52 protein-coding genes (1 of these 52 only partly in view) are annotated in these 57131 nt (G+C 59.0%); 30 read left to right on the top strand and 22 right to left on the bottom strand.

Going from position 1 to position 57131, the window contains the following annotated elements; all coding sequences use genetic code 11:
• Positions 1–2074 carry the 3' portion of a Fe(2+) transporter permease subunit FeoB gene (feoB, locus tag IM271_RS09790; RefSeq protein ID WP_028014674.1) on the top strand. The gene continues 245 nt to the left of window position 1, outside the view, so only the last 2074 of its 2319 coding nucleotides appear in the window; the start codon falls outside the window, past its left edge; the stop codon is at positions 2072–2074.
• Positions 2075–2086: 12 nt separating this feature from the next.
• On the top strand, positions 2087–2323 hold the full coding sequence (gene feoC / locus IM271_RS09785) for a [Fe-S]-dependent transcriptional repressor FeoC (protein ID WP_192979059.1): 237 nt from the start codon (positions 2087–2089) through the stop codon (positions 2321–2323).
• Between the two features lie 33 nt (positions 2324–2356).
• On the opposite strand, the gene IM271_RS09780 is transcribed toward feoC, so the two are convergent.
• The gene (locus IM271_RS09780) at positions 2357–2626 is read right to left on the bottom strand and encodes a YdgH/BhsA/McbA-like domain containing protein (protein WP_028014676.1); all 270 of its coding nucleotides are present in this window, start codon (positions 2624–2626) and stop codon (positions 2357–2359) included.
• Positions 2627–2737: 111 nt separating this feature from the next.
• Positions 2738–3511, bottom strand: a complete 774-nt coding sequence (bioH, locus tag IM271_RS09775) for a pimeloyl-ACP methyl ester esterase BioH (RefSeq protein ID WP_028014677.1) — start codon at positions 3509–3511, stop codon at positions 2738–2740.
• 36 nt (positions 3512–3547) lie between these two features.
• On the opposite strand from bioH, the gene gntX reads away from it, so the two are divergent.
• From gntX to gntT, 3 genes are all read left to right on the top strand, one after another.
• Entirely contained in the window at positions 3548–4231 is a 684-nt protein-coding gene (gene gntX, locus IM271_RS09770; RefSeq protein WP_192979060.1) for a DNA utilization protein GntX, read from the top strand.
• Positions 4232–4292: 61 nt separating this feature from the next.
• Positions 4293–4868, top strand: coding sequence for a Fe-S biogenesis protein NfuA (nfuA, locus tag IM271_RS09765; protein ID WP_003861601.1), 576 nt, complete (start codon positions 4293–4295; stop codon positions 4866–4868).
• A 307-nt stretch (positions 4869–5175) separates the two neighbouring features.
• Positions 5176–6492: a gluconate transporter gene (gntT, locus tag IM271_RS09760; RefSeq protein ID WP_028014680.1), complete on the top strand. Its 1317-nt coding sequence runs from the start codon at positions 5176–5178 to the stop codon at positions 6490–6492.
• Positions 6493–6551: 59 nt separating this feature from the next.
• Here the strand turns inward: gntT and malQ are convergent, their stop codons facing one another.
• Both malQ and malP read right to left on the bottom strand, forming a co-directional pair.
• On the bottom strand, positions 6552–8633 hold the full coding sequence (gene malQ, locus IM271_RS09755; protein ID WP_193052514.1) for a 4-alpha-glucanotransferase: 2082 nt from the start codon (positions 8631–8633) through the stop codon (positions 6552–6554).
• 9 nt (positions 8634–8642) lie between these two features.
• Complete coding sequence (malP, locus tag IM271_RS09750; RefSeq protein ID WP_193052513.1) at positions 8643–11036, bottom strand: maltodextrin phosphorylase; 2394 nt, start codon at positions 11034–11036, stop codon at positions 8643–8645.
• A 585-nt stretch (positions 11037–11621) separates the two neighbouring features.
• On the opposite strand from malP, the gene malT reads away from it, so the two are divergent.
• Entirely contained in the window at positions 11622–14327 is a 2706-nt protein-coding gene (gene malT, locus IM271_RS09745) for an HTH-type transcriptional regulator MalT (RefSeq protein ID WP_047367202.1), read from the top strand.
• Between the two features lie 61 nt (positions 14328–14388).
• Here the strand turns inward: malT and IM271_RS09740 are convergent, their stop codons facing one another.
• From IM271_RS09740 to glpE, 3 genes are read right to left on the bottom strand one after another with little or no spacing between them, the layout of a single operon-like run.
• The gene (locus IM271_RS09740) at positions 14389–15147 is read right to left on the bottom strand and encodes a DeoR/GlpR family transcriptional regulator (protein WP_008503060.1); all 759 of its coding nucleotides are present in this window, start codon (positions 15145–15147) and stop codon (positions 14389–14391) included.
• Positions 15148–15163: 16 nt separating this feature from the next.
• Entirely contained in the window at positions 15164–15994 is an 831-nt protein-coding gene (gene glpG, locus IM271_RS09735; protein ID WP_028014685.1) for a rhomboid family intramembrane serine protease GlpG, read from the bottom strand.
• A 47-nt stretch (positions 15995–16041) separates the two neighbouring features.
• On the bottom strand, positions 16042–16374 hold the full coding sequence (gene glpE, locus IM271_RS09730) for a thiosulfate sulfurtransferase GlpE (RefSeq protein WP_028014686.1): 333 nt from the start codon (positions 16372–16374) through the stop codon (positions 16042–16044).
• 188 nt (positions 16375–16562) lie between these two features.
• Here glpE and glpD point away from each other — a divergent pair, with 188 nt between their 5' ends.
• Positions 16563–18071, top strand: coding sequence for a glycerol-3-phosphate dehydrogenase (glpD, locus tag IM271_RS09725; protein WP_193052512.1), 1509 nt, complete (start codon positions 16563–16565; stop codon positions 18069–18071).
• Positions 18072–18107: 36 nt separating this feature from the next.
• On the opposite strand, the gene glgP is transcribed toward glpD, so the two are convergent.
• The 6 genes from glgP to asd form a co-directional block, all read right to left on the bottom strand.
• Entirely contained in the window at positions 18108–20555 is a 2448-nt protein-coding gene (gene glgP, locus IM271_RS09720) for a glycogen phosphorylase (RefSeq protein WP_193052511.1), read from the bottom strand.
• 18 nt (positions 20556–20573) lie between these two features.
• A complete protein-coding gene (glgA, locus tag IM271_RS09715) occupies positions 20574–22007 on the bottom strand; it encodes a glycogen synthase GlgA (RefSeq protein WP_041911898.1) in 1434 nt (477 codons plus the stop codon).
• On the bottom strand, positions 22007–23302 hold the full coding sequence (gene glgC, locus IM271_RS09710; protein WP_028014690.1) for a glucose-1-phosphate adenylyltransferase: 1296 nt from the start codon (positions 23300–23302) through the stop codon (positions 22007–22009). The genes glgA and glgC overlap by 1 nt, the downstream gene beginning before the upstream one ends.
• 17 nt (positions 23303–23319) lie before the next feature.
• Positions 23320–25293 carry a glycogen debranching protein GlgX gene (glgX, locus tag IM271_RS09705; RefSeq protein WP_028014691.1) on the bottom strand — a complete coding sequence of 658 codons (1974 nt, stop codon included), beginning with the start codon at positions 25291–25293 and terminating at the stop codon, positions 23320–23322.
• Positions 25290–27476 carry a 1,4-alpha-glucan branching enzyme gene (glgB, locus tag IM271_RS09700; RefSeq protein ID WP_045259374.1) on the bottom strand — a complete coding sequence of 729 codons (2187 nt, stop codon included), beginning with the start codon at positions 27474–27476 and terminating at the stop codon, positions 25290–25292. Before glgB ends, glgX begins: the two co-directional genes overlap by 4 nt.
• Positions 27477–27715: 239 nt before the next feature.
• Positions 27716–28819, bottom strand: a complete 1104-nt coding sequence (asd, locus tag IM271_RS09695; RefSeq protein ID WP_022649649.1) for an aspartate-semialdehyde dehydrogenase — start codon at positions 28817–28819, stop codon at positions 27716–27718.
• 177 nt (positions 28820–28996) lie between these two features.
• Here asd and yhgN point away from each other — a divergent pair, with 177 nt between their 5' ends.
• Positions 28997–29590, top strand: a complete 594-nt coding sequence (yhgN, locus tag IM271_RS09690) for an NAAT family transporter YhgN (RefSeq protein ID WP_003861574.1) — start codon at positions 28997–28999, stop codon at positions 29588–29590.
• Positions 29591–29653: 63 nt separating this feature from the next.
• On the opposite strand, the gene tusA is transcribed toward yhgN, so the two are convergent.
• A complete protein-coding gene (tusA, locus tag IM271_RS09685) occupies positions 29654–29896 on the bottom strand; it encodes a sulfurtransferase TusA (protein WP_032653764.1) in 243 nt (80 codons plus the stop codon).
• Between the two features lie 167 nt (positions 29897–30063).
• Here tusA and IM271_RS09680 point away from each other — a divergent pair, with 167 nt between their 5' ends.
• Positions 30064–30729: a 7-cyano-7-deazaguanine/7-aminomethyl-7-deazaguanine transporter gene (locus tag IM271_RS09680; RefSeq protein ID WP_028014693.1), complete on the top strand. Its 666-nt coding sequence runs from the start codon at positions 30064–30066 to the stop codon at positions 30727–30729.
• 72 nt (positions 30730–30801) lie between these two features.
• On the top strand, positions 30802–31359 hold the full coding sequence (locus IM271_RS09675) for a DcrB family lipoprotein (RefSeq protein ID WP_028014694.1): 558 nt from the start codon (positions 30802–30804) through the stop codon (positions 31357–31359).
• Between the two features lie 4 nt (positions 31360–31363).
• Here the strand turns inward: IM271_RS09675 and IM271_RS09670 are convergent, their stop codons facing one another.
• Positions 31364–32581 (bottom strand): MFS transporter, encoded by a 1218-nt coding sequence (locus IM271_RS09670; RefSeq protein ID WP_045259375.1) that lies wholly within the window; start codon positions 32579–32581, stop codon positions 31364–31366.
• A gap of 145 nt (positions 32582–32726) precedes the next feature.
• Between IM271_RS09670 and IM271_RS09665 the strand changes: the two genes are divergently transcribed.
• The 20 genes from IM271_RS09665 (at position 32727) to acpT (ending at position 49773) form a co-directional block, all read left to right on the top strand.
• Complete coding sequence (locus tag IM271_RS09665) at positions 32727–33776, top strand: AI-2E family transporter (RefSeq protein ID WP_041911893.1); 1050 nt, start codon at positions 32727–32729, stop codon at positions 33774–33776.
• A gap of 320 nt (positions 33777–34096) precedes the next feature.
• Positions 34097–34486 (top strand): hypothetical protein, encoded by a 390-nt coding sequence (locus IM271_RS09660; protein WP_182034981.1) that lies wholly within the window; start codon positions 34097–34099, stop codon positions 34484–34486.
• A 68-nt stretch (positions 34487–34554) separates the two neighbouring features.
• Positions 34555–35619 carry a class I SAM-dependent methyltransferase gene (locus tag IM271_RS09655; protein ID WP_193052510.1) on the top strand — a complete coding sequence of 355 codons (1065 nt, stop codon included), beginning with the start codon at positions 34555–34557 and terminating at the stop codon, positions 35617–35619.
• Positions 35620–35666: 47 nt separating this feature from the next.
• Positions 35667–36389 (top strand): beta-ketoacyl synthase chain length factor, encoded by a 723-nt coding sequence (locus IM271_RS09650; protein ID WP_193052509.1) that lies wholly within the window; start codon positions 35667–35669, stop codon positions 36387–36389.
• The gene (locus IM271_RS09645; protein WP_193052508.1) at positions 36386–37201 is read left to right on the top strand and encodes a 1-acyl-sn-glycerol-3-phosphate acyltransferase; all 816 of its coding nucleotides are present in this window, start codon (positions 36386–36388) and stop codon (positions 37199–37201) included. The genes IM271_RS09650 and IM271_RS09645 overlap by 4 nt, the downstream gene beginning before the upstream one ends.
• Positions 37182–37439: a phosphopantetheine-binding protein gene (locus IM271_RS09640; protein WP_028014701.1), complete on the top strand. Its 258-nt coding sequence runs from the start codon at positions 37182–37184 to the stop codon at positions 37437–37439. The genes IM271_RS09645 and IM271_RS09640 overlap by 20 nt, the downstream gene beginning before the upstream one ends.
• A 10-nt stretch (positions 37440–37449) precedes the next feature.
• The gene (locus tag IM271_RS09635) at positions 37450–37701 is read left to right on the top strand and encodes an acyl carrier protein (protein ID WP_024908875.1); all 252 of its coding nucleotides are present in this window, start codon (positions 37450–37452) and stop codon (positions 37699–37701) included.
• A 6-nt stretch (positions 37702–37707) separates the two neighbouring features.
• Entirely contained in the window at positions 37708–38295 is a 588-nt protein-coding gene (locus tag IM271_RS09630) for a hypothetical protein (RefSeq protein ID WP_047367210.1), read from the top strand.
• Positions 38288–39649 carry an acyl-CoA synthetase gene (locus IM271_RS09625; protein ID WP_193052507.1) on the top strand — a complete coding sequence of 454 codons (1362 nt, stop codon included), beginning with the start codon at positions 38288–38290 and terminating at the stop codon, positions 39647–39649. Before IM271_RS09630 ends, IM271_RS09625 begins: the two co-directional genes overlap by 8 nt.
• Positions 39636–39989 (top strand): hydroxymyristoyl-ACP dehydratase, encoded by a 354-nt coding sequence (locus IM271_RS09620; protein ID WP_028014704.1) that lies wholly within the window; start codon positions 39636–39638, stop codon positions 39987–39989. The genes IM271_RS09625 and IM271_RS09620 overlap by 14 nt, the downstream gene beginning before the upstream one ends.
• Positions 39980–41671 carry a glycosyltransferase gene (locus IM271_RS09615; RefSeq protein WP_048960815.1) on the top strand — a complete coding sequence of 564 codons (1692 nt, stop codon included), beginning with the start codon at positions 39980–39982 and terminating at the stop codon, positions 41669–41671. The genes IM271_RS09620 and IM271_RS09615 overlap by 10 nt, the downstream gene beginning before the upstream one ends.
• A gap of 3 nt (positions 41672–41674) precedes the next feature.
• Positions 41675–42097 (top strand): thioesterase family protein, encoded by a 423-nt coding sequence (locus IM271_RS09610; protein ID WP_193052506.1) that lies wholly within the window; start codon positions 41675–41677, stop codon positions 42095–42097.
• Entirely contained in the window at positions 42094–42699 is a 606-nt protein-coding gene (locus IM271_RS09605; RefSeq protein WP_193052505.1) for an outer membrane lipoprotein carrier protein LolA, read from the top strand. The genes IM271_RS09610 and IM271_RS09605 overlap by 4 nt, the downstream gene beginning before the upstream one ends.
• Positions 42668–44992, top strand: coding sequence for an MMPL family transporter (locus IM271_RS09600; RefSeq protein ID WP_193052504.1), 2325 nt, complete (start codon positions 42668–42670; stop codon positions 44990–44992). The genes IM271_RS09605 and IM271_RS09600 overlap by 32 nt, the downstream gene beginning before the upstream one ends.
• Positions 44989–45567, top strand: coding sequence for a DUF3261 domain-containing protein (locus IM271_RS09595; RefSeq protein ID WP_028014709.1), 579 nt, complete (start codon positions 44989–44991; stop codon positions 45565–45567). The genes IM271_RS09600 and IM271_RS09595 overlap by 4 nt, the downstream gene beginning before the upstream one ends.
• 1 nt (position 45568) lies before the next feature.
• Positions 45569–46738 carry a beta-ketoacyl-[acyl-carrier-protein] synthase family protein gene (locus IM271_RS09590; RefSeq protein WP_193052503.1) on the top strand — a complete coding sequence of 390 codons (1170 nt, stop codon included), beginning with the start codon at positions 45569–45571 and terminating at the stop codon, positions 46736–46738.
• The gene (locus IM271_RS09585) at positions 46735–47208 is read left to right on the top strand and encodes a 3-hydroxy-fatty acyl-ACP dehydratase (RefSeq protein ID WP_047362581.1); all 474 of its coding nucleotides are present in this window, start codon (positions 46735–46737) and stop codon (positions 47206–47208) included. The genes IM271_RS09590 and IM271_RS09585 overlap by 4 nt, the downstream gene beginning before the upstream one ends.
• The gene (locus IM271_RS09580) at positions 47205–47936 is read left to right on the top strand and encodes a 3-ketoacyl-ACP reductase FabG2 (protein WP_049000486.1); all 732 of its coding nucleotides are present in this window, start codon (positions 47205–47207) and stop codon (positions 47934–47936) included. The genes IM271_RS09585 and IM271_RS09580 overlap by 4 nt, the downstream gene beginning before the upstream one ends.
• Positions 47933–49162 (top strand): beta-ketoacyl-ACP synthase, encoded by a 1230-nt coding sequence (locus IM271_RS09575; protein WP_048960810.1) that lies wholly within the window; start codon positions 47933–47935, stop codon positions 49160–49162. The genes IM271_RS09580 and IM271_RS09575 overlap by 4 nt, the downstream gene beginning before the upstream one ends.
• A gap of 2 nt (positions 49163–49164) precedes the next feature.
• Entirely contained in the window at positions 49165–49773 is a 609-nt protein-coding gene (gene acpT / locus IM271_RS09570; protein WP_028014714.1) for a 4'-phosphopantetheinyl transferase AcpT, read from the top strand.
• On the opposite strand, the gene arnF is transcribed toward acpT, so the two are convergent.
• From arnF to arnB, 7 genes are read right to left on the bottom strand one after another with little or no spacing between them, the layout of a single operon-like run.
• Positions 49730–50110 carry a 4-amino-4-deoxy-L-arabinose-phosphoundecaprenol flippase subunit ArnF gene (arnF, locus tag IM271_RS09565; RefSeq protein WP_028014715.1) on the bottom strand — a complete coding sequence of 127 codons (381 nt, stop codon included), beginning with the start codon at positions 50108–50110 and terminating at the stop codon, positions 49730–49732. The two genes, acpT and arnF, sit on opposite strands and share 44 nt — an antisense overlap.
• Positions 50107–50442: a 4-amino-4-deoxy-L-arabinose-phosphoundecaprenol flippase subunit ArnE gene (arnE, locus tag IM271_RS09560; protein ID WP_136344124.1), complete on the bottom strand. Its 336-nt coding sequence runs from the start codon at positions 50440–50442 to the stop codon at positions 50107–50109. The genes arnF and arnE overlap by 4 nt, the downstream gene beginning before the upstream one ends.
• Entirely contained in the window at positions 50442–52097 is a 1656-nt protein-coding gene (gene arnT / locus IM271_RS09555) for a lipid IV(A) 4-amino-4-deoxy-L-arabinosyltransferase (RefSeq protein ID WP_193052502.1), read from the bottom strand. Before arnT ends, arnE begins: the two co-directional genes overlap by 1 nt.
• Positions 52094–52996, bottom strand: a complete 903-nt coding sequence (gene arnD, locus IM271_RS09550; protein WP_193052501.1) for a 4-deoxy-4-formamido-L-arabinose-phosphoundecaprenol deformylase — start codon at positions 52994–52996, stop codon at positions 52094–52096. The genes arnT and arnD overlap by 4 nt, the downstream gene beginning before the upstream one ends.
• Complete coding sequence (gene arnA, locus IM271_RS09545) at positions 52993–54975, bottom strand: bifunctional UDP-4-amino-4-deoxy-L-arabinose formyltransferase/UDP-glucuronic acid oxidase ArnA (RefSeq protein WP_028014719.1); 1983 nt, start codon at positions 54973–54975, stop codon at positions 52993–52995. The genes arnD and arnA overlap by 4 nt, the downstream gene beginning before the upstream one ends.
• Positions 54972–55955 (bottom strand): undecaprenyl-phosphate 4-deoxy-4-formamido-L-arabinose transferase, encoded by a 984-nt coding sequence (gene arnC / locus IM271_RS09540; protein ID WP_041911876.1) that lies wholly within the window; start codon positions 55953–55955, stop codon positions 54972–54974. The genes arnA and arnC overlap by 4 nt, the downstream gene beginning before the upstream one ends.
• A gap of 1 nt (position 55956) precedes the next feature.
• Entirely contained in the window at positions 55957–57096 is a 1140-nt protein-coding gene (arnB, locus tag IM271_RS09535; RefSeq protein ID WP_193052531.1) for a UDP-4-amino-4-deoxy-L-arabinose aminotransferase, read from the bottom strand.
• Positions 57097–57131 lie beyond the last annotated feature (35 nt).

Below are 57131 nucleotides of genomic sequence, written 5' to 3'. Positions count from 1 at the left end.
TGGCGGCGACGCGGATCTGCTGATCAACGTGGTCGACGCTTCGAACCTCGAGCGAAACCTTTACCTGACGCTACAGCTGCTGGAGCTGGGGATCCCCTGCATCGTGGCGCTCAACATGCTCGACATTGCGGAAAAACAAAAGCTGCGCATCGACGTCGATGCGCTCTCCGCGCGCCTGGGCTGTCCGGTGGTTCCGCTGGTTTCGACCCGCGCTCGCGGTATCGACGCCCTGAAGCTGGCGATTGACCGCCACGCGGGAAACCGCGACGTTGAGCTGGTGCACTACGCCCAGCCGCTGCTACGCGAAGCCGAACGGCTGGCGCAGGAGATGGACAGCAGCATGCCTGCAAAACAGCGCCTGTGGCTCGGCCTGCAGATGCTGGAAGGGGATATCTACAGCCGCGCCTATGCCGGACATGCGGCGGATAAGCTGGACGTGGCCCTCGCCCGTCTCAGCGACGAGCTGGACGATCCGGCGCTGCACATCGCCGATGCGCGTTATCAGGCCATTGCGTCAATTTGCGACGTGGTCAGCAACGCCCTTACCGCAGAGCCCAGCCGCTTCACGGCGGCGGTGGATAAGATTGTGCTCAACCGCTTCCTCGGTTTGCCCATCTTCCTGCTGGTGATGTACGTGATGTTCCTGCTCGCGATTAACATCGGTGGCGCGCTGCAGCCGATTTTTGACGCCGGTTCTGTCGCGGTCTTCGTACACGGTATTCAGTGGGTAGGTTACACCCTGCACTTCCCGGAATGGCTGACCATCTTCCTTGCCCAGGGGATTGGCGGCGGTATCAACACCGTGCTGCCGCTGGTACCGCAGATCGGCATGATGTATCTGTTCCTCTCGTTCCTCGAAGATTCCGGCTACATGGCGCGCGCCGCCTTCGTGATGGACCGCCTGATGCAGGCGCTGGGCCTGCCGGGCAAATCGTTCGTCCCGCTGATCGTCGGCTTCGGCTGTAACGTGCCGTCGGTAATGGGCGCGCGCACCCTGGATGCACCGCGTGAACGACTGATGACCATTATGATGGCGCCGTTTATGTCCTGCGGCGCGCGTCTGGCAATCTTTGCCGTCTTCGCGGCAGCCTTCTTTGGCCAGCAGGGCGCGCTGGCGGTCTTCTCGCTGTACGTGCTGGGCATCGTGATGGCGATCCTGACCGGCTTAATGCTCAAGCACACCATCATGCGCGGTGAAGCGTCACCGTTTGTAATGGAGCTTCCGGTCTATCACGTTCCGCATCTGAAAAGCCTGGCGATCCAGACCTGGCAGCGCCTGAAAGGCTTTGTGCTGCGCGCCGGTAAGGTGATTGTTATTGTCAGTATTTTCCTGAGCGCGCTGAACAGCTTCACCCTCACCGGTCAGGCGGCAGATAACATCAACGACTCTGCCCTCGCCTCCGTCAGCCGCGTCATCACGCCGGTCTTCAAACCGATTGGCGTGCAGGAGGATAACTGGCAGGCGACCGTGGGCCTGTTCACCGGTGCGATGGCGAAAGAGGTGGTCGTCGGGACCCTGAACACGCTCTACACCGCAGAGAACATTCAGGAGCAGGAATTTAACCCGGCGGAGTTTCACCTCGGTGACGAACTGCTGGGGGCCGTAGAGGAGACCTGGCAGAGCCTGAAAGACACCTTCAGCCTGAGCGTGCTGGCTAACCCGATTGAGGCCAGTAAAGGCGACGGCGAAATGGCGACCGGTGCCATGGGCGTGATGGGCGAGAAGTTTGGCAGCGCGTCCGCAGCCTACAGCTACCTGATCTTCGTTCTGCTCTATATTCCGTGCATCTCGGTGATGGGGGCGATTGCCCGTGAGTCCAGCCGCGGCTGGATGGGCTTCTCCATTCTGTGGGGGCTGAATATCGCCTACTCGCTGGCGACGCTGTTTTACCAGACCGTTAACTTCAGCCAGCATCCGCGCTACAGCCTGGTCAGCATCCTGGCGGTCATCCTGTTTAACGTGATTGTGATTGGCCTGCTGCGCCGGGCGCGAAGCCGCGTTGATATCAACCTGCTGGCGACGCGTAAAACCCCGGCCACCTGCTGCAACAGCCCGGCTGGCGACTGTCACTAAGGGGAAAAACAGATGGCATCGTTGATTCAGGTTCGTGACTTACTGGCATTGCAGGGACGCATGGAGGCAAAACAGCTCAGCCTTAGCCTGCATACGCCGCAGCCGATGATCGATGCCATGCTGGAGCGTCTGGAAGCCATGGGTAAAGCCGTGCGGATTCAGGATGAAGCGGAGGGTTGCCTCTCCAGCAGTTGTAAAAGCTGTCCGGAAGGAAAGGCCTGTCTCAGGGAGTGGTGGGCACTGCGCTAATAAAGCCGGGCATTGCTGCCCGGTTTTATCGTATTACTTATAGACGTCCGCAGTAGCGCGTACGTTTTTGGTCTGTTTTTCTGCGCTGGTGACGACGAAGTATGTCCCGCCCAGCTCATCCGCTTTCTTCGACAGCTCTTTTCTTGCATCCATCGGCGCGGTGGTGTCAGACGTAGAAATCTCACCAATTTTCGTCAGATTCATCCCGGCAACTTTATCTTTTTCCAGCTCTTTTGCCGCAAAAACGCCAAATGACAGTGACCCAATAACCAGAGAAGTGACAATACCTGTAACAAGTTTCATAGCCTGACTCTCCATAGGATTGTTGTTTTGATCATCGTAGGCAGAACAACCGCAACGACATCTGGAGTATGGTTGCGGTGTGTAACTTTTTCCAGGCTGGATAGAAAATAATCAGTCTAAACGTTGACTTAACGCAACCAACGCTGAACAAAATTCCGTCGGATGAGAGATAAACGGCGCATGCGCGGCTTTTGCTATGACCTGTGATTCGCTGTCCGGCCAGAGGGAATCCAGAAGTGGGACCACTTTGCGCGGCACCAGCCCGTCGAGATAGCCATAGATGCGCAGGTGCGGCATGCTCAGCCCGGCCAGCGGCTCGCGCAGATCGGCCGTTTTCAGGATCTCCAGACCGCCGTTAAGCACCTCAACGTCCGGCATCGGCAGGGAGAGCACCACCTGCTTTAACGCTCTGGCATCCTGACGCGCGGTTTCGGTACCCATTGTCTGCAAGGCGAGGAATCGCTCGACGGTCCGCTGGAAATCGTCGCTCAGCTGCTGCTGGAAGCCCGCCAGAACGTCAGGTTTGATGCCGGGCCACGCCTCTTGCGCGCTAAAGCATGGCGACGAGGCCACGGTGACCAGCGCCCTAACGCGCTCGGGCCAGGAGAGCGCAATCTGGCTTGCCACCAGCCCGCCCAGACTCCAGCCCAGCCAGATGGCATTTTGCGGCGCGGCGTCTACAACGTGCTGCGCCATTTCATCAAGCGACATCGCGCCAAAGCCACGGCTGCGACCATAGCCCGGCAGATCAACCAGATGTAACGTAAATTGCGAGGCAAGTTCCTCGCTTATGCAATGCCACACTTCCGCATTCAGGCCCCATCCGTGCAGCAGCACAAGATGGCAATTTCCTGTCCCTACGGTCTGCCACCACAGCGTCTTCATCAGTTACTGTTCTCTTTTTTCACATGGAGGTTGCACATGCTAACAGTGCCTGGCTTGTGCTGGCTATGCAAAATGCCGCTTGCCCTCAGCGCGTGGGGCGTCTGTTCCGTCTGCACGCGTTCGCTGGAAAGGCATATTACAACCTGCCCGCAATGTGGTTTACCGGCGGCGAACCGCGATTTGCCCTGCGGCCGCTGCCTGAAAAAATCCCCGCCGTGGAGCGCGCTGGTGACCGTGGATGATTATGTTCCGCCGCTGAGCGGGCTTATTCACGCCCTGAAGTTTTCCGGCCAGAGTTCGCTGGCGCAGCCCCTTGCCCGCCTGCTTTTACTGGCCGTTTTACAGGCGCGACGAACCCGCGCTTTGCCGAAAATCGACATGGTGATGAATGTCCCCTTATACCGACGCCGGCACTGGCGGCGCGGCTATAATCAAAGCGACCTGCTCTGCCGACCGCTCGCCCGGTGGCTGGGTTGTCGCTACGATGCCAGCGCGATTACCCGCGTTCATGCCACCGCCATCCAGCATCAGCTCAACGCCCGGCTTCGCAAAAGGAACCTGAAAAACGCCTTTCGCCTTGAATTGCCGGTCCACGGCCTCCATATCGCCATCGTGGATGACGTCGTCACCACAGGCAGTACCGTTGCTGAACTTTCCCGACTGCTTTTGCAAAGCGGCGCCGCGTCGGTTCAGGTATGGTGTCTGTGCCGTACCTTGTAGCCCTTCTTCAATGGGCGTATGATTATACCCAGGTAATTTAGTCAACTATTAGGCCAAAGCTATGATCCGTATTTCCGATTCTGCACAAGCGCACTTTGCCAAACTGCTGGCAAATCAGGAAGAAGGGACGCAGATCCGCGTGTTTGTGATCAATCCAGGCACTCCGAATGCAGAATGTGGTGTCTCTTATTGTCCTCCGGACGCTGTGGAAGCAACTGACACTGCCCTTAAATTTGAACAGCTCACCGCTTACGTCGATGAACTGAGCGCGCCGTATCTTGAAGATGCGGAAATCGACTTTGTCACCGACCAGCTGGGTTCTCAGCTGACCCTGAAAGCGCCAAACGCCAAAATGCGTAAAGTCTCTGACGATGCGCCGCTGATGGAGCGCGTTGAGTATCTGCTGCAGTCCCAGATCAACCCACAACTGGCCGGCCACGGTGGTCGCGTTTCCCTGATGGAAATCACGGAAGACGGCCTGGCGATCCTGCAGTTCGGCGGCGGCTGTAACGGTTGCTCCATGGTCGACGTGACCCTGAAAGAAGGGATCGAGAAGCAGCTGCTGAACGAATTCCCGGAACTGAAAGGCGTGCGCGACCTGACAGAGCACCAGCGCGGCGAGCACTCTTACTACTAATTCAGTACCCGTCTGTATTGCCCGGTAGCGCTGCGCTTACCGGGCCTGACTCCCTTGCCTTCCCCCCTCTATATGTTGACCTGCGTCTCATAATTCAAATTTTGCCTCACCGGGTGATTCTCAACCACGATATGTTACCCGTATCATTCTCGTGGGCACTCAACACCCTTATAACAGCCGACTAAACTTAACTGTTTCGCAGGCATCAGTATGAGTGCCGTTAACCACTCTGTTCCCAGTTGGGACAACCGGAATTTGTCGTTGAAACAATGACGTTACCCATAACAATTCAAAGGCCAGGTAAATCATGCCATTAGTCATCGTTGCTATCGGTGTTGTGTTATTACTGCTCTTGATGATCCGCTTCAAAATGAACGGATTTATCGCTCTGGTTCTGGTGGCACTTGCAGTCGGTCTGATGCAGGGGATGCCGCTGGTTAAAGTTATCAGCTCTATCAAAGCCGGTGTCGGCGGCACGCTCGGCAGCCTGGCGCTGATCATGGGCTTCGGCGCCATGCTCGGTAAAATGCTGGCGGACTGCGGGGGCGCGCAGCGTATTGCCACCACGCTTATCGAAAAGTTTGGCAAGAAGAACATCCAGTGGGCGGTGGTGTTAACCGGTTTTACCGTCGGTTTCGCGCTGTTCTATGAAGTGGGCTTCGTGCTGATGCTGCCGCTGGTGTTCACCATCGCCGCCGCGGCCAACATCCCGCTGCTGTTCGTGGGTGTGCCAATGGCTGCTGCGCTGTCCGTGACCCACGGCTTCCTGCCGCCGCACCCGGGTCCAACCGCCATCGCCACCATCTTCCACGCCGATATGGGTAAAACCCTGCTGTTCGGTACGATTCTGGCGATCCCGACCGTAATTCTGGCAGGCCCGGTGTATGCCCGCTTCCTGAAAGGCATTGATAAGCCTATTCCGGAAGGTCTGTACAGCGCCAAAACCTTCACTGAAGAAGAGATGCCAGGCTTTGGCGTCAGCGTCTGGACCTCGCTGGTACCGGTGATCCTGATGGCAATGCGCGCCGTGGCGGAGATGATCCTGCCGAAAGGCCACGCTTTCCTGGCCGTTGCCGAGTTCCTCGGCGACCCGGTGATGGCAACGCTGATTGCGGTATTGATTGCGATGTTCACCTTCGGCCTGAACCGTGGCCGCTCCATGGATCAGATCAACGACACGCTGACCTCGTCCATCAAAATCATTGCCATGATGCTGCTGATTATCGGCGGTGGCGGTGCGTTCAAGCAGGTGCTGGTCGACAGCGGCGTGGACAAATACATCGCTTCCATGATGCATGAAACCAATATCTCTCCAATCCTGATGGCGTGGTCTATTGCTGCCGTGCTGCGTATCGCGCTGGGTTCTGCAACCGTTGCGGCGATTACAGCGGGCGGTATCGTTGCGCCGCTGATTGCCACCACGGGCGTCAGCCCTGAGCTGATGGTTATTGCGGTAGGCTCCGGCAGCGTGATTTTCTCTCACGTGAACGATCCGGGCTTCTGGCTGTTCAAGGAGTACTTCAACCTGACCATCGGTGAGACCATCAAGTCCTGGTCAATGCTGGAAACCATTATTTCGGTCTGCGGCCTGGTAGGGTGTCTGCTGTTGAATATGGCTCTCTGAATCTCCTGCTCGATCGGTTCCCTCTCCCCTTTGGGGAGAGGGCTAGGGTGAGGGGCAAATTACGACTTCTTACCCACCGCCCTTCTGCGCTTATCCAAATCTTTAATCAGCCTGTTCACCCCGTCATCGGCAAACATCGTCTCAAGCGTTGTGGACAGCTTGCGGCGCCAGTTCTTGTACTGATAGCTGGTGCCCGGCACGTTCACCGGCTCCGCCATATCAATCCAGTCTTCCGGCTGCAGGCCGAGCAAAGCGCTGTTGCTGTCGGCAATATAGCGCTGCAGGCCACGGTTGAGCGTTGGGGTCATTGCCATCAGCGACGCCTTATGTCCGGCACGCTTCGGCAGACAGCCATGCTTGTGCAGCGCGTCCAGCAGCCCCTGCTTCGCCAGCTCGCGGTCCTGATACAGTCCACGCAGAACCTCTTCATCTGGATAGAGGCCCAGCGTTTTGCCGAGGGTCAGATCGCCGCTTTCCCAGTAGCCTCTGAGCGTAGGAAGATCATGCGTCGTCGCGACTGCCATTGACTGTTCAGGGTACGCTTTCGGCGCGCGGAAGGTTTTCTCATGGTCGTTTTCAAAATAGAGCACTTTGTAGGAATAAACCCCGCTGTCGCGGAGCTTGCTGACAATTTCCACCGGTACGGTACCGAGATCTTCACCGATCACCATGCACTGATGACGTTTACTCTCCAGCGCCAGGATCGACAGCAGATCGTCAACCGGATACTGCACGTACGCCCCGTGATCGGCCGTTTCACCGTACGGGATCCACCACAGGCGCAGCACGGACATCACGTGGTCGATGCGCAGCGCCCCGCAGTTCTGCATGTTCGCGCGCAGCAGGTCGATAAACGGCTCGTAGGCGCGCGCCGCCATCACGTGCGGATCCATCGGCGGCAGGCCCCAGTTCTGACCGAGCGGGCCGAGGATATCCGGCGGCGCGCCGACGGACGCTTTCAGGCAGTAAAGCTCACGGTCACACCAGGTTTCCGCGCCGCCTTCCGCCACGCCCACGGCCAGATCGCGATACAGGCCGATCGGCATCTTATAGCCCTGGCTCACCTGCCAGCAGGCGGCAAACTGGCTGTACGCCAGCCACTGCAGCCACAGGTAGAAGTCCACCTCGTCGGCATGATTTTTACAGAAGGCTTTGACTTCAGGGGTATCCACGGTCTGATACGCTTCCGGCCAGACCGGCCAGCCCCAGCGCATTTCGTCCTCTTTCACCTGATACGCGTGCAGCGCATCAAATGCCGCCTGCCAGTAGAGGCTTTCACCTTCCTGCATCACGAACTGGCGGAAGGCCGCCATCTGCTCGTCGTCGCGCTTCGCAAAGCCTTTCCACGCCAGGTGCAGAGCCGCCATTTTCAGCGCGGTCACGGAGGCATAATCTACCCAGTCCGCATTGCGGGCCTGCTTCAGCAACTGCTGGGTGGTCTCAAGCTTCCACCACGCCTGCGCCTCTTTGCTGTTTTTGAAATCGTCTAACGCGTTAACGTCGATGTAAATCACGTTTAGCCAGCGTCGGGAAGACGGGCTGTACGGGCTCGCGCTTTCCGGGTTGGCCGGATAGAGCGCGTGGATCGGGTTGAGGCCGATAAACGCGCCGCCGCGCTCGCCCACGGATGCCAGCATGTTCTTCAGATCGCCAAAATCGCCGATCCCCCAGTTGCTGTCGGAACGCAGCGTATAGAGCTGCACGCAGGCGCCCCACAGTTTTTTGCCTTCGAGCAATGCCTGCGGCTCATAGCAGCGTTTTGGCGCGACGATCACCCGGCAGTGAAAACGCTGTTCGTCCTGGGTGAGCGTCAGGCTGTGATAGCCCTCCGGCAGCTTTGCCGGAAGGTTTAACGTTTTGCCGCCGGTGGCGTGGCCTTTATGCTGATGCCCCTCTTCGGTGGTGAGCAGCCAGCTAAACTCGCCACGCCCCTCCACCGCTAGCGGCATCTTTTTGCCTGCGGTAAAGACCTTCACGTTTGGCACCGGAGCAACCGACGCGTTCGCGTCGGTTTTGTGCATGGCATCCAGCAAACGTCTTTTGGTGTCCGCACCAATAGACTGCGGTTTGCCGTGCGCATTGATGTAACTGAGGCTAATTCCCGCCGCCTGCGCGGCACTGTCCAGACGTTTACTCTCCATCGCGCTTCCTTAGCGTTTTGCCTGCCAGATACGGGCCTGATAATCACGGATTGAGCGGTCAGAGCTGAACATGCCGCAGCGCGCGGTGTTCAGAATGCACGCCCGGGTCCACGCCTCCTGGTCGCGGTACAGCACGTCGACCTGTTTCTGCGCTTCAACGTAGGCCGTGAAGTCCGCCATCACCAGGTACGGGTCGCCGCCGTGTTTGTCCATGCTGTGCAGCATCTGGTCAAACGCGTGCTTGTCGCCATCGCTGTATTTGCCGCTTTCCAGCTCCTTCAGCACCGCATCCAGCAATTTGTCTTTTTTACGCCATTTCACCGGGTCGTAGCCTTTGGCCTTGATGGCTTTCACTTCTTCAACAGTATGGCCGAAGATAAAGATGTTCTCTTCACCGACCTTCTCGGCGATTTCGACGTTCGCACCGTCCAGCGTGCCGACGGTCAGCGCGCCGTTGAGCGCCAGCTTCATGTTGCCGGTACCGGACGCTTCTTTCCCTGCGGTCGAGATCTGCTCGGAGATATCCGCCGCCGGGATCAGCATTTCAGCCGCCGAGACGCAGTAATCCGGCAGGAACACGACCTTCAGCTTGTCGCCCACTTTCGGATCGCTGTTGATCGCCGCCGCCACTTTATTGATGGCGAGGATAATGTTTTTCGCCAGGTAGTAGCCCGGCGCAGCCTTCGCACCGAACAGGAACACGCGCGGCACGCGGTCGGCCTGCGGGTTCTCGCGGATCTCTTTGTACAGCGCCAGAATGTGCAGCAGGTTCAGGTGCTGACGCTTGTACTCGTGCAGACGTTTGATCTGAATATCGAAAATCGCGTTCGGGTTGATCTCAATCCCGGTACGCATTTTCACAAACTCCGCCAGGCGAACCTTGTTCTCCAGCTTGATCGCGCGGTACTGCTCGCGGAATTTCGCATCGTCGGCGTATTTTTCCAGGTTAATCAGCTGGTCCAGATCGTTAGCCCACTCTTTCTTCAGGGTCTTGTCCAGCAGGCCGGCCAGCAGCGGATTGCACTGCTTGATCCAGCGACGCGGCGTAATGCCGTTGGTCACGTTGTGGAATTTGGTCGGCCACAGCTGGTGATATTCCGGGAACAGATCTTTCACCACCAGATCGGAGTGCAGCGCCGCCACGCCGTTAACGGCAAAGCCGCTCACCACGCACATGTTCGCCATACGCACCTGTTTGTCGTGCACCACCGCCAGCTTCGCCCAGACGGCTTTGTCGCCCGGCCAGGTTTTCTCCACCAGCGCTTTAAACTGGTCGTTAATCTTGTTGATGATCTGCATGTGGCGCGGCAGCAGCGTTTTCACCAGCTTCTCATCCCAGCACTCCAGCGCTTCCGGCATCAGGGTGTGGTTGGTGTAGGCGAAGGTACGGCTGGTGATGGCCCAGGCGTCGTCCCAGCTCAGCTGATGCTCGTCAATCAGCACGCGCAGCAGTTCCGGGATGGCAATAGTCGGGTGCGTATCGTTAAGCTGAATGACTTCGAAGTCCGGCAGCTGCGCCAGCTTGCGGCCCGCCAGGTGATGGCGACGCAGAATGTCCGCCACGGAGCAGGCGCACTGGAAGTACTGCTGCATCAGACGCAGCTTTTTACCCGCCAGGTGGTTATCGTTCGGATAGAGGACTTTGGTCAGCTTCTCGGCGTCGATGCCCTGCTGCTCGGCGCGCAGGAAATCGCCGTCGTTGAATTTGGTCAGGTTGAACGGATGCGCGTGCTTCGCCTGCCACAGGCGCAGCGGCTGCGCCACGCCGTTACGGTAGCCGAGCACCGGCAGATCCCAGGCTTCACCTGTAATAGTGAACGCCGGTTCCCAGAGCCCCTGCTTCGTCACTTTCCCGCCGATGCCGACCTGCACGTCCAGCTGCGCGTTGTGGCGGAACCACGGGTAGGTATTGCGATGCCAGTCGTCCGGCGCTTCCATCTGGTGGCCGTCGGCAAACGACTGACGGAACAGGCCGTACTGGTAGTTCAGGCCATAGCCAATCGCCGACTGGCCGACCGTTGCCATAGAGTCAAGGAAACAGGCCGCCAGACGCCCCAGTCCGCCGTTGCCCAGCGCCGGGTCGATCTCTTCTTCCAGCAGGTCGGTCAGGTTAATGTCGTGCTCTTTCAGCACATCACCCACCTCCTGATACCAGCCGAGGTTCAGCAGGTTGTTGCCGGTCAGGCGGCCAATCAGGAACTCCATCGAGATATAGTTAACGTGACGCTGGCCGTTGACGGGCTTCGCCACGGGCTGAGCATCCAGCTGCTCTGCGAGCGCCCCGCTTACCGCCTGCCACCACTGGTGAGGCGTCATCTCGTTTGCAGCATGAAGGCCAAAACGCTGCCACTGACGCGTCAGGGCAGCCTGGAATTGAGCTTTGTTGAAGGTAGGCTGTGACATAGGGGATCGGCATCCTTTAGAAAGAAAACACAAGTTGGCGCTAGTGTGCCTGGCTCATTTCACCTCTTCCTCCTCCCGTGGGGGATTAGGCAGGGAGGAGTAGCGGGGATGAGCGTAAAAGTGTGATCGAGGCCACTCTGAGAGCATAGCCGGAGTGTGCCCGGAAGATAAAAAAGTAACCGGGGAGAATGTCAAAGAAATGAAATGCGGTTTTGGATGAAATTAATCCACGCGGAAATGATTGCTTACGGAGAATAATATTTCAGCAATCGGGTCCTGCCTAAGGAGATTATTAATCTCACTCAACTTTACCCGAAGTTTATTAAATTCGACGTCATTATACCTTTCTGAAACCAGTTTCAGCCCAGCCTAGTGACATCCATACAAGCCAGCATTGACGCGGCATCAAAGCCTTTTCAAAAAAGTTCCAGCACTGGCCGGAATGTTTTGTGACAGAGTGCAAATTCAGAGCCACAAAAGCCAGACATAACTTGCAATAGTTCTCTTTCTGACCGACCTTATAGCTATTAATTACGAAGCGCAAAAAAAATAAATTCTCTCGTTCCCCACAGTGAAGTGAAACCTATGTTGATTCCGTCAAAATTAAGTCGCCCGGTTCGTCTTGACCATACTGTGGTCCGCGAGCGTCTGCTGGCTAAACTTTCCGGCGCGCATAATTTCCGACTGGCGCTGGTTACGAGCCCTGCAGGTTATGGAAAAACAACGCTCATTTCACAATGGGCCGCAGGTAAGAGCGATCTTGGCTGGTACTCCCTCGACGAGGGCGACAACCAGCAAGAGCGTTTTGCCAGCTATCTGATTGCCGCTATTCAACAGGCAACCAACGGACACTGCGTCGCCAGCGAGGCAATGGTGCAAAAGCGCCAGTACGCCAGTCTGTCCTCCCTTTTCTCTCAGCTGTTTATCGAACTGGCCGAATGGCATCGCCCGCTGTACGTTGTGATTGATGACTATCATCTGATCACGAACCCGGTTATCCATGAGTCGATGCGCTTCTTCCTGCGCCACCAGCCGGAAAACCTGACCCTGGTCGTGCTGTCACGCAACCTGCCGCAGCTCGGTATTGCCAACCTGCGCGTGCGCGATCAGCTTCTGGAAGTGGGCAGCCAGCAGCTGGCCTTTACCCACCAGGAAGCGAAACAGTTCTTTGACTGCCGCCTGACCTCGCCCATTGAGGCCTCCGAAAGCAGCCGCTTGTGTGATGATGTCGCGGGCTGGGCCACGGCGCTGCAGCTGATTGCCCTTTCTGCCCGGCAAAACAACAGCCCGACGCACCAGTCTGCGCGCCGTCTGGCCGGCATCAATGCCAGCCATCTTTCGGATTACCTGGTGGATGAGGTGCTGAACAGCGTCGATCCCTCCACCCGCAATTTCCTGCTGAAAAGCTCCCTGCTGCGCTCCATGAACGACGCGCTGATTGTGCGCGTAACAGGCTGTGAGAACGGTCAGCTGCAGCTGGAAGAGATTGAACGTCAGGGCCTGTTCCTGACGCGCATGGACGACCCCGGCGAGTGGTTCAGCTATCACCCGCTGTTTGGCAGCTTCCTGCGCCAGCGCTGCCAGTGGGAGCTGGCAACGGAATTGCCGGAAATCCACCGCGCCGCCGCCGAAAGCTGGATGGCGCAAGGCTTCCCGAGCGAGGCCATTCACCACGCGCTTGCCGCCGGTGACGCCAGCATGCTGCGCGATATCCTGCTTAACCACGCGTGGGGGCTGTTTAACCACAGCGAACTGACGCTGCTGGAAGAGTCGTTGAAAGCCCTGCCGTGGGAGAGCCTGCTGGAGAACCCGCGCCTGGTGCTGCTCCAGGCCTGGCTGATGCAGAGCCAGCACCGCTACAGCGAAGTGAATACCCTGCTGGCGCGCGCCGAGCAGGAGATGGAAAGCGAAATGGATATCACCCTGCACGGCGAATTTAACGCCCTGCGGGCGCAGGTCGCGATTAACGACGGCGATGCGGATGAAGCGGAACGGCTGGCGATGGTCGCGCTGGATGAACTGCCGCTGGCGAATTTCTACAGCCGGATTGTGGCTACCTCGGTGCACGGCGAAGTGCTGCACTGCAAGGGCGAACTGACGCGCTCCCTTTCGCTGATGCAGCAAACCGAGCAGATGGCGCGCCGCCATGATGTGTGGCACTACGCCCTGTGGAGCCTGATTCAGCAAAGCGAGATTTTATTCGCACAGGGGTTCCTGCAGGCCGCCTGGGAAAATCAGGAAAAAGCGTTCCAGCTGATTCGTGAACAGCACCTGGAACAGCTGCCGATGCACGAGTTCCTGTTGCGTATTCGCGCTCAACTGCTGTGGGCATGGTCGCGTCTGGATGAAGCAGAAAGCTGCGCCCGTCAGGGTGTGAACGTGCTCTCTGGCTTCCAGCCTCAGCAGCAATTGCAGTGTCTGGCCCTGCTGGTGCAGTGCTCGCTGGCGCGTGGCGATCTGGATAACGCCCGCAATCACCTTAACCGTCTGGAAAACCTGCTCGGCAACGGTCAGTACCACAGCGACTGGGTATCGAACGCCGACAAGGTTCGGGTGATTTACTGGCAGATGACGGGGGACAAAAAATCCGCCGCCAACTGGCTGCGCCAGACGCCTAAACCGGAATTTGCCAATAACCACTTCCTGCAAAGCCAGTGGCGCAACATCGCCCGCGTGCAGATCCTGCTGGGCGACTTTGAGCCTGCCGAAATTGTGCTGGAAGAGTTAAACGAAAACGCCCGCAGCCTGCGTCTGATGAGCGACCTGAACCGCAACCTGCTGCTGTTAAACCAACTTTACTGGCAGGCTGGGCGCAAAAACGACGCCCAGCGCGTGCTGCTGGAAGCCTTGCAGCTGGCGAACCGCACCGGGTTTATTAGCCACTTCGTGATTGAAGGTGAAGTGATGGCGCAGCAGCTGCGCCAGCTGATTCAGCTCAACACGCTGCCGGAGCTGGATCAGCATCGCGCCCAGCGCATTCTGCGCGAAATTAATCAGCATCATCGCCACAAGTTTGCGCATTTCGACGAGAACTTTGTTGAACGCCTGCTGAACCACCCGGAAGTGCCGGAGCTTATTCGCACCAGCCCGCTCACCCAGCGCGAATGGCAGGTGCTGGGGCTGATCTATTCAGGCTATAGCAACGAGCAGATTGCCGGTGAGCTGGCGGTGGCGGCAACCACCATCAAAACGCACATTCGCAATCTGTATCAGAAGCTGGGCGTGGCGCACCGTCAGGACGCGGTACAGCATGCGCAGCAGCTGTTGAAGATGATGGGGTACGGAGTTTAGTTTTGTGCGGCATGATGCCCTCACCCCGGCCCTCTCCCACAGGGAGAGGGAGAACGGCTTTTCAACACAACTCTAACTGCAAATTATTATCCTTAATCACCTGCATCACGCCCGCTGGCGGCATCACGTCGGTATAGACCGCATCCACCATGCTGATGCTGCCCATGTTCACCATCGCGTTACGGCCAAACTTCGAGTGATCCACCACCAGCATCACGTGGCGCGAGTTTTCAATGATTGCGCGCTTGGTGCGCACCTCGTGGTAATCAAACTCCAGCAGCGAGCCATCGCTGTCGATGCCGCTGATCCCCAGGATGCCGAAGTCGAGGCGGAACTGAGAGATAAAGTCGAGCGTCGCTTCGCCGATAATCCCGCCGTCGCGGCTGCGCAGTTCGCCACCCGCGAGGATGATGCGGAAATCATCTTTCTGCATCAACGTGTTGGCGACGTTCAGGTTGTTGGTCACCACGCGCAGGTTCTCGTGATCCAGCAGCGCATGAGCGACCGCTTCCGGCGTGGTGCCGATATCAATAAACAGCGTCGCACCGTTCGGGATTTGGCTCGCCACTTTACGCGCAATGCGCTCTTTTTCTGCCGTCTGCGTGGCTTTACGGTCGTGCCAGGAGGTGTTGACCGAGCTGGAAGGCAGCGCCGCGCCGCCGTGGTGGCGCAAAATACGGTTCTGATCGGCCAGATCGTTCAGGTCACGACGGATGGTTTGCGGGCTGACGGCAAACTGCTCGACCAGCTCTTCGGTGCTGACGTATCCCTGTTTTTTGACCAGTTCGATAATGGCGTCATGACGTTGTGTTTGTTTCATCAATTATCCCTGAGAATTATGTTCGTTTTCGCGCATGGAGCGTGTCGGCAAGCGCCATTGCAAGACCGACGGCGAGGCCGGTGACGTGCGCACCATTGGCGATAGACATACCAAACAGATCAAACCATCCGGCAATTAGCCATATTAACGCAAAGGCTATTAATCCGCGTTGTAAATAGATGCCGCTTTCCGGGTCGCGCTCCCCGCGAAGCCAGACGTAGCCCATCAAAGCGTAGACGACACCCGACAGCCCGCCGAACCACGGGCCGCTGAATTTATGCTGTACATAGCCGCTCAGCAGGGCGCTGATTACGGTGATGACAATCAGCTTGCCGCTGCCGAGCCGCTTCTCAACGATACCGCCGAGATACCACCACCACAGCAGGTTAAAGAGGATATGCATCACCGAGAAATGCATCAGCGCGTGGGTAAAGTAGCGCCAGACGTCAAAATCCAGCGACGGGTCATATGGCCACGCCAGCGCGATCATCACGCTCTGGTCGCCCACCACGTTCATAATAATGAAGACGATAATGCAAGCTGCCATCAGCAGCAGCGTAAACGGGCCCGCGCGCTCGCGTATCGTGGCAAGGAAGGGAAAGCGGCTGTAATGCAGTCCGCTGCCGGTCTGCCCGGATTGCCAGCTGGCCGCCAGATAACGCGGGTCGCCGGGGTTCTCAAGGAAACGCGCCAGCTCCTCGTTGACCCGCGCAGCCTGGCTCTCGTCGGCCAGCCAGACGTCGGTCTGAGTATGTTGCTGAATAGTCAGAATAACGCCCTGCGTCGCCATATAGTCGACAAACGCCTGGGCGACGCGCGGGTTGGTAAAAGAGGTGATCATCAACATGGGCAGCGGTCGCTTATTTCCACACAAAAGGGGACAGTATAGCGGGATTAGCGCTCAAACGCGTATTCCACTTCTGCCGGGAAATGACGATGCCAGGCATCGAAGCCGCCGTCGACGCTGTAAACCGCGTCATAGCCTTGCTGAATCAGATACTGCGCCGCGCCTTTGCTGCTGTTGCCGTGGTAGCACATGACCATAACGGGCGTTTCGAAGTCGTTATCGCGCATAAACGCGCCCAGCGTGTCGTTGGTCAGATGAAACGCGCCCGGCGTGTGGCCCATCGCAAAACTCTGCGGGTCGCGGATGTCCACCAGCACCGCTTTTCCCTGGTGCATCTTCTGGTGGGCTTCTTCTACGTTAATACATTCAAACTGATCCATGGTGTTCTCTTTACAGTGGTCAACGACAAGATTTTACCCCGTAGTGTACGTCCTGGCGGCGGGTAAACGCCATTATGTTATCCATATCACTCTAAATTGTTTTTTTGATGTTACCAAAAGCGCGTTCCTTTGCTATTATGAGCGATATCGAACATTTTTGAGCTTTAACGAAAGTGCATGAGGGTGTTATGGAAACCAAAGATCTGATTGTGATAGGCGGTGGCATCAACGGTGCCGGTATTGCGGTTGATGCCGCAGGACGCGGTTTATCCGTGCTGATGCTGGAAGCTAACGATCTCGCCTGCGCGACGTCGTCCGCCAGCTCCAAGCTGATCCACGGTGGCCTGCGCTACCTGGAACACTACGAATTCCGCCTGGTCAGCGAAGCGCTGGCCGAACGCGAAGTGCTGCTGAAAATGGCCCCGCATCTGGCGATCCCGATGCGCTTCCGCCTGCCGCACCGTCCGCACCTGCGTCCGGCGTGGATGATCCGCATCGGCCTGTTTATGTACGATCATCTGGGCAAACGCACCAGCCTGCCGGGTTCGAACGGTTTGCGTTTTGGCTCAGAATCGGTCCTTAAGCCGGAAATCGTGCGCGGTTTCGAATATTCAGACTGCTGGGTGGACGATGCGCGTCTGGTGCTGGCGAATGCACAGATGGTCGAGAAGAAAGGCGGCGAGGTGAAAACCCGGACCCGCGCGACCGCCGCCCGTCGTGAAAACGGCCTGTGGATTGTGGAAGCAGAAGACGTGGATACCGGCGAGAAGTTCAGCTGGAAAGCGCGCGGCCTGGTGAACGCGACCGGCCCGTGGGTGAAGCAGTTCTTCGACGACGGCATGCACCTGCCTTCGCCGTACGGCATCCGCCTGATCAAGGGCAGCCACATTGTGGTGCCGCGCGTGCATACCCAGAAGCAGGCCTACATTCTGCAGAACGAAGACAAACGCATCGTGTTTGTGATCCCGTGGATGGACGAATTCTCGATCATCGGCACCACCGACGTGGAGTACAAGGGCGATCCGAAGAACGTCGAGATCGACGAGAGCGAAGTGAACTACCTGTTGAAAGTGTATAACGCGCACTTTAAGAAACAGCTGTCGCGCGACGACGTGGTCTGGACCTACTCTGGCGTGCGTCCGCTGTGCGATGACGAGTCTGACTCACCGCAGGCCATCACCCGCGACTACACGCTTGATATCCACGACGTAGACGGTCAGGCACCGCTGCTGTCGGTGTTTGGCGGCAAGCTGACTACCTACCGCAAGCTGGCCGAGCACGCGCTGGAAAAACTGGCGCCGTACTACAAAGGTATTGGCCCGGCGTGGACCAAAGAGGCAGTGCTGCCCGGCGGAGATATTGGCGGAAACCGCGACGATTACGCCGCGAAGCTGCGCCGTCGCTTCCCGTTCATTACCGAAGGGATGGCGCGCCACTACGCCCGCACCTACGGCAGCAATACCGAGCTGTTCCTGGGCGACGCGAAATCGCTTGCCGATCTGGGTGAACATTTCGGCCACGAGCTGTACGAGGCCGAGCTGCGCTACCTGGTTGAGCACGAGTGGGTTCGCCGCCTTGAAGATGCCATCTGGCGTCGTACCAAAGAAGGGATGTGGCTTAACGCCGAGCAGCAGTCTCGCGTGGCGCAGTGGCTGCAGCAGCATGCGGAGAAGCGTGAGCTGTCGCTGGCGTCGTGATGTAAAAAAGCCCGGTGGCGCCACCGGGCTTTGTTTTTACAACCGCACCGGATCAATATGCCAGATGTTCTCGGCATACTCCTTGATGGTCCTGTCAGACGAGAAATACCCCATGTTGGCGATGTTGTGCATCGCCGCGCTGGTCCACTTCTCCTGCTGACGGTACAGCTCGTCCACTTTATCCTGGCAGTCCACGTAGCTGCGATAATCCGCCAGCACCTGATAGTGGTCGCCAAAGTTAATCAGCGAATCCACCAGATCGCGATAGCGGCCCGGCTCGTCGGGGCTGAACACACCGGTCGCAATCTGCGTCAGGACCTGACGTAGCTCTTCATCCCCTTCATAGAACTCACGCGGGGAGTAGCCTTTCCTGCGCAGCGCCTCCACTTCTTCGGTGGTATTGCCGAAGATAAAGATATTCTCTTCCCCTACGTGCTCCAGCATCTCGACGTTCGCCCCGTCCAGGGTGCCGATGGTCAGCGCGCCGTTGAGGGCAAACTTCATGTTGCTGGTGCCGGACGCTTCTGTTCCCGCCGTGGAGATCTGCTCGGAGAGATCTGCCGCCGGGATGATCAGCTGCGCCAGGCTGACGCTGTAGTTCGGGATGAATACCACCTTCAGCTTGTCGCCAATCTCCGGATCCTGGTTCACCACCTTCGCCACATCGTTGATCAGGTGAATAATGTGCTTCGCCATGTAGTAGGCGGAAGCCGCCTTACCGGCGAAGATCTTCACGCGCGGCACCCACTCTGCGGTTGGATCGGCCTTAATGCGGTTGTAGTGAGTGATCACGTGCAGCACGTTCATCAGCTGACGCTTGTATTCGTGGATGCGCTTGATCTGCACGTCAAACAGCGCTTTTGGGTTTGCGACCACGTTGAGGTGCATCGCCAGCCAGACCGCCAGACGTTTCTTGTTCAGCAGCTTGGCTTCCCGCACGGCCTTGTTCACCGTCGGGAAATCAATATGCTGCTTAAGCTCGCTCAGCTGGCTCAAATCGGTGCGCCAGGTGCGGCCGATATTCTCATCCAGCACGTCAGAGAGCGGCTGGTTGGCCAGCGCCAGCCAGCGGCGCGGCGTAACGCCGTTGGTGACGTTGCAGAAGCGCGTCGGGAAGATCTTTGCGAAGTCCGCAAACAGGGACTGCACCATCAGGTTCGAGTGCAGCTCGGACACCCCGTTGACCTTGTGGCTGATGACAACCGCCAGCCAGGCCATGCGCACGCGACGACCGTTGGATTCATCAATGATCGAGGCACGGCTCAGCAGCCCGGTATCGTTCGGGTACTGCTCCTGCAGCGTCTTGAGGAAGTAGTCGTTGATCTCGAAGATGATTTGCAGGTGGCGCGGCAGAATTTTGCCGAGCATGTCCACCGGCCAGGTCTCCAGCGCTTCGCTCATCAGGGTGTGATTGGTGTAGGAGAACACCTGGCACGTCACCTCAAACGCGTCGTCCCAGCTGAACTTGTGCTCGTCGATCAGCAGGCGCATCAGCTCGGGAATGGAGAGCACCGGATGGGTGTCGTTAAGGTGAATCGCGGTTTTCTCCGCCAGGTTGGCGTAGGTTTTGTGCAGCTGATGGTGGCGGCTGAGAATGTCCTGAATCGTCGCGGAGACGAGGAAATACTCCTGACGCAGGCGCAGCTCGCGCCCGGAGTAGGTTGAGTCATCCGGGTACAGCACGCGGGAGACGTTCTCGGAGTGGTTTTTATCTTCCACCGCCGCAAAGTAGTCGCCCTGGTTAAATTTACCGAGGTTGATTTCGCTACTCGCCTGGGCGTTCCACAGGCGCAGCGTATTGGTCGCATCGGTGTCATAGCCGGGGATGATCTGATCATAGGCCACGGCGAGGATCTCTTCGGTTTCCACCCAGCGGGACTTTTTCCCTTCCTGCTGAATGCGTCCGCCAAAGCGCACCTTGTAGCGCGTGTTGTGGCGCTTGAACTCCCACGGGTTGCCGTATTCCAGCCAGTAGTCCGGGGACTCTTTCTGGCGGCCGTCAACGATGTTCTGCTTGAACATGCCGTAGTCGTAGCGAATACCGTAGCCGCGCCCCGGCAGCGCCAGCGTTGCCAGCGAGTCAAGGAAGCAGGCGGCAAGACGCCCGAGACCACCGTTACCCAGCCCCGGGTCGTTCTCTTCGTCAATCAGCTCTTCTAAATCCAGCCCCATCTCTTCCAGCGCGGTTTTGACGTCGTCGTAGATACCGAGCGACAGCAGCGCGTTGGAGAGGGTGCGGCCAATCAAAAATTCCATCGACAGGTAGTAAACCTGCCGCGTCTCCTGCGAAAGCTGGGCGCGGTTAGAGCGCAGCCAGCGTTCGACCATGCGGTCACGCACCGCAAAAAGGGTGGCGTTCAGCCACTCGTGCTTGTTGGCGATGACCGGATCTTTCCCGATGGTAAACATCAGCTTGTAGGCGATGGAGTGCTTTAACGCCTCAACGCTGAGCGTGGGGGAAGAGTAGCTAAATAGAGCGTTCATATCAGTAACTTCGCCTCGTTACATCAAGCGTTGATAAAGGTCGCGGTACGACTGCGCCGCAACGTGCCAGCTAAAGTCCATGGACATCGCCTGACGCTGTACGTAACGCCACAGGGATGGACGGGACCACAAGACGAACGCACGCCGGATCGCCCGAAGCAGCGACCAGGCATTACTGTCCTCAAAAACAAACCCGCTGGCGATGCCGTCCGCCAGGTTTTCGAGAGAGCTATCCGATACCGTATCCGCCAGCCCGCCCGTGCGGCGCACCAGCGGCAGCGTGCCGTATTTCAGGCCGTAGAGCTGCGTCAGGCCGCAGGGTTCGAAACGGCTCGGCACCAGAATCACGTCCGCGCCGCCCATAATGCGGTGCGAGAACGCTTCGTGATAGCCAATCTGCACGCCCACCTGCCCCGGATGTTCCGCGGCGGCGGCGAGGAAACCTTCCTGCAGCACCGGGTCGCCCGCGCCGAGCAGCGCCAGCTGTCCGCCCTGCTCCAGTAAACCGGGCAGCGCCTCCAGCACCAGATCCAGCCCTTTCTGGCTGGTCAGGCGGCTGACCACCGCAAACAGCGGCACCTTGTCGTTGACCTTCAGCCCCATCGCAATTTGCAGCTGGCGTTTGTTTTCGGCTTTATCTTCCACCGAGTCGCGGCCATAGCGCGCGGCCAGCAGGAGATCGGTTTCAGGGCTCCAGATCTGCTCATCCACGCCGTTCAGAATGCCCGACAGGCGGCCTTCACGATGGCGCTGCTGCAGCAGCCCTTCCAGACCGTAGCCAAACTCCGGCTGGGTAATTTCACGCGCGTAGGTGGGGCTCACCGCCGTGATGTGGTCGGCGTAGTACAGCCCGGCCTTCAGGAACGAAATTTGCCCGTTGAACTCCAGCCCGTGCATGTTATAGAACGACCATGGCAGATCGATGTCATTCATATGATGCGCATAGTACATGCCCTGATACGCCAGGTTGTGCACCGTAAACACCGATTTTGCCGGATGCCCTTTTGCCGCCAGATACGCTGGCGTCAGCCCGGCGTGCCAGTCGTGCGCGTGGACCACATCCGGACGCCAGAATGGATCCAGCCCGACGGCCATCTCCGCCCCCACCCAGCCGAGCAGCGCAAAGCGCAGCACGTTGTCGGTATAGGCGAACAGGTTGGTATCGTGATACGGGCTGCCCGGACGGTCGTACAGATGCGGCGCGTCGATCAGGTAGATCCCTACGCCGTTGTAGTGCCCAAACAGCAGGGTGATGCGTCCGGCAAACGTTTCACGGCGGGTCACGACCTTTGCATCAGGTATGCCGCGCCGGATATCCGGGAAGGCGGGCAGCAGGACGCGGGTATCGACTCCACCGGCGATTTGCGCCGCCGGTAATGCACCAAGAACATCCGCCAGGCCGCCCGTTTTTAACAACGGGAACATCTCAGAACATACGTGTAAAACCTGCATCATCGCTCCTGTTTGATCTGCAGCTTCCGCAACATTTCCCGTGTGACTAACACGATCCCCTCTTCAGAACGGTAGAAGCGACGCGCATCTTCTTCCGCGTTTTCACCAATCACCATTCCCTCTGGAATGACGCAGGCGCGGTCTATCACGCAGCGACGCAGACGACACGAACGCCCTACCCAGACATCCGGCAGCAGAACCGCCGAATCGATATTACAGAATGAGTTTATACGCACGCGCGGGAACAGCACGGACTGCACCACCACCGAACCGGAGATGATGCACCCGCCGGAGACCAGCGAGTTCAGGGTCATGCCGTGGCTGCCGGATCGGTCCTGCACGAACTTCGCCGGCGGCAGGGATTCCATGTGGGTACGAATCGGCCAGTTCTGGTCATACATATCCAGCTCAGGCGTCACGGACGCCAGATCGAGGTTGGCTTTCCAGTACGCTTCCAGGGTTCCCACATCGCGCCAGTATGGCTCCGCATTCGGATCGGACTGCACGCAGGACAATGGGAAGGGATGTGCATAGGCCATGCCAGCTTTGGTAATTTTCGGGATGATGTCTTTACCGAAGTCGTGGCTGGAGCTTTCGTCTTTGTCGTCTTCTTCGAGCAGCTCATAAAGATAATCTGCATCAAAGACATAGATCCCCATGCTGGCGAGCGATTTGGTGTCATCGCCCGGCATGGTTGGCGGGTTCGCCGGTTTTTCAACGAAGTCGATAATCTTGTCGTCCGCATCCACGTGCATCACGCCAAACGCCGTCGCCTCGGCAACGGGCACCGGCAGACACGCCACGGTGCAGCGCGCCCCTTTTTCGACGTGGTCGATCAGCATGTGCGAGTAATCCTGCTTGTAGATGTGGTCACCCGCGAGGATCACGATGTATTCCGCGCTGTAGCGGCGAATAATGTCGAGGTTTTGGGTCACCGCATCCGCCGTGCCGCGGTACCAGTTTTCCCCGTGTACACGCTGCTGCGCCGGGAGCAGATCGACAAACTCGTTCATCTCTTCGCTGAAGAATGACCAGCCGCGCTGAATGTGCTGCACCAGGGTGTGCGACTGATACTGAGTAATGACGCCAATGCGGCGAATGCCCGAGTTCAGGCAGTTTGAGAGCGCAAAGTCGATAATGCGGAACTTACCACCAAAGTGAACGGCCGGCTTGGCGCGCTTGATGGTCAAATCTTTCAGACGGGTACCACGCCCGCCCGCAAGTATCAGGGCAACGGTTTTTAATGGTAGCTGGCGCGCCAACATTAACGGATCGTTCTTCTCTAATCTAACCATGACTAACTCCTTTTTTATCATCTTTGGAATACGCACACTCCGTGCGCAGGCCCGTGCCAGACAGCCATTACTACCGGATTATCCGCTCCGGCAAAGGGGGGAACAGCTCGCCACTCCCCGTCAGGTAAAACAATCTCTGCGACGTCGTCCGTCGCGTTCAGCGTCACCAGCCACTTATCCGAAAGCAGGATTTGCAGGCAGGTGATGCCGTGTTGCCACTCTTGCGCGCTCAACGGCTGCGCGTCTTTATTCAACCAGCTAACGTTGCCGTCGCCCTCTTCCCACCAGCTGTCGGCGGTAAGGGCGGGGATCTGCTGGCGAAGGTGGATCAGCGCCGCGGTGAAATGGGTCAACCCGCTGTTCGCCTCCCCCCAGTCGAGCCAGGTTAAGGTATTGTCCTGGCAATAGGCGTTGTTATTGCCGTGCTGGCTGTGGCCGTGCTCGTCGCCCGCCAGCAGCATCGGCGTGCCCTGAGACAGCAAAAGCGTCGTCAGCAGCGCATGAACGCTGGCGCGTCGCCGCTCGATCACATCCAGACTTCCGCCTAACCCTTCTATACCATGATTGAAGCTATGGTTATTGTTAGTGCCATCGCGATTCTCTTCGCCGTTGGCCTCATTGTGTTTCTGATTGAAACAAACGCAGTCGCGCAGCGTAAAACCGTCATGCGCCGTCACCAGGTTGATGGTGGCCGACGGACGTTTTCCGTCGCGCTTAAAGAGATCGCTGGAGCCGGCAAAGCGTCCGGCGAACTCGCCCAGCGACAAATCGCGCGCCAGCCAGAAGCGGCGGATGGCATCGCGGTAGTGGTCGTTCCACTCGGCAAACAGCGGCGGGAAGTTCCCCACCTGATAACCGCCTTCACCGATGTCCCACGGCTCTGCGATGAGCTTCACCGTTGAGAGCACCGGGCAGTTTTTTATCGCCTCAAACAGCGGTGCCTGCTGGCTAAATGCTGGAGTGCGCCCCATCACCGGCGCCAGGTCGAAACGAAAACCGTCCACGTGGAACGTTTCAACCCAGTATTTCAGGCATTCATACGCGTAATGCGTAACGGCCGGATGGCTGAGGTTGAGGGTGTTACCGCACCCGGTCCAGTTCTCGTAATCGCCATCTTCCCTGATCCAATAATAGCTACGGTTATCGATTCCGCGCTGTGAGAGCGTCGGGCCGTCAAGATCGCTTTCCGCACTGTGGTTCAGCACCACGTCCAGAATGACCTCAATGCCCGCGGCGTGGAGTGCCTTCACCGCGTCGCGAAACTCGTCCCGCGCTTTCTCCGGATGCACCGCGTAGCGCGGGTCGAGAGCGAACATCGCCAGCGGGTTGTAGCCCCAGTAGTTGCTTAACCCAAGACGCTGAAGACGCGGCTCGCTGGCGAAATGCGCCACCGGAAGCAGCTCCAGCGCGGTGATGCCCAAATGCTTCAGGTAAGCGACCATGGTCGGATGCCCCAGCGCTTTGTAGGTGCCGCGCATCTCTTTGGGGATCGACGGGTGCAGGTAGGTCAGCCCTTTGACGTGCGCTTCATAGATGACGGTGTTACCCCACGGCGTGCGCGGCGGGGCATCGTCTTCCCAGTCGTAGAGATCGTGCACCACCGCGCTTTTCGGCGCGACGGGCGCGCTGTCGCGGTGGTCCGGTTCGCCGTAGCCGACGTGGAACAGCGGGTCGTCTTTAAACTCGCCGTCCACGCGGCGCGCGCACGGGTCAATCAGCAGCTTCGCCGGGTTAAACCAGTGCCCCTGAGAAGGCTCCCACGGGCCGTGTACGCGAAAACCGTAGTGCATTCCCGGACGCCCGCCGGACAGGTAACCGTGCCAGATGTCTCCCGTGCGGGACGGTAAATCGTAACGGTGCTCGTTACCCTCCCCGTCAAACACGCAGAGCTCCACCCGCTCCGCGTGAGCAGAAAAGAGCGTGAAGTTCACCCCCTTTCCGTCAAAACTCGCGCCGAGCGGTTCGGGTTTACCTGCCGTAAGCTGCGTCATTCTCCCTCCCGCATCAGCCAGATGGTGCCAAGCGGCGGCAGCGTCAGGCTCAGGGAGTTTGGACGCCCGTGGCTTTCAATCGCATCGCTCTGCACCAGCCCGCCATTACCAGCGTTACTGCCGTGGTAATGCATGGAATCGGTATTCAGGATCTCGCGCCATTTGCCCGGCTGGTTAATGCCGAAGCGGTAGTGTTCGCGCGGCACCGGCGTGAAGTTGCTGGCGACGATAATCTCGTTGCCCGCTTTATCGCGACGTACAAAGACAAACACCGAGCGCTCGTGGTCGTCCACCACCAGCCACTCAAAGCCGTACGGGTCGAAGTCCAGCTCGTGTAGCGCTTTGTGGTGGCGGTAGGTCAGGTTCAGGTCGCGCACCAGACGCTGTACGCCGTGGTGCCAGTTGTCGCCGCCCTCCAGCAGATGCCAGTCGAGGCTGGTGTCGTGGTTCCACTCGCGACCTTGGGCGAACTCATTGCCCATAAACAGCAGCTTTTTGCCCGGGAAGGCAAACATCCAGCCGTAGTAGGCGCGCAGGTTGGCAAACTTCTGCCACGCGTCGCCCGGCATGCGGTCGAGAATGGATTTTTTGCCGTGCACCACTTCATCGTGCGACAGCGGCAGCATGAAGTTTTCGGTGTAGTTGTAGAGCAGCCCGAAGGTGAGCTTATCGTGGTGATACTGACGATAAACCGGGTCGAGCTTCATGTAGTCGAGCGTGTCGTGCATCCAGCCCAGGTTCCACTTGTACCAGAACCCCAGGCCACCTGATGACGGAGGGCGGGAGACGCCCGCAAAGTCCGTCGACTCTTCCGCCATGGTCACGGCGCCTTCCACCTGCTCGCCAATGATGCGGTTGGTGTTGCGCAGAAATTCAATCGCTTCGAGGTTTTCACGGCCGCCATACTCGTTCGGGATCCACTCTCCCTCTTTGCGGCTGTAGTCGCGGTAGATCATCGAGGCCACCGCATCCACGCGCAGGGCATCAATGCCGAAGCGTTCGATCCAGTACAGCGCATTCCCCACCAGGTAATTCGACACTTCACGGCGACCGTAGTTGTAGATCAGCGTGTTCCAGTCCTGGTGATAGCCTTCGCGCGGGTCGCTGTGCTCGTACAGCTTCGTGCCGTCGAACTCTGCCAGCGCAAAATCGTCCGACGGGAAATGGCCCGGGACCCAGTCGAGGATCACGTTCAGCCCGGCGGCGTGCGCGGCATCAATGAAATAGCGGAAATCATCGCGCGTGCCGAAGCGCCGCGTGGGCGCATACAGCCCGGTGGGCTGATAGCCCCAGCTGCCGTCGAACGGGTGCTCGTTAACCGGCAGCAGTTCGAGGTGGGTAAAGCCCATCCATTTGGCGTACGGCACCAGCTGGTCGGCGAGCTCCCGGTAGCTGAGCCAGAAGTTGTTATCGGTGTGGCGGCGCCAGGAGCCGAGATGCACTTCGTAAACGGAGATCGGCGCATCAAAGCGGTTGGCCTGCTTGCGCTCCTCGGTCTGGACGACCTTCTCCGGCAGGCCGCAGATCAGCGATGCGGTATCCGGGCGCATCTGCGCCTCAAAGGCGTACGGGTCGGCTTTAATGCGCAGCTTGCCGTGCGCGTCGATCATCTCAAATTTGTAGAGCTGGCCGTTATGCGCCCCGGGGATAAACAGCTCCCAGATGCCCGTCTCACGGCGCAGGCGCATCGGGTGGCGGCGACCGTCCCAGTAGTTGAACTGCCCAACGACGGAGACGCGCTGGGCGTTTGGCGCCCATACGGCAAAGCGCGTGCCGGTGATACCGTCCATGGTATCCGCATGGGCACCCAGCGTTTCGTAGGGGCGTAAATGGGTCCCTTCGGACAGCAGCCAGGCATCCATCTCTTTTAAGAGCGGCCCAAAGCTGTAGGGATCGTCAATCAGGTTTTGCTGGCCGTGCCAGATAACGGCGAGCTGATAGCGAAAGGGGTTTTTACGGCGGGGCATGACGCCCGAGAAGAAGCCACGCGAGTCGAGGCATTCCAGATTACCCACCTTGCGGCCGGTTTTGGGTTCGATAACCCACACTTCTGTCGCATCCGGCAACAGCGCCCGAACTTCCAGTCCGGCCTCTGTACGGTGCATCCCTAGCACAGAAAAGGGGTCAGCAAAATGACCCGCAATAAGCGCATTAATCACGTCTCTCGAAATACGATCGGACATGGTATTCATCCTGTTTTTTTATGTCGCCCTTTTTACGCGCTCCGGGACGACTTTTAATGTGACCTAAACGGTGCAGTTGATCCTCTCTGCTCCGCCCTACCCTCAGGTGAGAAATAAATCTTCCTTAAAGCATAGCCAACGTCGTGGTTCCTCCTGATAAAAAATAAGACATCTGCGTTTTACTCCATGTAGTACGCAAAAAAAGGGGGTGACAATCACCCCCCGTGTTTAACAAATTATTACGCCAGCTGGCGCAGCATGCGGCGCAGCGGCTCGGCGGCCCCCCACAGGAGCTGGTCGCCGACGGTGAACGCGGAGAGATACTCCGGCCCCATGTTCAGCTTGCGCAGGCGGCCAACCGGCGTGGTCAGCGTGCCGGTAACGGCAGCCGGGGTCAGTTCACGCATGGTGATATCGCGATCGTTTGGTACCACTTTCGCCCACGGGTTGTGCGCGGCCAGCAGCTCTTCCACGGTCGGAATAGACACATCTTTTTTCAGTTTAATGGTGAAGGCCTGGCTGTGGCAGCGCAGCGCGCCGATACGCACGCACAGACCGTCAACCGGAATGGTATTCGCGGTGGCGAGAATTTTGTTGGTCTCCGCCTGGCCCTTCCACTCTTCGCGGGTCTGGCCGTTATCCAGCTGTTTGTCGATCCACGGGATCAGACCGCCGGCCAGCGGTACGCCGAAGTTATCCACCGGCAGCTCGCCGCTGCGGGTCAGCTGAGTGACTTTGCGCTCGATGTCGAGGATGGCGGACGCCGGGTTTGCCAGCTCGGTCGCGACGCTTTGGTGCAGCTGGCCCATCTGGGTCAGCAGCTCGCGCATGTGTCGCGCGCCGCCGCCGGACGCGGCCTGGTAGGTCGCCACGGAGACCCACTCCACCAGGTCCTGCGCGAACAGGCCGCCGAGTGACATCAGCATCAGGCTGACGGTGCAGTTGCCGCCAACAAAGGTTTTCACGCCGTTGTTCAGGCCGTCGGTGATGACGTCCTGGTTAACCGGGTCGAGAATAATGATGGCATCGTCTTTCATGCGCAGTGAAGAGGCCGCGTCAATCCAGTAGCCCTGCCAGCCGCTTTCACGCAGCTTTGGATAGATTTCGTTGGTATAATCGCCGCCCTGGCAGGTCACAATAATGTCGAGTGCCTTCAGCGCTTCCAGATCGTAAGCGTCCTGCAACGTGCCTGTGGTACCACCAAAGGACGGAGCAGCCTGGCCGAGCTGGGAAGTGGAGAAGAAGACCGGGCGGATAGCGTCGAAATCGCGCTCTTCAACCATGCGTTGCATGAGTACAGAGCCGACCATACCGCGCCAGCCGATGAAACCAACGTTTTTCATAGCATTTTTTTCCTGCTGAGGGTGTGTGCTGATTGTGCAAGCCAGTATTGAACTGGGATATGCTTCACATTACAAAATGCTGCCAAAGTCGCAAGCGAAATTAATCGATGATTGCCCGGCAATCAGAAATACAGCTAATTATCATAATAACCATAGAGAGTTTCAGGGATAATTTACATGAGTGAAATCATTTCAGCAGCGGTTTTATTGATCCTGATAATGGATCCACTGGGCAACCTGCCCATCTTCATGTCGGTGCTGAAGCACACCGAGCCGAAGCGCCGCCGGGCGATCATGATCCGCGAGCTGCTTATTGCCCTGCTGGTGATGTTTATCTTCCTGTTTGCCGGTGAAAAAATCCTCGCGTTCCTGAACCTGCGCGCCGAAACGGTCTCCATTTCCGGCGGGATTATTCTCTTCCTGATTGCCATTAAGATGATCTTCCCGAGCGCCGAAGGCAGCAGCAGCGGCCTGCCCGCGGGCGAAGAGCCGTTTATCGTGCCGCTGGCGATTCCCCTCGTCGCGGGGCCAACCATTCTGGCGACGCTGATGCTGCTGTCGCATCAGTATCCGAATCAGATGAGCCATCTGGTGATTGCCCTGCTGATTGCCTGGGGCGGAACATTTATTATTCTGCTGCAGTCGTCGCTGTTCCTGCGCCTGCTGGGTGAGAAAGGGGTAAACGCGCTGGAGCGTCTGATGGGGCTGATTCTGGTAATGATGGCGACGCAGATGTTCCTGGACGGCATCCGGGCGTGGATGAAAGGATGACTTTCTCCCTCTCCCCGTGGGAGAGGGCCGGGGTGAGGGCATCAGGCCGCAGAGGCCGACCACCTACCCCTTACGAATCAAATACCGGTACGGCAGCGTTTCCGTCTGCTGCGCCACCAGCTCATGCTCCATAAAGGTACAAAAACCGGGAATATCGCGCGTGGTGGCCGGATCGTCGGCAATAATCAGCAGCGTTTCACCGGTCTGCATGTTACGCACGGTCTTACGTACCATCATTACCGGCTCCGGGCAGCGAAGGCCCTGGGCATCAAGGGTGTGGTCTGGGCTGGAAAACAGGTCGGTCATGATCTTCTCGGTCAGATAAAAACGGCAGTAGTTTACGCCCCGGCGCGGGCAATGCAAACCAGGTTAACGATTGCGCAAAAACTAACCATTGCAAAGTCCAGCCAAAGCAGTATCATGCTGCGGTTTTTATTGGGTTCCCTCACCCCAACGTATAAAAAGGTCACAATATGACGCAGTTCTCTGAATCACAGCGCGTAAAAGCGTTGTTCTGGCTTTCGCTTTTCCATTTGCTGGTGATCACCTCCAGCAACTACCTGGTGCAGCTCCCGATCTCCATTTTTGGTTTTCATACCACCTGGGGCGCGTTCAGCTTTCCGTTTATTTTCCTCGCCACCGATCTGACCGTGCGTATCTTCGGCGCACCGCTGGCGCGCCGCATTATCTTTGCGGTCATGCTTCCGGCGCTGTTCATCTCGTACGTGATCTCCTCCCTGTTTTACATGGGTAGCTGGCAGGGCTTTGAGGCGCTGACACACTTCAACCTGTTTGTCGCCCGTATCGCCGCGGCAAGCTTTATGGCCTACGCGCTGGGGCAGATCCTCGACGTGCACGTGTTTAACCGCCTGCGTCAGAATCACCGCTGGTGGATGGCGCCGACCGCGTCCACGCTGTTCGGCAACGTGAGCGATACGCTGGCCTTCTTCTTCATCGCCTTCTGGCGCAGCCCGGATGCCTTTATGGCCGAGCACTGGATGGAGATCGCGCTGGTGGACTACTGCTTCAAGGTGCTCATCAGCATTGTTTTCTTCCTGCCGATGTACGGCGTGCTGCTGAATATGCTGCTGAAAAGGCTGGCAGATAAATCTGAAATCACGGCATTGCAGGCTGGTTAAGGGTTCGCTTTATCAGTTGTGATAAGATGGGTGAATGAGCCGCTATGGCCGTTTATCGAAAGGAAGAAGTCAATGCGCAATCTGGTTAAATATGTCGGGATTGGCCTGCTGGTTGTGGGTCTTGCAGCCTGTGATAACAGCGACACGAAAACGCCTGCTCAGGGCGCATCCGCAGAAAGCAACGCGACCGGTCAGCCGGTGAATCTGATGGATGGCAAACTCAGTTTCTCTCTGCCAGCCGATATGACTGACCAGAGCGGCAAGCTGGGCACCCAGGCGAATAACATGCACGTTTACTCCGACGCAACCGGCCAGAAAGCGGTCATTGTGATTGTGGGCGACGACACCAGCGAAGACCTGGCCGTCCTGTCCAAACGTCTGGAAGATCAGCAGCGCGGCCGCGATCCGCAGCTGCAGGTGGTAACCAATAAATCCATCGAGCTGAAAGGCCATAAGCTGCAGCAGCTGGACAGCATCATCTCCGCGAAAGGCCAGACCGCCTGGTCTTCTGTGGTGCTGGGCAAGGTTGATAACAAACTGCTGACCCTGCAGATCACCCTGCCAGCGGAAGATCAGCAGAAAGCGCAGACGGCTGCTGAAAACATCATTAACACCATCGTGATCCAGTAACCCTTCACGACGATGACGTGGCCTCCGGTGCCTGCACCGGGGGCCATTTTTTTAGCCGCCACGTCAGCAGCAGGGCAATTATCACCAGACCCGCCGCGGCAAGATAGATCACCGGTACCCCCGCCCAGGCCATCACCAGCCCCGCCAGCGGCCCGGTTATGCCTAAAGACATATCCATAAATACCGTATAGGTCGCCAGCGCCGCCCCCTGGTTCTGCTGCGGCACCGCTTTAACCGCCACCACGCCCAGTGCCGGGAAGACCAGAGAGAAACCGGCTCCCGCCAGGAAGACGCCAATTTTCGCCATCCAGGGCGCGCTGGCGATGCCGGTTAACAGCAGCCCGACAATCTCTACCGCAAAGCAGATCATCGCCACGTTCAGCCCACCCAGACGGTTGATACCGTTCGGGAAAAGCAGGCGTGCGCCAACAAACGCACCACTGAAAAGGGTTAACGCAAAGGCCGCGCCCTCCCAGCCTTTGGCGTCATAAAACAGAGTAATGAAGGTCGCAATGACGCCGAAGCCGGTGGTCGCCAGGGCCAGCGCCATGCCGTACGGCCAGACGCGCCCCAGCACGGCCCGAAACGGCAGCGGCTTGCCCTTGCTGGCCTTCACCTTCGGGCGCGGCAGCGCAAACAGTATCGCCACAAGCGCGACCGCTATAATGGTCAGCGACAGTCCATACAGACCGCCAAAGGCGTAACAGGCCACGCCAAGCGGCGCGCCGAGCGCCATCGCCCCGTAGGTGACGATCCCGTTCCACGAGATAACCCGGCCAATGTGTGGTGCACCGACAACCCCCACACCCCATAGCGTCGAGCCGGTTCCTGCCAGGCTTTGCCCAATCCCGAGAATGACGCGGCCCAGGCAAAGCAGCGCCAGGCTGACCAGCGGCCAGTGGCTGGTAGCGGCAGCCAGCAGGTAGCTCAGACCACTGAGCAAACAGCCGCACAATCCCACTACCACGATGCTTTTGGGACCGAACAGGTCGGCGTAGCGCCCGGCGTGCGGGCGGCTAAGGAGCGTGGCGAAATACTGCAGGCTGATGACCAGCCCCGCCCAGAACGCGCTAAAACCCATCACGTCATGGACGTAGCCCGGCAGAACCGCCAGCGGCAAGCCGATCGTGAAATAGCTGGCAAAGTTGAAGATAACGACGGAAACAATGCGCAGATTGAGGCGCAATCCGCTCAGTGCCGGTTCGGCGGCAGGTTCTGGCATGGGGTTCTACCTGAATTTTTTGCAACAGTGTTTCACTATTACCACGGAGCAATAAGAAAATCAGCCCCGACTTTCAGATTATCGGTGCCAGACGAAGCGGCCCTAAGGCACTACACTTATCGGGTCATCTTATTAAGGAACGCGCATGTTAGCTCCCCAGCCTGATAAAGCAGGACTCCACATCTTATTAAAACTCGCCTGTCTGGTGGTTATCCTTGCGGGTATACATGCTGCCGCTGACATTATCGTCCAGCTCCTGCTGGCGCTCTTTTTTGCCATTGTCCTCAATCCGCTGGTGACCTGGTTTTTACGCCGGGGCGTGAGCCGCCCGGTGGCCATCACCATCGTGGTTATCGTGATGCTGATTGGCCTGACGGCGCTCTTCGGCGTACTGGCGGCATCGCTGAGCGAATTCTCCACCATGTTGCCGCAGTACAATAAAGAGCTGACGCGTAAAATCGTCGCGCTGCAGGAGATGATGCCCTTTCTTAACCTGCATATTTCGCCAGAACGGATGCTGCGCAGGATGGATTCCGAGAAGGTCATGACTTACGCCACCACGCTGATGACCGGTCTTTCCGGCGCGATGGCCAGCATACTGCTGCTGGTCATGACGGTGGTGTTTATGCTGTTCGAAGTGCGCCATGTTCCGTATAAGCTGCGCTTTGCTTTAAATAACCCGCAAATACACATTGCCGGCCTACACCGCGCCTTAAAGGGCGTCTCCAAATATCTGGCGCTGAAAACGCTGCTAAGCGTCTGGACCGGGATTATTGTCTGGCTGGGGCTGATGCTGATGGATGTTCAGTTCGCGCTGATGTGGGGGGTGCTGGCGTTTCTGCTGAACTACGTGCCGAATATTGGCGCGGTGCTTTCCGCCGTGCCGCCGATGATTCAGGCGTTTCTGTTTAACGGTTTCTACGAATGTATGCTGGTCGGAGCGCTGTTCCTCGTCGTGCATATGGTGCTGGGCAACATTCTTGAACCGCGCATGATGGGGCACCGGCTGGGCATGTCGACGCTGGTGGTGTTTTTATCCTTGCTTATTTGGGGATGGCTGCTGGGCCCTGTCGGCATGCTGCTGTCGGTCCCGCTGACCAGCGTATGTAAAATCTGGATGGAAACCACCAAAGGGGGCAGCAAGCTGGCGATCCTGCTTGGGCCGGGGCGGCCGAAAAGCCGGTTGCCGGGGTAACGTATCTGTCTGTGTAAACGGGTTTATACCGTCAAATACCGCGACGCTCACCGTCGCGGTATTTTTATTTGCGTTAAGGCTTATTTCTTCCGTTTTTTATCAACTCACCCAGATTTCGCTTAAATGCAACACCCCCTTAATGCAAATTAAAAAAAACGGAATGATTAATTATTTTGCGTGATATTATACCCCGCCTTAGCGACGACGTAATGTAAACATTAATATTGATTAAAAACACACCTGACTTAATCCCTAAGCCTGGTGATGCTTATTTGTAAAAAACACTACCTTTAATTGTTATTATTGATATGGAGTTGTTGATGAAAAAGCTCGTTAAATGGTGCACTGCCGCCGTATTCGTTGGCGTACTGGCTGGCTGTGCGCGTACCGCCCCTATCGCTCAGGTTCACTCTGTCGTGAGCGCGGGTCATACTGCCGATCAGGTGAAAACAGCCATTTTGAAAGCAGGCCAGAAGCGTGACTGGATCATGACGGAAGCGGGCCCGGGCGTGATTAAGGGCCGTCTACAGGCACGCGATCACTCGGTCCAGGTGCGTATTCCCTACTCTGCGACAAGTTATTCAATTAATTACGAAAGCAGCCTGAACCTGAAAGCGGCAGACGGTAAAATTCACAAAAATTATAACCGCTGGGTGAACAACCTCGACCACGATATTCAGCTGAACCTTTCTGCGGGTGCCGCGCTGTAATATTTTTCTAAAGTCGGGCCGGACATGGCCCGATAACCTCATTTCTTACCCTGAAAGGTTACGCAACAATGTACGAAAAGGACACGCTCAGCGCGCTGGATGCCATTACCGAAGCGCAACGCATCGCTTTTGCGCCGATGTTATTTCAGACCGCGCTTTGTCTGCGTAACTCGGGCGTTCTCGCCTGGCTCGATAAACAGGGTAATAAGGGGGCAAGCCTCGACGAAATAACCGAAAACAGTACCCTGAGCAGTTATGCCGTCAGCGTATTGTTAGATATGGGATTAAGCGGGCGGATAATTACTTATAAAGATGGTCGTTATTTCCTGGCGAAAGTGGGCCATTTCTTACTCCACGATACCATGACCCGCGTTAATATGGATTTCACGCAGGACGTCTGTTACCAGGGGTTATTTCATCTGGCCGATGCCCTGCAGAAAGAAAAACCGGCTGGATTATCCGTGTTTGGCGACTGGCCAACCATCTATCCGGCTTTATCCCAGCTTCCTGCCCCGGCAAAAGAGAGCTGGTTTGCCTTCGATCATTACTATTCCGACGCCGCTTTTGACGCTGCGTTGCCATATATATTCGCAAGCTCGCCGACAAAATTGTACGATGTGGGCGGAAATACAGGTAAATGGTCGTTACGCTGCTGCCGCTATGACGACAATGTTGCCGTGACGATCCTCGATCTCCCGCAGCAGATAGCGCTGGCGCAGGAAAACATCGAAAAAGCAGGTTTTTCTCATCGTATTGGATTCCATGCTGTCGATATGCTTAGTCCGTCGGCATTGCCGGGAGATGCCGACGTCTGGTGGATGAGCCAGTTCCTCGACTGTTTCTCTCCGGATCAGATTGTCGCCATGCTGACGCGCGTCGCAGAGGTCATGAAGCCTGGCGCACGGTTGTGCATCATGGAGCTTTTCTGGGATGCCCAGAAATATGAAGCGGCGGCTTTCAGCCTGAATGCCACCTCGCTCTATTTCACCTGTATGGCGAATGGCAATAGCCGGTTTTACAGCGTAGAGAAGTTTTATCACTACCTGGAAAGGGCGGGCTTCAGCATAGCACAGCGGCTGGATAACCTTGGGGTAGGTCATACCCTGTTAATTTGCACCAAACGTGAACAATAGCGCAGCCTGGCTGCCCTTTGAATACGGTATTCCGCGGACGCGCGTAGATGAAATTTTCACTGAACATTATTGACTGGCAGGCAAGAGCGCCAGGACTAAGCGATGCCGCAGAGTGGCAGGCGTGGTCGCGCCTGCAGTCGACCATCGACCCGACGGCTCCTCTACCCCGCCTGACCGCGTTACCCATGATGACCGCGCGCCGCCTTAACTCAGGCAGTAAGCTGGCGGTGGATATTGGTCTTGCCATGCTGCAAAGCCACGCCATAGACGCCGTCGTCTATTCCAGCCGCCACGGCGAGCTGGAGCGCAATTACCGTATTCTGCATACGCTGGCGACCGGGCAGGCCGTCTCGCCTACCGACTTCGCCATGTCCGTGCACAATTCCGCGGTGGGCAATCTCACGATCGCCGCTCGCCAGCCTGTTGTCTCGTCATCCATTTCCGCCGGGCTGGACACCTTCCAGCAGGCCCTGTGTGAAGTGCTGAGCCTGCTGCATGCGGGCTACTCCCGCGTCCTGCTGGTGGATTTTGACGGCGCGCTGCCGGGATTTTACCATCCGGCGTTACCGCCGCAGATGCCTACCTGGCCGTACGCGGTGGCGCTGGTGATTGAAGCCGGCAGCGAATGGCAGTGCGAAACCCGCAGCGGCAGCACGGGCGAGGAAGCCGCCCTGCCGCAAAGCCTGATGTTCCTGCAACGCTATCTCCGTGAAGAACGGCAGTTTGTGGTGCCCGGCGAACGTTTGCTGTGGCAGTGGGCGCGCCAATGAACCGCCTGACCGCCCGGATCAACTGGCTATGGCGTCTGGCCATGACCGGATTCTGCTTCGTGCTGTTTGGCGCGGGCGGGCTGCTGTTGTCGCTGGTCTGGTTCAACCTGCTGCTGATTGCCCAGCGCGATCGCGCCAAACGCCGTCGCCTGGCGCGCCGCAGCATCGCGGCCAGCTTCCGCTTCTTCTTAACCGTTGCCCGCGGCATCGGGGTGCTCGACTATCGCATCCACAATCTTGATGCTCTGCGCGGCGATCGGGGCTGCCTGGTAGTGGCTAACCACCCTACGTTAATTGACTACGTGATTCTGGCGTCGGTAATGCCCGAAACCGACTGTCTGGTGAAAAGCGCGTTACTGCGCAATCCGTTTGTCAGCGGCGTTATCCGCGCGGCGGATTATCTAATTAACAGCGAGGCCGAGCCTCTACTCGCCGCCAGCCAGCAGCGTCTGGCCCAGGGCGACACGCTGTTAATCTTCCCGGAAGGGACGCGTACCCGCCCAGGTGAGGCGATGTCCCTCCAGCGTGGCGCGGCAAATATCGCCGTGCGCTGCGGCAGCGATCTGCGGATCGTACTCATCCACTGCAGCGAGCACCTGCTGGATAAAAAAAGCCGCTGGTATGATGTACCGCCCGCAAAACCTGTCTTTACCGTCGATGTGCGCGATCGCGTGAACATCGACGAATTTTACGATGCAAGGCAACAAGAACCGGCACTGGCGGCAAGGCAGTTAAACCGGCACCTGCAGCATCGATTAACATCAGGCCTTCAATCTTTGTCAGGAATTAATGATGCAAGCGCTTTATCTTGAAATTAAGAATCTCATTATCACCACGCTGAATCTGGACGAGCTTACCGCAGAGGATATTGATACCGATGCCGCGCTGTTTGGCGACGGGCTGGGTCTCGACTCTATCGACGCGCTGGAGCTGGGTCTGGCGGTGAAAAACCAGTATGGCGTGGTGCTTTCTGCCGAAAGCGAAGAGATGCGCCAGCACTTCTTTTCCGTCGCCACCCTGGCGTCCTTTATCCACGCCCAACGCGCCTGAGATGTGAACTATGACCGAACAAGAAACCATTTATCAGGAAGTCTGCGGCCTTCTGACCAAACTCTTTGAAATCGACCCGCAGGACATTACGCCCGAAGCCCGTCTTTACGAAGACCTGGAGCTGGACAGCATTGACGCGGTGGACATGATTGTCCATCTCCAGAAGAAAACCGGTAAGAAAATCAAGCCGGAAACCTTCAAATCGGTTCGTACCGTTCAGGATGTGGTAGACGCCGTCGAACAGCTGCTGCGCGAAGAGTAAGACACCGTGCGTGGTGGACGGACGTTCCCGGTCATCCCACTCCTGACGGGGCTGATGCTGCTGTCGTGGCCTTTCCTGATTGGATTTGGGCTGACGCATAACAGCCTGCCGTGGCTGCTGCCGGTGATGGCGCTGCTGTTGCTGCTGCGGCTGCGCCAGGCGCGGCATAACACCGGCCCGATGCGGTATGTGGTGCAGTGCGTGGCGCTGGCGGGGATCGCGCTCTGCGCGGCAAGCTACCTGCTGAAAACCCACCAGTGGCTGCTGTTTTACCCTGTGGTCGTTAATCTTGTGATGCTCGCCGTCTTCGGCGGTTCGCTCTGGACAGCGATGCCGCTGGTCGAACGCCTGGCGCGCCTGCGAGAGCCAAATTTGCCGCCGGAGGGCGTGCGCTATACCCGCAGGGTGACCCTCGTCTGGTGCGGATTTTTCATCGGCAACGGGGCGATGGCGCTGTATACCGTCCTGCACGGCGACATGCATCTGTGGACGCTGTGGAACGGTATGGTGGCTTACATCCTGATGGGGACGCTGATGGCGGCAGAGTGGCTGGTGCGCCAGCGGGTGATAAAAAAAGAGATGCAGAATGACTAACCCCCTTCCGCTGGGCCAGTGGTTAAACGCGCCCCGCCCTGACGACACGCCCGTCGCCTGGCTCGACGATCGTACCTGGACGCTGGGCCAGCTGCGCCACGACGTGACGTTACTGGTCGACACCCTGCGTCAGCAGGAAGGCGAGCGCTGGGCGCTGTGCTTTGAAAACAGCTACCTGTTTATCGTTGCGCTGCTGGCCTCGCTGCATGCCGGTAAAACGCCGGTCATTCCCGGCCATAGCCGCGTTTCGCTGCTTGAGGAGCAGCAGCCGCTGTTTAGCGGCGTCCTGAGCGATCGGTCCCTCGATATTGACGGGCAGCTGATTGTGGTAGCCTCCCGCCACCAGACGATCGCCCGCTGGGTACCCCTGCCGGAGATTAACGAAAACCGCTTCGTCGAGCTGTTCACCTCCGGCTCCACGGGAATGCCGCGCCGGGTGGTTAAGCACATCGTCAGCCTGGATCGCGAAGCCCGCCTGCTGGCTGACCGCTTCGGCGAACGCCTGGCTGGCTGTAGCGTTGTGGCCTCCGTCGTCCCGCAACATCTCTATGGCCTGACATTTCGCATCGTACTGCCGATGGCGATGGGCCTGCCGCTGCATGCCGCGATGCTCTACTACGCAGAACAGCTGGCCGCCCTTCCTCATGACCGGCATTACCTGTTCATCAGCAGCCCTGCGTTCCTGAAGCGCCTGGATACCGAACTGGCCGCGCCGCCCGTCAGGATGCTGATTTCCGCGGGCGGAATGCTGCCCTGGCGTGATGTCTCCACCACGGTTGGCTGGCTTAACATCTGGCCGGACGAAATTTATGGCAGCACCGAAACCGGGATCCTCGCCTGGCGCCATCGCGTGGAAGATAACCTGCCGTGGCTACCCTTCCCCGGCGTAAACTTCCATCAGGAAGATGACGCCTGCCGCGTCACTTCGCCGCTTATCCATGAGGCTGAAGGACTCCAGCTGGACGATATCCTCCACTTCGACAGTGCGGGGCTGTTTAGCATCGCCGGTCGTCGCGGGCGGGTGGTCAAAATTGAAGAAAAGCGCATCTCGCTTAACGAGATTGAGCGTCGCCTGCTGGAGCTCGACGGCGTTTGCGAGGCGGCTGCGCTGCCGGTTACGCGCGGGGGCCGTCAGGGGATTGGCGTCCTGCTGGTGCTGGATGAGGCGGTTCGTCAGCGCTGGCATCTGCAGGATAAAAAAGCCCAGGAGTTCGCCTGGCGACGCGCCCTGCTGCCGTGGCTTGAGCCGGTCGCCGTTCCACGCTACTGGCGCATTGTCGATGAGATACCGGTAAACAGTATGAACAAGCGTGTCTATGCGCAGTTAGAGGAGTTATTTCATGAAAATTCATGAAATCGAGCGCCATCAGGCACAGCCGGAGAAGCTGGAGATCGTGTTGCATCTCGACGCCTCTCTGTTCTGGTTTCAGGGCCATTTTGCCGTACAGCCGCTGCTGCCCGGCGTTGCGCAGCTTGACTGGGTGATGCACTACGCAACGACCTTACTGGCACCGGGCTACCGCTTTCACAGCATTCAAAACGTGAAGTTCCAGGCGCCTCTGCTGCCGGAAACCACGGTGACGCTGGTGCTTGAGTGGCATGCCGGGCGCAAACTGCTGACCTTCAGCTACCTGCGTCATGACGGGGCTGAACGCCATACCGCCAGCAGCGGGAAAATTCGTCTATGTCAGTAACCTTCCGCCCCTGCGTGCTGATCCCGTGCTACAACCACGGCGCCACGATGGCCAGCGTGCTGTCGCGCCTCTCGCCGTTTGGCCTGCCGTGCCTGGTGGTGGATGACGGCAGCGAAGCCGCCACCCGCCAGGAGCTTGAGCGGCTGGCGGCGGAACAGCCGCAGATGACGCTGGTCCGTCTGGCGCAAAACGCCGGCAAAGGTGCCGCGGTCATCAGGGGGCTGGAGGAGTGCGCGCGTGCGGGCTATACCCACGCCCTGCAGGTGGACGCGGACGGCCAGCACGCCATCGAAGATATTCCCAAAATGCTGGCGCTGGCGGAGCGCCACCCGGACGCGCTGATTTCCGGCCAGCCCGTTTACGATGATTCTATCCCGCGCTCGCGGCTCTACGGGCGCTGGGTCACCCACGTCTGGGTATGGATTGAGACCTTATCCCTGCAGCTTAAAGACAGTATGTGCGGCTTTCGGGTCTACCCGGTCTCGCCCACGCTGCGGCTCGCCGCGCGTGAAACGCTCGGTAAACGGATGGACTTTGATACCGAAGTGATGGTCCGTCTCTACTGGCAGGGCAACACCAGCGTCTTTCTGCCCACCCGCGTGACCTATCCGCAGGACGGGTTGTCCCACTTCGACGCGTTGAAAGATAACGTGCGGATCTCCCTGATGCATACCCGGCTGTTCTTCGGCATGCTGCCCCGCATTCCCGGCCTGCTCTTCCGTCGACGCGGCCAGCACTGGGCGCAGCAGGACGAGGTTAAAGGCCTGTGGGGCATGCGCCTGATGCTGCGTGTCTGGCAGCTGCTGGGGCGGCGGGCGTTTACCGTGCTGCTGTGGCCGGTTATCGGCGTCTACTGGCTGATCGCGCGTCCGGCGCGGCAGGCTTCGCGGCAGTGGATTGCACGCGTGAAGCAGGTGCTGATGCAGCGGAACATGCCTGTTCCAGAACAGCTCAACAGCTTTTTCCATTTCATGCGCTTCGGCAACGCGATGCTGGACAAAGTCGCCAGCTGGCGCGGCGAGCTGAAGTTTAAGCGCGACGTGGTCTTTGCTCCCGGCGCGAGCGAAACGCTTAATATCGCGGCGCCGCAGGGCAAGCTGCTGCTGGCCTCGCATCTTGGCGACGTAGAAGCCTGCCGGGCGCTGGCCCAGCTGGACGGCAGCAAAACCATCAACGCCCTGGTCTTCAGCGAGAACGCCCGGCGTTTTAAGCAAATTATGAGCGAAATGGCGCCCCAGGCCGGCGTGAATTTGATGTCGGTCACCGACATCGGCCCGGACACCGCCATTGCCATCAAAGAGAAGCTTGAGCGCGGAGAATGGGTCGCGATCGTGGGCGACCGCATCGCCGTCAACCCGCAGCGTGGCGGCGAGTGGCGGGTGATCTGGAGCCCGTTCATGGGCCAGCCCGCACCGTTCCCTCAGGGGCCGTTTATCCTGGCCTCCATCCTGCGCTGTCCGGTGGTGTTGATTTTCGCCCTGCGCCAGCAGGGTAAGCTCGTCCTGCACAGCGAGCCGTTTGCCGACCCGCTGATCCTGCCGCGCGGGGAACGCCAGCAGGCGCTGCAGGCTACCGTCGATCGCTACGCGCAGCGGCTGGAGCATTACGCCCTGATGTCGCCGCTCGACTGGTTTAATTTTTTCGATTTCTGGCATCTGCCAGAGTCCCGAGAGAAGGAGTAAAGGGTGCTGACCGATCCCCGCTTTACGACTGAAGTTGAGATCACCGTTCCGTTCCACGACGTCGATATGATGGGCGTGGTCTGGCACGGCAACTATTTCCGCTACTTTGAAATCGCCCGCGAGGCGCTGCTCAATCAGTTTGACTATGGCTATCGCCAGATGAAAGCCTCCGGCTACGTCTGGCCCGTTGTCGACACGCGGGTGAAATACCGCGATGCGGTGACCTTTGAGCAGCGCATTCGCGTTCGCGCGCAGATTGAAGAGTATGAAAACCGCCTGCGCATTGCCTATCAAATTTTCGATGCGCAAACCGGCAAACGCACCACCTCCGGCTACACCATCCAGGTCGCGGTGGAAGAAGCCACCCGCGAAATGTGCTTTGTCAGTCCGGCAGTACTGTTTGAACGTATGGGAGTCACGCCATGAAATGGTTGCCTTTGCTGACGCTGCTCGTCAGCCCGCTGGTCAGCGCCGTGACGCTGGATGAACTGCAGCAGCGTTTCACCGAGCAGCCCGTGGTGCGCGCGCACTTCGAACAGGTCCGCACGATAAAAGATATGCCGCAGCCGCTGCGCTCGCAGGGCGAGATGCTGATCGCCCGCGACAGCGGCCTGTTGTGGGATCAAAAAGCGCCGTTTCCGATGACGCTGCTGCTGGACGACAAGCGGATGGTACAGGCGATCAACGGCCAGCCGCCGCAGACCATCACCGCCGACAATAATCCGCAGATGTTCCAGTTCAACCACCTGCTGCGGGCCCTGTTCCAGGCCGACCGCAAGGTGCTGGAAGAGAACTTCCGCATCGATTTTAAAGACCTGAGCGCGGGCCGCTGGTCGCTGGTGCTTACTCCAAAAACGACGCCGCTGGACAAGATTTTCGCCACCCTCGATCTGGGCGGCGCGACCTATCTTGAGACGATCCGCCTGAACGACAGGCAGGGCGACCGTACCGATATCGCCCTTTCAAACCACCAATTGACGCCCGCCAGCCTGACCGATGACGAACGCCAACGCTTTGCCGCACCGTAAATCCCTGCGCCCGGCGCTGCTGTGGGCCACGGTATGTCTGGTTATGCTGGGCGTGCTGCTGTCGCTGCTGCCCGGCGCGCGGCTGAACAGCAGCGTGCTGGCCATGCTGCCGAAGCAGACGCTGGGGGCGATCCCTCCGGCGCTCAACGACGGGTTTATGCAGCGTCTCGACCGCCAGCTGGTCTGGCTGGTCAGCCCCGGCAAAGAACCCGATCCGCGCGTGGCGCAGCAGTGGCTTGAACTGCTGCACGGCAGCGACGCGCTCAGCGAGGTCAAAGGCCCGATGGACGCCGCCGGGCAAAAGGCCTGGGGAGAATTCTTCTGGCAGCACCGCAACGGGCTGATTGATCCGGCCACCCGCGCCCGCCTGCAAAACGGCGGAGAAGCGCAGGCGCAGTGGATTTTATCCCAGCTCTACTCCGCCTTCTCCGGCGTCAGCGGTAAAGAGCTGCAAAACGATCCGCTGATGCTGATGCGCGGCTCGCAGCTCGCCCTGGCGCAAAACGGCCAGAAGCTGCGGCTGATGGACGGCTGGCTGGTCACGCAAGATGAAGCGGGAAACTACTGGTATCTGCTGCACGGCGAACTGGCGGGCTCATCATTTGATATGCAGCAGACCCACCGGCTCGTGACGACGCTTAACGCACTGCAACAGACGCTGAAAGCGCGTTACCCGCAGGCGCAGCTGCTTTCGCGCGGGACGGTGTTCTACAGCGATTATGCCAGCCAGCAGGCTAAACGCGACGTCTCAACGCTGGGCATCGCCACCCTGCTTGGGGTGTTCCTGCTGATCGTGGCGGTGTTCCGCTCTCTGCGCCCGCTGCTGCTGAGCGTGCTCTCCATTGCCATCGGCGCGCTGGCGGGCACGGTGGTGACGCTGCTGCTCTTTGGCGAACTGCACCTGATGACGCTGGTGATGAGCATGAGCATCATCGGTATTTCGGCCGACTATACGCTTTACTACCTGACCGAACGGATGGTGCACGGCGCGGAGCTCTCTCCCTGGCAAAGCCTGGCCAAAGTGCGCAATGCGCTGCTGCTGGCGCTGCTGACGACCGTCGCCGCCTACCTGATTATGATGCTGGCCCCCTTCCCCGGGATCCGCCAGATGGCGGTATTTGCCGCGACGGGGCTGAGCGCCTCCTGCCTGACGGTGATTTTCTGGCATCCGTGGCTGTGCCGGGGTTTGCCGGTGCGCCCGGTTCCCTTTATGGTCCTGATGTTGCGCTGGCTGGCCGCCTGGCGACGCAGTAAAAAACTGTCCGTTGGTCTGCCCGTCGCGCTGGCGCTGCTCTCCGCCGTGGGAATGAGCACCCTGAAGGTGGACGACGACATCGCCCAGCTGCAGGCGCTGCCGAAAGATATTCTGGCGCAGGAGAAAACCATTACCGTCCTGACCGGCCAAAGCGTCGATCAGAAATGGTTTGTGGTGCATGGCGCTTCGCCCCAGCAAACGCTGGAGCGGCTGGAAGCCTTTACTCCCGCGCTGGCCGAGGCGCAAAAGGCGGGGGATCTCACCCGTTGGCGCACCCTGCCGCTGAACTCGCTGGCCCGCCAGAAAAGCGACCTTGCGCTACTGCGGGACGCCGCGCCTGCGGTGACGAACGTGCTGAAAAGCGCAGGGCTCAACGCCGTTTCCCCCAATCTGGACGCCATGCCGGTCAGCGTGGACGCGTGGCTTGAAAGTCCGGCCAGCGAGGGCTGGCGTCTGCTCTGGCTGACCCTGCCGGGGGGGGAAAGCGGCGTGCTCGTGCCGGTGGACGGTGCAAAAAACAGCGCGGCGCTCGGTGAGCTGGCCGCGCGCTATGACGGCGTCGTCTGGGTGGACCGCAAGGCCAGCTTTGACAGCCTGTTTGCCCTCTACCGCACGCTGCTGACGGGGCTACTGTTTGCGGCGCTGGCGGTGATTGCCTGCGGGGCGATGCTGCGCCTCGGCTGGCGCAAAGGGTTGATAAGCCTGGTGCCGTCCGTACTGTCGCTGAGTTGCGGCCTGGCGGTCCTGGCCGCAACGGGCCACCCGGTAAATCTGTTTTCACTGCTGGCGCTGGTACTGGTGCTCGGCATTGGTATTAACTACACGCTGTTCTTCAGCAACCCGCGCGGTACGCCGCTGACTTCGATGCTGGCGATTACCCTGGCCATGATGGCCACCCTGCTGACGCTGGGCATGCTCGTCTTCAGCGCCACCCAGGCTATCAGCAGCTTTGGTATTGTGCTGGTGAGCGGTATTTTCACCGCCTTCCTGCTGGCACCGCTGGCGATGCCGGATAAGAAAGAGAGAAAACGTAAATGAACGCTGTTTATCGCGCCGTCGCGCTGGCCGCGGCGCTGCTGCTGGCAGGCTGCAGCCATTCGACCGATACCAAAGAGACGCGGCCTCAGGCCTGGCTTCAGCCTGGCACCAAAGTCACTCTGCCGCCGCCCGGCATCAGCCCGGCGGTAAGCTCCCAGCAGCTGCTGACCGGCAGCTTTAACGGGCAAACGCAGTCCCTGCTGGTGATGCTCAACGCGGATGCGCATAAGGTCACGCTGGCCGGCCTCTCTTCCGTGGGCATTCGCCTGTTCCTGGCAACGTACGACGAGAGCGGTATTCATACCGAGCAGTCGATCGTCGTGCCGCAGCTGCCGCCCGCCAGCCAGGTGCTGGCCGACGTGATGCTCAGCCACTGGCCGATTAGCGCCTGGCAGCCGCAGTTGCCGAAGGGCTGGACGTTAACGGACAATGGCGATCGGCGCGAGCTGCGCAACGCCAGCGGCAAGCTGGTGACGGAGATTGTCTACCTCCAGCGCAAAGGCAAGCGCGAGCCGATCAGCATCGAGCAACACGTATTCAAATACCACATCACCATTCAATATCTGGGTGACTGAGATGATTTATATATCCGCTGTTGGCATGGTCAACGCGCTGGGCAACTCGCCTGATGAAATTGCCGCCAACCTGGCTGCGGGCGTGGCGCCGGGCATGCACGCCCGGACCGGCTGGCTGCAGGGAATGCCCGAAGCGGTACTGGGCGGGGTGGAAGGCGAACTGCCGCTCATCCCGGACACCTTCTCTGCACACCGCACCCGCAACAACCAGCTGCTGCTGGCCGCGCTGGCGCAGATTCAGCCCGCCGTTGACGAGGCCATCGCCCGCGTTGGTCGCGACCGCGTGGCCGTGGTGCTGGGAACCAGCACCTCCGGGCTGGATGAAGGCGATGAGCACGTGCGTCTCATGACCGACGGCGAGATCAGCACGCGCTGGCAGTATCCGCAGCAGGAGCTGGGCGATCCGTCCCGCTTTCTCGCCAACTGGCTGCGGCTTGAAGGCCCGGCTTATACGATCTCCACCGCCTGCTCCTCCAGCGCGCGGGCGATGATCGGCGGCAAACGCCTGATCGAAGCCGGGCTGGTGGATATCGCCATTGTCGGCGGAGCAGACACCCTGAGCCGGATGCCCGTGAACGGCTTTAACAGTCTTGAATCCTTCTCCCCCACGCTCTGCGAGCCGTTTGGCCGGGACCGCCGGGGGATCACCATCGGTGAAGCGGCGGCGCTGATGGTATTAAGCCGGGAACCCGCGGACGTGGCGCTGCTCGGCACGGGCGAATCCAGCGATGCGTACCATATTTCCGCCCCGCATCCGCAGGGCGACGGGGCGATAAGGGCTATCACTCAGGCGCTCAGCGAAGCGGGCATGCAGCCGGACGACATCGGCTACATCAACCTGCACGGCACGGCCACGCCGCTCAACGATCAGATTGAATCACAGGTGGTTCACGATCTCTTCGGGGAAAGCGTGCCGTGCAGTTCAACCAAACACCTTACCGGCCACACGCTGGGCGCTGCCGGCATTACCGAAGCGGCTTTGAGCTGGCTTATCCTGACGCGCGATCTGCCCTTGCCGCCGCAGGATTTTTCCCGCTACGCTCCGGACGAGACGCTGGCGCCGTGCGGCCTGCTGCACCAGAGCACCGCCCTGAAAAAGCCGGTGATTTTGTCTAACTCGTTCGCGTTTGGCGGCAATAACGCCAGCATTCTGCTGGGGAGAGCGTCATGAGCTATCTATCACCCGAAGCCTATTTGCCGCACGATGCGCCCATGATGCTGCTGGGGTCCGTTGAAAATGTGACGGATGACATGGCGGTCTGCCGCGTGGCGGTTGACAGGCAAAGCGTGCTGGCGCCGTTTCTCAATGCCGATGGCGACCTGCCGGGCTGGTACGCGCTCGAGCTAATGGCGCAGACCGTTGGCGTCTGGTCGGGCTGGCATCGTCAGCAGCAGGGGCAGGAACATATCGCGCTGGGCATGGTGCTCGGCGCGCGCGAGCTGGTCTGCGCCAGCGGGCGTTTCGCCAAAGGCTTAACGCTGGACATTACCGTTAAGCTGCTGATGCAGGACGAACGCTTCGGCAGTTTTGAATGCACGATTTGCGCAGGTGAAGAGACGCTGGCCACGGGCCGGGTCAATACCTTCCAGCCGAGTGCAGAAGAATTAACATCGCTTTTTAATCAGGGATCCCACGCATGAGTCGTTCCGTACTGGTCACAGGGGCCAGCAAAGGCATTGGTCGCGCCATCGCCCGCCAGCTTGCCGCTGACGGGTTTACCGTCGGCGTGCATTACCATCGTGATGCCGCAGGCGCGCAGGAGACGCTGGACGCCATCACGCAGGCGGGCGGCAGCGGCCGTTTACTCTCGTTTGACGTAGGCAACCGCGAGCAGTGCCGTGAAGTGCTTGAACAGGAAATTGATGCCCATGGCGCATGGTATGGCGTGGTCAGCAACGCCGGAATTACCCGCGACGGTGCCTTTCCGGCACTGAGTGAAGATGACTGGGACAGCGTGATCCACACCAATCTCGACAGTTTTTATAACGTCATACACCCCTGCATTATGCCCATGATCGGCACCCGTCAGGGCGGGCGCATTATTACCTTATCCTCCGTCTCCGGCGTGATGGGCAACCGCGGCCAGGTGAACTACAGCGCGGCCAAAGCGGGCATTATCGGCGCCACCAAAGCGCTGGCGATCGAGCTGGCAAAACGCAAAATCACCGTGAACTGTATTGCGCCAGGGCTGATTGATACCGGCATGATTGAAATGGAGGAGGCCGCGCTGAAGGAAGCGATGTCCATCATCCCAATGAAACGTATGGGCCAGGCTGATGAGGTCGCCGGGCTGGCAAGCTATCTGATGTCGGATATCGCGGGCTACGTCACCCGCCAGGTCATTTCGATTAACGGAGGAATGCTATGACGCGTCGCGTGGTGATTACGGGCATGGGCGGCGTCACCGCCTTTGGCGAGAACTGGCAGTCCGTTTCCAGCCGGCTGCTGGCGTATGAAAACGCCGTGCGTAAAATGCCGGAATGGCAGGTTTATGATGGCCTGCACACCCTGCTGGGCGCGCCGATCGACGATTTCACGCTGCCGGAACACTATACCCGCAAGCGTATTCGCGCCATGGGCCGCGTGTCGCTGATGTCGACCCGCGCCACCGAGCTGGCGCTGGAGCAGGCGGGGCTGATTGGCGAAGCGGTGCTCACCAACGGGCAAACCGGCATCGCCTACGGTTCTTCGACAGGCAGCACCGGCCCGGTCAGCGAATTCGCGACCATGCTTACCGAAAAGCACACCAATAACATCACCGGGACAACCTACGTCCAGATGATGCCGCACACCACCGCGGTGAATACCGGCCTGTTCTTTGGACTACGTGGCCGCGTGATCCCAACGTCGAGCGCCTGTACCTCCGGCAGCCAGGCGATTGGCTACGCCTGGGAGGCAATTCGCCACGGGTATCAGACCGTGATGGTCGCGGGGGGCGCGGAAGAGCTTTGTCCGTCTGAAGCGGCGGTGTTTGACACGCTGTTTGCCACCAGCCAGCGCAACGACGAACCCAAAACCACCCCCTCGCCGTTCGATACGCAGCGCGATGGTCTGGTGATTGGGGAAGGCGCAGGCACACTCATTCTGGAGGAGCTGGAGCACGCCAGAGCGCGCGGGGCCACCATCTACGGTGAGATCGTGGGCTTTGCCACCAACTGTGACGCGGCCCATATCACCCAGCCGCAGCGTGACACCATGCAGATTTGCATGGAGCAGTCGCTGGCGATGGCGGGGTTAAGCGCCCGGGATATGGGGTATATCTCCGCGCACGGTACCGCCACCGACCGCGGCGATATCGCCGAAAGCCAGGCCACGGCCGCCATCTACGGTGACAGCGTGCCGGTTTCCTCGCTGAAGAGCTATTTTGGCCACACGCTGGGGGCCTGCGGCGCGCTGGAAGCGTGGATGAGCCTGCAGATGATGCGCGAAGGCTGGTTTGCCCCGACGCTCAATTTAACGCAGCCGGATGAGCAATGCGGGGCTTTAGATTATATTATGGGAGAAGCCCGTCAGATTGACTGCGAGTATCTGCAGAGCAATAACTTCGCGTTTGGCGGCATCAATACCTCGATTATCATTAAACGCTGGGCGTAACTATGTACCGGTTTGTACTGGGAAAAATTTCCACCCTGTGCGCGGACCCGCTGGCGTCAACGCTTGCAGATAAGGCACCTCAGGGTGCACGACAGGCCTCCTGGCTGGCTGGCCGGACGCTGCTCGCCAGAACATTATCCCCTCACCCGCTCCCCGACATCATTTACGGCGAGCAGGGGAAGCCGGCTTTTGCGAAGGGGGATCCGCTGTGGTTCAACCTGAGCCATAGCGGTGATGATATCGCCCTGCTGATGAGCGATGAAGGCGAAGTGGGCTGCGATATCGAAGTGATTCGCCCCCGCAAGAACTGGCAGGCGCTGGCCAACGCCGTTTTCAGCCTGACAGAGCATGACGAGCTGGAGCGTGAAGCGCCCGAGGAACAGCTTTCTGCCTTCTGGCGTATCTGGACGCGCAAAGAAGCGATTGTGAAACAGCGCGGCGGCAGCGCCTGGCAGATTGTCAGCATCGACAGCACGGCGCAGTCGCACTCGGTCAGCCAGCTGCAGCTCGGTTCTCTGAGCCTTGCCGTCTGTACCTCGACCCCTTACACCCTGACCACCGAGTCGATTATTCACGTCGGGGCAGGAAAATCACCAGTACACCCAGCATAATCAACGCGACGCCCAGCAGCCCATGCCAGGAGAAGTGCTCCCCCCAGCCGGGCAGCAGGATTGCCGCGCCCCACACCAGGATATAGCTGAGGCTCAGCAAGGCATACGCTTTGCTGAGCGCCATGCGATGCAGCGCCAGATACCAGCAGCCCATGGAGGCAACGTATCCCGTTAACCCCAGCAGCAGCGCGCCCGTGCCGGACGAAACGTGCCACAGCGCGGAGATAAACGTCAGAAAATCGCTGACCGGCGGCAGAGCCTGCATGGCATCGCGCAGCAACAGCTGTGCGGCGCTGACTAACAGCACGCTGCATAACGCCCAGAACGCGCCTTTCACAGGCTTCCTCCCAGCACGATAATCCCCATGATAATGAACCCGACCCCCAGCCAGTGGTGCACAGCAACGTGCTCGCGCCAGAAGACCTTCGCCGCCAGCGTCACCCAGACAAAATTGAGGCTCAGCATAGGGTAAGCTACGCCGACGGGCAGGCTCTGCAGCACCACCAGCCAGACCAGCATTCCGCAGCCCAGTGCCAGCATCGCCAGGCCAAGCCACAGCATGATGTGCGCGCCACGCCGTCCGCCTTTCGCCGGACGGGTAGCCTGTTTCTGGCACAGCTGTCCCGCGCAGCTCAGCAGGCTTGCCAGTATGAGCCAGGTCCAGGTCATCACTTCGGCAGATACTCCAGCAGGGCCAGACGCCCCTGGATATAGAGATTGTCCGGCTGCGGTAAATTCGCCTCTGCAATATCGTCACGTTTAGACAGCAGCATCACCAGCGACACGCTTCCCTGCTTACGATGCGTTGCCAGCCACTGCGCGAAGTCGTCTTCACTGACAAAGCGATCTTTCGCATCGGGATAATCCAGCCCGTAGCGCAGCTCGCCGCTCTGAGCAAACAGCGTGATGTCACTGCGCTTCAGCTCCCACGCCAGGCCCGCGGCCACGCCAACGTTATTGGTCAGCACAAAGCGGCTGCCCTGTAGCGGCTCGCGCACGGTATCCACCAGCGACTGCGGCTGTTTGGAATCCACCACCAGGTTCGGAATGGCAAAACCAATCAACAACGCCAGACCCGCAGGACACAGCGCCGCCAGCCACCAGCGCCGCTGGCTCTGCCGCAGCGTAAACCAGCCTACCGCGCCCCAGATGAGGAACGCCACCACCGCGCAGAAGACTTTATACAGTTCGACCGACGTCCAGACCGGATGCTTAGCCAGCCCCCACGGCGAGACCGCCAGCGCCGCCACCACGCCGATAGCGCCAAAAGCCAGGTTAATGCCGCCGTTAATGCGCAACGCTCTGGCCCCTTTTTCCGCCGCGAGGCAGGCATAGCGCGCCATCAGGATAGCCAGCGGGGCAAAACAGGGCAGGATATAGGTCGGCAGCTTGCCTTTAGCGATGCTGAAAAACAGCAGCGGCATCACCACCCACCCCAGCAGGTAGAACCCGCCGCCCGCGTTTTGTCTGTCATTCCAGCCAAGACGCAGCGCGCCTGGCAGCAGCGCCAGCCACGGCAGGCTGCCCGCGAGCAGGAACGGCAGGTAATACCAGAACGGAGCTTTATGCTGCGCGTCGCTCTGGGCAAAACGCTGAATATGCTCAACCCAGAAGAAGTAGCGCCAGAAATCAGGCTCGCGGTGCGCAATGGCCAGCCCCCACGGCAGAACAATCAGCACGCAGCTCAGGATCGCGAGCCAGCCAAAAATCAGCACCTCTTTCCAGCGCTTTTGGGCAATCACCCACGGCAGCACGCCGATCACCGGTACCGCCAGCGCCAGGAAGCCTTTGGTCATCACCCCCATGCCGCAGGCCAGCCCAAGCAGCACATAGCCGCCCGCTTTTCCGACCACGGTGCGCGCCTGTGAGGCGAGCCAGAAGCTGCACATCGCCGCCACCAGCCACAGGGTGACGATGGGGTCCAGCACCGCATAGGTGCCGATGCCATACACCAGGAACAGGGTCAGGAAGATCAGGCCGGAGAAAATGGCCGTACGCTTATCCCGCCAGAGTCGCCAGGCCATCCAGATCACCAGCAGCGCCGCGAGTCCGGTGGAGAAGATCGACCCGGCGCGTACGGCAAAGTTCGTGTGCCCGAACAGCCATTGTCCGATAGTGTTGATCCAGTAGCCGGCAATCGGCTTTTCAAAGTAGCGCAGCCCGAGGAAATGCGGGACAACCCAGTCACCCGATGCCAGCATTTCGCGGCTGATTTCCGCATAGCGCGTTTCATCAGGCTGCCAAAGCAGGCGAATATCGACCGGAATGAAGTAATAAACGATAAACAGTGCGAAAAGCGCTACGCCATAACGGGCTGTTTTCATGGAGCCGGACTCACGGTTTGTTGATAGCCAAGCCAGCCTTCCCGGCCAGCCAGTTCATTACGGACCACCTTGCCCACGGGCAGGGTGCTGAGGTCGTCCGGCAGCAGCTCGCTCATCGGACAGAACGCAATGCCTTCCCGGGCGGCCATGGTCAGCAGTTCGTCGAAATCATGCTGATACGCAATCCCTTCCACTTCGGCATGGATGGTATAGACCGGCGTTCCGGCGTCACGATGGATGCGGTCCAGAATGTAGCGATTAAATGCTTCCGCCTTCACCTCGCGCCCCACCACTTCATCCCACGTAGGAAGCGTGACCGGAATTTGCACCGTACCGTAGCGATTTTCGCCCAACAGCGGCAAAAATGGCCTGGTTCCACGACAGTCGCTGTTGTAGCGAAACGCGAAATGCTCTTTGGCTTTGACCACCCGCTGGTCGGCACGCCATCCCGCCACGGCGGAGCAGCGCACGGGCTGACCGATGATGGCCTCAAGCTCCAGCATTCCACGCTCGACCTCACGGGACAGGCGCGGGATATCCCAGACGCCCGCCCATGCCTGCCAGGCGTGATGATCCCAGGCATGCAGGCCGATCTCGTGTTGCTGCGCCGCCGCGCGGATAACCGCTTCATTACCCGCGCCGATGCGTCTGCCGGGCCAGGCGGTGCCGGCCAGCAAAATATCCCAGCCGTAGAGGGATGCCGCGCGCGAGCGCAGCATTTTGAACAGAAATGCCGGTTTAACCAGACGCCATAAATGGCGTCCCATGTTGTCAGGCCCCACGCTGAAGAAAATGCTGGCACGCACGCCGTGCCTGCTCAGCAGTTCCAGCAGTCTGGGCACGCCGTCACGCGTTCCCCTGAAGGTGTCGACATCAATGCGTAAACCGACTTTTTTCATGAGGCCTGTTCCGATAGCTCCACGGTGCGCAGGAAGAAGTCGAGCGTTTCATCAATGGTCTGCTCCATCTTCACCGTCGGCGTCCAGTTCAGGCAGCGCTTCGCGTTGCGGATGCTTGGCTTACGGTGCTCGACGTCCTGGTAGCCCTTTCCGTAGTAGCTGCTGCTTTCCACTTCGCGGAAACCGGCAAACGGCGGGAAGCGATCGCGCAGCGGGTGGCGCTCAAAGCTTGCCAGCAGCATCTCTGCCAGCTCGCGAATGCTCGCCTCGTTTTCCGGGTTACCGATGTTAATGATCTCACCGTTGCAGCGGTTATCTTTGTTCTCAATGATGCGGAACAGGGCTTCGATACCGTCGCTGATGTCCGTAAAGCAGCGTTTCTGACTCCCGCCTTCAATCAGCTTGATAGGCGAGCCTTCGACCAGGTTCAGGATCAGCTGAGTGATCGCGCGGGAGCTGCCGATTCGCGCCGCGTTCAGGTTATCCAGACGTGGTCCCATCCAGTTGAACGGACGGAACAGAGTAAAGCGCAGACCCTCTTTCTCGCCGTAGGCCCAAATTACGCGGTCCAGCAGCTGCTTGGAGACAGAGTAGATCCAGCGCTGCTTGTTGATCGGCCCGACCACCAGGCTGGAGGCATCCTCATCGAAGTTTTTGTCGGTACACATGCCGTACACTTCAGAGGTGGACGGGAAGATGATGCGCTTGTCGTATTTCACGCAGTCGCGGATGATCTTCAGGTTCTCTTCGAAATCCAGCTCGAACACGCGCAGCGGGTTACGGGTGTACTCGATTGGCGTGGCGATGGCGACCAGCGGCAGCACCACGTCGCATTTTTTAATGTGATATTCGATCCACTCGGAGTGAATGCTGATATCCCCTTCCACAAAGTGGAAGCGCGGGTTGTTGAGGAAACGGCTGATGGCGTCAGAGCCGATATCCAAACCGTAAATCTCGTAGTTATCGTCTTTGAGCAGACGTTCGGTCAGGTGGTTCCCGATAAAGCCGTTCACGCCGAGGATCAGCACGCGCGTGCGGCGCTTGATGGCAACCACCGGCGCGCTGGTGATCAGCGCCCCAGCCACCAGCCCCAGAGACTGCGCCAGCTGCGTGCCCTGAACGTACAGGCCGTTGTCGGTCTGCCCGGTGACGATCTCCAGCGCCTGCTCGCCGCAGCTCACAATCAGCGGGGAGACGGAGACGACGGTGCCCGGCTTAGCAGCCGGGATATCGTCACGCACGCGGGATTTCCAGACGATAAATTTGCTTACGCCCGCAAAGCTGTACGCGCCCGGCCACGGGTCGGTCACGGCGCGCACCAGGTTGTGCAGCTGGCGGGCGGGTTTATTCCAGTCCAGGCGACCATCTTCCGGCGCGCGGCGGCCAAAGCAGCTGGCCTTGCTTTCGTCCTGCTCGGTCTCGCTGAAGGTGCCGTTGAGGATGGCTGGCAGCGCGTCACGCAGCAGGCTTTGCGCCGCGGTGCAGAGTTTCTGATGCAGCTCAAGCGCGGTTTCATCCGCGTCGATTGCCACGCGCTGCTGGGCGACGATGGCCCCGGCATCCGCGCGGCGCACCATGCGGTGCAGCGTCACGCCCGTTTCCGTTTCGCCGTTGACCAGCACCCAGTTCAGCGGCGCGCGGCCACGGTAGGCGGGCAGCAGAGAGCCGTGAAGGTTAAACGCCCCTTTTGCGGCCAGGCCTAAGATCTCGTCGCAGATCAGGTTGCGATAGTAGAACGAGAAGATGACATCAGGCGCGAGCGCGCGGATGCGATCCACCCACAGCGGGTGGTTGACGTCGTCCGGGGCATACACCGGAATACCGCGCTCGGCGGCGATACGCGCCACGGAGCCGAAGAAGTGATTCTCTCCCGCCGCGTCCGGATGGGTAAAGATTGCAGCAATGTCATAGCCCGCTTCCAGCAGGGCCAGCGTGCCCGCGCACCCCATATCGTGATAGGCAAATACAACGGCTTTCATGGGTGGTTTTCCTCTTGAGATGCTTTGTGTTCCTGACGGACAACACGTTGAATAAAGTAGCGCGGACGTGCGCGAACATCGTTATAGATACGGCCTATGTATTCACCGAGCAGGCCCATTCCGACGAACTGGGCGCCGATGAACATAAACAGCACGGCAAAAAGCATGAAGACCCCTTCCGCCGCCCACTGCGGGCCAAAGACCAGCCGCAGCACCACCAGCAGGACGGACAGCGTAAAGCCGGCCAGGGCGATGATGCTGCCGAACACGCTCAGCAGGCGCAGCGGCGTGGTGGTCAGGCAGGTGACGAGGTCGTACATCAGGTTGATGAGACGCATAAAGCTGTACTTCGATTCCCCGTGCTCGCGCTCGGCGTGCAGGACCGGAATTTCCGTTGCCTTGCGGGCAAAGGTGTTGGCGAGGATCGGAATAAAGGTGCTGCGCTCATGGCAGTGCAGCATGGCGTCGACTATATGGCGGCGGTAGGCGCGCAGCATGCAGCCGTAATCGCCCATTGCTTTACCGGTGGTGCGCTGAATAAGGCGGTTTATGGTGCGCGAGGCCAGCTTGCGGAACAGGCTGTCCTGGCGGTTCTGACGCACCGTGCCCACCACGTCATAGCCTTCATCGGCTTTCGCCACCAGGCGCGGGATCTCCTCCGGCGGGTTTTGCAGATCCGCGTCCAGGGTGATAATCAGATCGCCCGTAACGTGGCTGAACCCGGCCATAATGGCGGAGTGCTGGCCATAGTTACGGTTGAGCAGCACGGCGACAATATGGCTGCCTTCGGCCTGGGCGGCTTCGGTCAGCATCAGCGCGGAATCATCACTGCTGCCGTCGTCCACCAGCAGAATTTCATAGGCTTTGCCCAGCGTATCGCAGGCTGCCGTGGTGCGGCGGATCAGCTCGGGCAGGCTCTCCTGCTCGTTATAAACAGGGATGACCACAGAAACTTTTTGTACAGGCGGTGCGCTGAACATATCAATGTCCTGCAAGCTGATGGAGCGCGGTAATGACGCGGGTTGTGTCGTCATGAGTCATGTCCGGGAAAAGAGGGAGAGAACAAATACGCGCGCTGTTCCATTCCGAATTCGGAAGCGATACATCAGGAAAACGCTCGCGGTAGTATTTTTGGGTGTGCGCCGCGCGGAAATGAAGGCCGGTGCCGATGCCTTGCTCCTTCAGCGCCGCCATCAGGTTGTCGCGTGAGATCCCGCAGCGCGCTTCATCAACGCGAATAATAAACAGGTGCCAGGCGTGAACGTGCGGCCATGACGGAATGTTCAGCGGCTGGAACGGCGTATCGGCAAGCTCGCGCAGGTAGCGTTGCGCGATTGCCTCGCGGCGTAGGTTGGCCTCTTTCAGCTTACCCAGCTGTACCAGCGCCAGCGCGGCGTTGATATCTGCGAGGTTGTACTTAAAGCCCGGGGAGATCACTTCGGCCTGCGGCGCGCGGCCGTGCGTCTGGCGGTCATAGGCATCCACGCCCAGGCCGTGGAATTTAAGGCTGCGGATCCGCGCGGCAAGCCGGGCGTTATCCGTGACGACTAAACCACCTTCCGCGCAGGTCATGTTTTTGATGGCGTGGAAGGAAAAAATCGCCGTGCCTTTCCAGCCCACGTGACGGTTCTTGTAGTACGTTCCGGCGGCATGGGCCGCGTCTTCAATCACCGTAATACCGTGACGCTCACCGACGGCATGAATGGCGTCGATATCACACGGCGCGCCGGCGTAATGCACGGGAATAATCGCTTTGGTACGCGGGGTAATGGCGGCTTCAACCGCTTCCGGCGTCACCATCAATGTCTCGTTGTCCACATCGATCATGACCGGCGTGGCGCCCAGCAGCACGATCATATTCAGCGTGGAGACCCAGGTTTGGGAGGGGGTAATGACCTCATCGCCCGGACCAATATCCAGCGCCATCAGCGTGACGTGCATGCCCGCCGTCGCCGAGCAGACGGCAATCGCGTGCTGGTTCCCCGTCAGCTGACAAAATGCCGCTTCAAGTTCCTGATTTTTAGGCCCTGTGGTGATCCAGCCGGAGGTTATAACCTCCTGCAACGCCGCTAATTCCTCACTACCCATCGACGGGCGGGAAAAAGGCAAAAAATCACTCATCATTAATTTCCTTGCAATAAGAATGGCACGCGCTT

Source organism: Enterobacter cloacae complex sp. I3, from assembly GCF_014896175.1.
Lineage (GTDB): Bacteria > Pseudomonadota > Gammaproteobacteria > Enterobacterales > Enterobacteriaceae > Enterobacter > Enterobacter bugandensis.
The sequence above is the reverse complement of the archived record's forward strand: the minus strand, read 5'-3'. Positions and strand labels throughout refer to the sequence as shown.

Coding starts and splice junctions, on each gene's coding strand:
- feoC (WP_192979059.1), top strand. CDS start 2,087: ATGGCATCGTTGATTCAGGTTCGTGACTTACTGGCATTGCAGGGACGC.
- IM271_RS09780 (WP_028014676.1), bottom strand. CDS start 2,626: ATGAAACTTGTTACAGGTATTGTCACTTCTCTGGTTATTGGGTCACTG.
- bioH (WP_028014677.1), bottom strand. CDS start 3,511: ATGAAGACGCTGTGGTGGCAGACCGTAGGGACAGGAAATTGCCATCTT.
- gntX (WP_192979060.1), top strand. CDS start 3,548: ATGCTAACAGTGCCTGGCTTGTGCTGGCTATGCAAAATGCCGCTTGCC.
- nfuA (WP_003861601.1), top strand. CDS start 4,293: ATGATCCGTATTTCCGATTCTGCACAAGCGCACTTTGCCAAACTGCTG.
- gntT (WP_028014680.1), top strand. CDS start 5,176: ATGCCATTAGTCATCGTTGCTATCGGTGTTGTGTTATTACTGCTCTTG.
- malQ (WP_193052514.1), bottom strand. CDS start 8,633: ATGGAGAGTAAACGTCTGGACAGTGCCGCGCAGGCGGCGGGAATTAGC.
- malP (WP_193052513.1), bottom strand. CDS start 11,036: ATGTCACAGCCTACCTTCAACAAAGCTCAATTCCAGGCTGCCCTGACG.
- malT (WP_047367202.1), top strand. CDS start 11,622: ATGTTGATTCCGTCAAAATTAAGTCGCCCGGTTCGTCTTGACCATACT.
- IM271_RS09740 (WP_008503060.1), bottom strand. CDS start 15,147: ATGAAACAAACACAACGTCATGACGCCATTATCGAACTGGTCAAAAAA.
- glpG (WP_028014685.1), bottom strand. CDS start 15,994: ATGTTGATGATCACCTCTTTTACCAACCCGCGCGTCGCCCAGGCGTTT.
- glpE (WP_028014686.1), bottom strand. CDS start 16,374: ATGGATCAGTTTGAATGTATTAACGTAGAAGAAGCCCACCAGAAGATG.
- glpD (WP_193052512.1), top strand. CDS start 16,563: ATGGAAACCAAAGATCTGATTGTGATAGGCGGTGGCATCAACGGTGCC.
- glgP (WP_193052511.1), bottom strand. CDS start 20,555: ATGAACGCTCTATTTAGCTACTCTTCCCCCACGCTCAGCGTTGAGGCG.
- glgA (WP_041911898.1), bottom strand. CDS start 22,007: ATGCAGGTTTTACACGTATGTTCTGAGATGTTCCCGTTGTTAAAAACG.
- glgC (WP_028014690.1), bottom strand. CDS start 23,302: ATGGTTAGATTAGAGAAGAACGATCCGTTAATGTTGGCGCGCCAGCTA.
- glgX (WP_028014691.1), bottom strand. CDS start 25,293: ATGACGCAGCTTACGGCAGGTAAACCCGAACCGCTCGGCGCGAGTTTT.
- glgB (WP_045259374.1), bottom strand. CDS start 27,476: ATGTCCGATCGTATTTCGAGAGACGTGATTAATGCGCTTATTGCGGGT.
- asd (WP_022649649.1), bottom strand. CDS start 28,819: ATGAAAAACGTTGGTTTCATCGGCTGGCGCGGTATGGTCGGCTCTGTA.
- yhgN (WP_003861574.1), top strand. CDS start 28,997: ATGAGTGAAATCATTTCAGCAGCGGTTTTATTGATCCTGATAATGGAT.
- tusA (WP_032653764.1), bottom strand. CDS start 29,896: ATGACCGACCTGTTTTCCAGCCCAGACCACACCCTTGATGCCCAGGGC.
- IM271_RS09680 (WP_028014693.1), top strand. CDS start 30,064: ATGACGCAGTTCTCTGAATCACAGCGCGTAAAAGCGTTGTTCTGGCTT.
- IM271_RS09675 (WP_028014694.1), top strand. CDS start 30,802: ATGCGCAATCTGGTTAAATATGTCGGGATTGGCCTGCTGGTTGTGGGT.
- IM271_RS09670 (WP_045259375.1), bottom strand. CDS start 32,581: ATGCCAGAACCTGCCGCCGAACCGGCACTGAGCGGATTGCGCCTCAAT.
- IM271_RS09665 (WP_041911893.1), top strand. CDS start 32,727: ATGTTAGCTCCCCAGCCTGATAAAGCAGGACTCCACATCTTATTAAAA.
- IM271_RS09660 (WP_182034981.1), top strand. CDS start 34,097: ATGAAAAAGCTCGTTAAATGGTGCACTGCCGCCGTATTCGTTGGCGTA.
- IM271_RS09655 (WP_193052510.1), top strand. CDS start 34,555: ATGTACGAAAAGGACACGCTCAGCGCGCTGGATGCCATTACCGAAGCG.
- IM271_RS09650 (WP_193052509.1), top strand. CDS start 35,667: ATGAAATTTTCACTGAACATTATTGACTGGCAGGCAAGAGCGCCAGGA.
- IM271_RS09645 (WP_193052508.1), top strand. CDS start 36,386: ATGAACCGCCTGACCGCCCGGATCAACTGGCTATGGCGTCTGGCCATG.
- IM271_RS09640 (WP_028014701.1), top strand. CDS start 37,182: ATGCAAGCGCTTTATCTTGAAATTAAGAATCTCATTATCACCACGCTG.
- IM271_RS09635 (WP_024908875.1), top strand. CDS start 37,450: ATGACCGAACAAGAAACCATTTATCAGGAAGTCTGCGGCCTTCTGACC.
- IM271_RS09625 (WP_193052507.1), top strand. CDS start 38,288: ATGACTAACCCCCTTCCGCTGGGCCAGTGGTTAAACGCGCCCCGCCCT.
- IM271_RS09620 (WP_028014704.1), top strand. CDS start 39,636: ATGAAAATTCATGAAATCGAGCGCCATCAGGCACAGCCGGAGAAGCTG.
- IM271_RS09615 (WP_048960815.1), top strand. CDS start 39,980: ATGTCAGTAACCTTCCGCCCCTGCGTGCTGATCCCGTGCTACAACCAC.
- IM271_RS09605 (WP_193052505.1), top strand. CDS start 42,094: ATGAAATGGTTGCCTTTGCTGACGCTGCTCGTCAGCCCGCTGGTCAGC.
- IM271_RS09600 (WP_193052504.1), top strand. CDS start 42,668: ATGACGAACGCCAACGCTTTGCCGCACCGTAAATCCCTGCGCCCGGCG.
- IM271_RS09595 (WP_028014709.1), top strand. CDS start 44,989: ATGAACGCTGTTTATCGCGCCGTCGCGCTGGCCGCGGCGCTGCTGCTG.
- IM271_RS09590 (WP_193052503.1), top strand. CDS start 45,569: ATGATTTATATATCCGCTGTTGGCATGGTCAACGCGCTGGGCAACTCG.
- IM271_RS09585 (WP_047362581.1), top strand. CDS start 46,735: ATGAGCTATCTATCACCCGAAGCCTATTTGCCGCACGATGCGCCCATG.
- IM271_RS09580 (WP_049000486.1), top strand. CDS start 47,205: ATGAGTCGTTCCGTACTGGTCACAGGGGCCAGCAAAGGCATTGGTCGC.
- IM271_RS09575 (WP_048960810.1), top strand. CDS start 47,933: ATGACGCGTCGCGTGGTGATTACGGGCATGGGCGGCGTCACCGCCTTT.
- acpT (WP_028014714.1), top strand. CDS start 49,165: ATGTACCGGTTTGTACTGGGAAAAATTTCCACCCTGTGCGCGGACCCG.
- arnE (WP_136344124.1), bottom strand. CDS start 50,442: ATGACCTGGACCTGGCTCATACTGGCAAGCCTGCTGAGCTGCGCGGGA.
- arnT (WP_193052502.1), bottom strand. CDS start 52,097: ATGAAAACAGCCCGTTATGGCGTAGCGCTTTTCGCACTGTTTATCGTT.
- arnD (WP_193052501.1), bottom strand. CDS start 52,996: ATGAAAAAAGTCGGTTTACGCATTGATGTCGACACCTTCAGGGGAACG.
- arnA (WP_028014719.1), bottom strand. CDS start 54,975: ATGAAAGCCGTTGTATTTGCCTATCACGATATGGGGTGCGCGGGCACG.
- arnC (WP_041911876.1), bottom strand. CDS start 55,955: ATGTTCAGCGCACCGCCTGTACAAAAAGTTTCTGTGGTCATCCCTGTT.
- arnB (WP_193052531.1), bottom strand. CDS start 57,096: ATGAGTGATTTTTTGCCTTTTTCCCGCCCGTCGATGGGTAGTGAGGAA.